The organism is Streptomyces sp. BV286, from assembly GCF_019090165.1.
Lineage (GTDB): Bacteria > Actinomycetota > Actinomycetes > Streptomycetales > Streptomycetaceae > Streptomyces.
On record NZ_JAHRIB010000035.1, the window covers coordinates 1 to 47,794 of the forward strand.

General features: G+C 70.6%; 36 protein-coding genes. 17 read left to right on the top strand and 19 right to left on the bottom strand.

The window, feature by feature from the left end; all coding sequences use genetic code 11:
• From KUF83_RS05180 to KUF83_RS05190, 3 genes are all read right to left on the bottom strand, one after another.
• The coding region (locus tag KUF83_RS05180) for an Eco57I restriction-modification methylase domain-containing protein (protein ID WP_217453351.1) at positions 1-3,451 on the bottom strand (3,451 nt) is incomplete at its 3' end.
• Entirely contained in the window at positions 3,451-6,699 is a 3,249-nt protein-coding gene (gene drmD, locus KUF83_RS05185; RefSeq protein ID WP_217453352.1) for a DISARM system SNF2-like helicase DrmD, read from the bottom strand. The genes KUF83_RS05180 and drmD, both read right to left, overlap by 1 nt.
• A gap of 130 nt (positions 6,700-6,829) precedes the next feature.
• On the bottom strand, positions 6,830-8,485 hold the full coding sequence (locus tag KUF83_RS05190; protein ID WP_217453353.1) for a serine/threonine-protein kinase: 1,656 nt from the start codon (positions 8,483-8,485) through the stop codon (positions 6,830-6,832).
• 595 nt (positions 8,486-9,080) lie between these two features.
• Between KUF83_RS05190 and KUF83_RS05195 the strand changes: the two genes are divergently transcribed.
• Positions 9,081-9,833 carry a hypothetical protein gene (locus KUF83_RS05195; protein ID WP_217453354.1) on the top strand — a complete coding sequence of 251 codons (753 nt, stop codon included), beginning with the start codon at positions 9,081-9,083 and terminating at the stop codon, positions 9,831-9,833.
• An 87-nt stretch (positions 9,834-9,920) separates the two neighbouring features.
• Here KUF83_RS05195 and KUF83_RS05200 read toward each other — a convergent pair whose 3' ends face one another.
• Both KUF83_RS05200 and KUF83_RS05205 read right to left on the bottom strand, forming a co-directional pair.
• Entirely contained in the window at positions 9,921-10,391 is a 471-nt protein-coding gene (locus tag KUF83_RS05200; RefSeq protein WP_217453355.1) for a DUF5615 family PIN-like protein, read from the bottom strand.
• Complete coding sequence (locus tag KUF83_RS05205) at positions 10,388-11,032, bottom strand: DUF433 domain-containing protein (protein ID WP_128802521.1); 645 nt, start codon at positions 11,030-11,032, stop codon at positions 10,388-10,390. The genes KUF83_RS05200 and KUF83_RS05205 overlap by 4 nt, the downstream gene beginning before the upstream one ends.
• Before the next feature lie 232 nt (positions 11,033-11,264).
• Between KUF83_RS05205 and KUF83_RS05210 the strand changes: the two genes are divergently transcribed.
• From KUF83_RS05210 to KUF83_RS05235, 6 genes are all read left to right on the top strand, one after another.
• Complete coding sequence (locus tag KUF83_RS05210; RefSeq protein WP_217453356.1) at positions 11,265-12,893, top strand: TIGR02677 family protein; 1,629 nt, start codon at positions 11,265-11,267, stop codon at positions 12,891-12,893.
• The gene (locus KUF83_RS05215) at positions 12,890-14,215 is read left to right on the top strand and encodes a TIGR02678 family protein (RefSeq protein ID WP_217453357.1); all 1,326 of its coding nucleotides are present in this window, start codon (positions 12,890-12,892) and stop codon (positions 14,213-14,215) included. The genes KUF83_RS05210 and KUF83_RS05215 overlap by 4 nt, the downstream gene beginning before the upstream one ends.
• The gene (locus KUF83_RS05220; RefSeq protein ID WP_217453358.1) at positions 14,212-18,468 is read left to right on the top strand and encodes a TIGR02680 family protein; all 4,257 of its coding nucleotides are present in this window, start codon (positions 14,212-14,214) and stop codon (positions 18,466-18,468) included. The genes KUF83_RS05215 and KUF83_RS05220 overlap by 4 nt, the downstream gene beginning before the upstream one ends.
• Positions 18,465-19,745, top strand: a complete 1,281-nt coding sequence (locus KUF83_RS05225; RefSeq protein ID WP_217453359.1) for a TIGR02679 family protein — start codon at positions 18,465-18,467, stop codon at positions 19,743-19,745. The genes KUF83_RS05220 and KUF83_RS05225 overlap by 4 nt, the downstream gene beginning before the upstream one ends.
• A 320-nt stretch (positions 19,746-20,065) precedes the next feature.
• Positions 20,066-20,392 (top strand): hypothetical protein, encoded by a 327-nt coding sequence (locus KUF83_RS05230; protein WP_217453360.1) that lies wholly within the window; start codon positions 20,066-20,068, stop codon positions 20,390-20,392.
• 194 nt (positions 20,393-20,586) lie between these two features.
• Positions 20,587-21,183, top strand: a complete 597-nt coding sequence (locus KUF83_RS05235) for a DUF4352 domain-containing protein (protein WP_217453361.1) — start codon at positions 20,587-20,589, stop codon at positions 21,181-21,183.
• A gap of 75 nt (positions 21,184-21,258) precedes the next feature.
• Here the strand turns inward: KUF83_RS05235 and KUF83_RS05240 are convergent, their stop codons facing one another.
• The 3 genes from KUF83_RS05240 to KUF83_RS05250 all read right to left on the bottom strand — a co-directional run bounded on the left by KUF83_RS05240 (position 21,259) and on the right by KUF83_RS05250 (position 24,462).
• Entirely contained in the window at positions 21,259-22,284 is a 1,026-nt protein-coding gene (locus KUF83_RS05240) for a superoxide dismutase (protein ID WP_217453362.1), read from the bottom strand.
• Positions 22,285-22,549: 265 nt separating this feature from the next.
• Entirely contained in the window at positions 22,550-23,455 is a 906-nt protein-coding gene (locus tag KUF83_RS05245; RefSeq protein ID WP_217453363.1) for a TIGR03943 family protein, read from the bottom strand.
• Complete coding sequence (locus KUF83_RS05250) at positions 23,452-24,462, bottom strand: permease (RefSeq protein ID WP_374105980.1); 1,011 nt, start codon at positions 24,460-24,462, stop codon at positions 23,452-23,454. The genes KUF83_RS05245 and KUF83_RS05250 overlap by 4 nt, the downstream gene beginning before the upstream one ends.
• Before the next feature lie 219 nt (positions 24,463-24,681).
• On the opposite strand from KUF83_RS05250, the gene KUF83_RS05255 reads away from it, so the two are divergent.
• From KUF83_RS05255 to KUF83_RS05265, 3 genes are all read left to right on the top strand, one after another.
• The gene (locus KUF83_RS05255; protein ID WP_217453380.1) at positions 24,682-26,823 is read left to right on the top strand and encodes a TrkA family potassium uptake protein; all 2,142 of its coding nucleotides are present in this window, start codon (positions 24,682-24,684) and stop codon (positions 26,821-26,823) included.
• Positions 26,824-27,011: 188 nt separating this feature from the next.
• A complete protein-coding gene (locus tag KUF83_RS05260) occupies positions 27,012-28,853 on the top strand; it encodes a prolyl oligopeptidase family serine peptidase (protein ID WP_217453365.1) in 1,842 nt (613 codons plus the stop codon).
• 119 nt (positions 28,854-28,972) lie between these two features.
• Positions 28,973-29,899 carry an SURF1 family protein gene (locus KUF83_RS05265; RefSeq protein WP_217453366.1) on the top strand — a complete coding sequence of 309 codons (927 nt, stop codon included), beginning with the start codon at positions 28,973-28,975 and terminating at the stop codon, positions 29,897-29,899.
• Positions 29,900-30,122: 223 nt separating this feature from the next.
• On the opposite strand, the gene KUF83_RS05270 is transcribed toward KUF83_RS05265, so the two are convergent.
• From KUF83_RS05270 to KUF83_RS05285, 4 genes are all read right to left on the bottom strand, one after another.
• Positions 30,123-31,619 carry a hypothetical protein gene (locus KUF83_RS05270; protein WP_254643398.1) on the bottom strand — a complete coding sequence of 499 codons (1,497 nt, stop codon included), beginning with the start codon at positions 31,617-31,619 and terminating at the stop codon, positions 30,123-30,125.
• On the bottom strand, positions 31,616-32,320 hold the full coding sequence (locus tag KUF83_RS05275) for a SigE family RNA polymerase sigma factor (RefSeq protein WP_374105981.1): 705 nt from the start codon (positions 32,318-32,320) through the stop codon (positions 31,616-31,618). The genes KUF83_RS05270 and KUF83_RS05275 overlap by 4 nt, the downstream gene beginning before the upstream one ends.
• A 392-nt stretch (positions 32,321-32,712) precedes the next feature.
• The gene (locus tag KUF83_RS05280; protein ID WP_308402917.1) at positions 32,713-33,771 is read right to left on the bottom strand and encodes an aspartate-semialdehyde dehydrogenase; all 1,059 of its coding nucleotides are present in this window, start codon (positions 33,769-33,771) and stop codon (positions 32,713-32,715) included.
• Between the two features lie 11 nt (positions 33,772-33,782).
• Positions 33,783-35,057 carry an aspartate kinase gene (locus KUF83_RS05285; RefSeq protein ID WP_149512234.1) on the bottom strand — a complete coding sequence of 425 codons (1,275 nt, stop codon included), beginning with the start codon at positions 35,055-35,057 and terminating at the stop codon, positions 33,783-33,785.
• Between the two features lie 287 nt (positions 35,058-35,344).
• Here KUF83_RS05285 and KUF83_RS05290 point away from each other — a divergent pair, with 287 nt between their 5' ends.
• Positions 35,345-36,040 carry a response regulator transcription factor gene (locus KUF83_RS05290; protein WP_217453369.1) on the top strand — a complete coding sequence of 232 codons (696 nt, stop codon included), beginning with the start codon at positions 35,345-35,347 and terminating at the stop codon, positions 36,038-36,040.
• The gene (locus KUF83_RS05295) at positions 36,037-37,416 is read left to right on the top strand and encodes a HAMP domain-containing sensor histidine kinase (RefSeq protein WP_217453370.1); all 1,380 of its coding nucleotides are present in this window, start codon (positions 36,037-36,039) and stop codon (positions 37,414-37,416) included. Before KUF83_RS05290 ends, KUF83_RS05295 begins: the two co-directional genes overlap by 4 nt.
• Here KUF83_RS05295 and KUF83_RS05300 read toward each other — a convergent pair.
• The gene (locus KUF83_RS05300) at positions 37,379-37,900 is read right to left on the bottom strand and encodes an SgcJ/EcaC family oxidoreductase (protein ID WP_217453371.1); all 522 of its coding nucleotides are present in this window, start codon (positions 37,898-37,900) and stop codon (positions 37,379-37,381) included. The two genes, KUF83_RS05295 and KUF83_RS05300, sit on opposite strands and share 38 nt — an antisense overlap.
• 242 nt (positions 37,901-38,142) lie before the next feature.
• Here KUF83_RS05300 and KUF83_RS05305 point away from each other — a divergent pair, with 242 nt between their 5' ends.
• A complete protein-coding gene (locus KUF83_RS05305; RefSeq protein WP_217453372.1) occupies positions 38,143-38,697 on the top strand; it encodes a matrixin family metalloprotease in 555 nt (184 codons plus the stop codon).
• 4 nt (positions 38,698-38,701) lie between these two features.
• Entirely contained in the window at positions 38,702-39,370 is a 669-nt protein-coding gene (locus tag KUF83_RS05310) for a hypothetical protein (protein ID WP_217453373.1), read from the top strand.
• Positions 39,371-39,537: 167 nt separating this feature from the next.
• Here the strand turns inward: KUF83_RS05310 and KUF83_RS05315 are convergent, their stop codons facing one another.
• From KUF83_RS05315 to KUF83_RS05325, 3 genes are all read right to left on the bottom strand, one after another.
• Positions 39,538-40,197 carry a DUF5063 domain-containing protein gene (locus KUF83_RS05315; RefSeq protein ID WP_217453374.1) on the bottom strand — a complete coding sequence of 220 codons (660 nt, stop codon included), beginning with the start codon at positions 40,195-40,197 and terminating at the stop codon, positions 39,538-39,540.
• Positions 40,198-40,270: 73 nt separating this feature from the next.
• A complete protein-coding gene (gene recR / locus KUF83_RS05320) occupies positions 40,271-40,870 on the bottom strand; it encodes a recombination mediator RecR (protein WP_055518210.1) in 600 nt (199 codons plus the stop codon).
• 146 nt (positions 40,871-41,016) lie between these two features.
• Complete coding sequence (locus tag KUF83_RS05325; protein ID WP_217453382.1) at positions 41,017-41,361, bottom strand: YbaB/EbfC family nucleoid-associated protein; 345 nt, start codon at positions 41,359-41,361, stop codon at positions 41,017-41,019.
• A gap of 303 nt (positions 41,362-41,664) precedes the next feature.
• Here KUF83_RS05325 and KUF83_RS05330 point away from each other — a divergent pair, with 303 nt between their 5' ends.
• Complete coding sequence (locus KUF83_RS05330) at positions 41,665-42,456, top strand: SLATT domain-containing protein (protein ID WP_217453375.1); 792 nt, start codon at positions 41,665-41,667, stop codon at positions 42,454-42,456.
• 68 nt (positions 42,457-42,524) lie between these two features.
• Here KUF83_RS05330 and KUF83_RS05335 read toward each other — a convergent pair whose 3' ends face one another.
• The 3 genes from KUF83_RS05335 to KUF83_RS05345 all read right to left on the bottom strand — a co-directional run bounded on the left by KUF83_RS05335 (position 42,525) and on the right by KUF83_RS05345 (position 45,813).
• A complete protein-coding gene (locus KUF83_RS05335) occupies positions 42,525-44,639 on the bottom strand; it encodes a serine/threonine-protein kinase (protein ID WP_217453376.1) in 2,115 nt (704 codons plus the stop codon).
• 77 nt (positions 44,640-44,716) lie between these two features.
• A complete protein-coding gene (locus KUF83_RS05340) occupies positions 44,717-45,214 on the bottom strand; it encodes a MarR family winged helix-turn-helix transcriptional regulator (protein WP_217453377.1) in 498 nt (165 codons plus the stop codon).
• The gene (locus KUF83_RS05345; RefSeq protein WP_217453378.1) at positions 45,211-45,813 is read right to left on the bottom strand and encodes a DJ-1/PfpI family protein; all 603 of its coding nucleotides are present in this window, start codon (positions 45,811-45,813) and stop codon (positions 45,211-45,213) included. The genes KUF83_RS05340 and KUF83_RS05345 overlap by 4 nt, the downstream gene beginning before the upstream one ends.
• A gap of 206 nt (positions 45,814-46,019) precedes the next feature.
• On the opposite strand from KUF83_RS05345, the gene KUF83_RS05350 reads away from it, so the two are divergent.
• Positions 46,020-47,375, top strand: coding sequence for an aspartate aminotransferase family protein (locus KUF83_RS05350; RefSeq protein ID WP_217453379.1), 1,356 nt, complete (start codon positions 46,020-46,022; stop codon positions 47,373-47,375).
• A 101-nt stretch (positions 47,376-47,476) separates the two neighbouring features.
• Positions 47,477-47,794: GntR family transcriptional regulator (locus KUF83_RS05355; RefSeq protein ID WP_217453383.1), on the top strand; the 318-nt coding region annotated here is incomplete at its 3' end.

Sequence of the window (47,794 nt, forward strand, 5' to 3'; positions counted from 1 at the left end):
CCTCACCGTTGAGGTAGGGGAAGAGGACGTCCTTGTTGCGAGGGTCGCGCTGGATCAGGTCGTCTGCCTGTTCGGGGGTGAGGATGAACCCTTTCCCCAACACGTTAGACCCCTGGAACGACTTGCTCTTGTTGGCTACCAGACGGTACGGCCGCCCCGAAACCCGAGACCGCGGATCAAGCGACGAAGTGATACCCCGGACCGCGACATCGTCCAGTACCCGAGTGGCGTCAGCACCCAACCCCGGCCTGGTGGTCCAGACAGCGCAGTACTCCAGTGCCGCAGACCGCGAAGGCCAGCGTGCGCTCTTCACCGCTCGGCGTACCTCGATGCCGTCATCCAGTAGCTGGTCGAGTCCAACCTCCCGAGTATCGCCCTGGGCAAGGGTGTTGGTAGCGATCAGGCCCGTCTGGCCGCGCTCGCTGAGCAGTTGGTGGGCTCGGAGCTCGAAGTAGGCGACGAGGTCCGCGCTACCCCGCTGCCCACGCCCCAGCCCGAGCACGAGGTACTCGCGGTATGCCTGCCCCAGAGTCCCCGTCAGTTTCTGGCCACCGAGGAAAGGAGGGTTGCCGATGATCGCGTCGAAGCCGCCCTGCTCGGCCTCGAAGACCTCGGGGAACACGAGAGGCCAGTGCACGGGCAGACGGACGAAGCCGTCCGCGGGGAGGTCCTTGCTCAGCCAGTCCAGAGCCCGCGTCCGAGCATCGTGGATCACGGGGTCGGAGTCGCGGACCGACTCAGAGGCGACCATGCCGGCCAGCTCCGCAGCCTGGATGTAGGTAGCGCTCTGCAACGAGTCACCGCCACCCGCAGAAGCGAGGCCCGCCCCTGTCGTCAGGTCGCCGATCAGCCGCAGGCGTTGCAGGTGTTCGTTCGTGGCCGCGAGCAGGCGCCGTTTCTCATCCAGGTCGGCAATGGTGTCGCTGTGGATTCCGGCGATGGCCTGCCGGTTGTCTGCCGCGCCGTGGACACGAGCACGCGCCCACTCGGTCCACCCCTCTTCGAAGGCTCCCCGATGGAGCTTGCGGCCCGCTACCGGATCGAGATGCACACTCTCGATCTGCTCCAGGTTGGCGATCCCCAGCAGCGAGTCCCCCGCCACCAACCGGTCGTCCAGAAACGTGAACGGGCGTTCCGGGTCCATGGAGATCAGCCACAGCGACAGCTTGGCCATCTCCACCGCCATGGGATTGATGTCCACCCCGTACAGGCAGTGCTCGATGATCAGGCGCCGGGCGCGGACCATCACCGGGTCGCTCTCCGCGTCCGCCGCCGTCATGGCGCCCGTCTGGTCGCGGTGGCTGCCGCGGAAGGCCAGGGCCTCCTCGTCCTCCGCCTCGACCCAGGCGTCGACCAGACGGTCCGCGAGGTAGCGGCAGGCGGCGACCAGGAAGGCGGCCGACCCCATCGCGATGTCGGCGACCTTGAGCTTCAGGATGTCGTCCGCGCCGACGAGCTTCCACTGCTTGTCGTCCGCCGTCTGGAGCGGGCCCGGACGGTAGACGAGTGGCTCCAGTGCTCCCACGGCGACCTGCTGGGCCAGGACACGCGGCGTGTAGTGGGTGCCGGTGTTCTTGCGGAGGCGGGACTCCGTGACATACAGGCCGTCCTCCGGGATCACCACCGGCAGGCCGCGCAGGTCGTCGCGGAGGAGGCCATGGAAGGGGAGGATGCGCTCGGCCAGGTCGCGGTCGTTCTCGGTCACCGCGAGCAAGCGGTGAACGGCCTTGCCCCGCGCCTGGTCGTCGCCGGTGGCGAGCAGCTTCTCCATCTTCGACGCTGCGGCTGGCGGCCTGGGGTCTTTCAAGTGCTCGTGCAGCTTCTTCGACAGGCCCGGGAGGTTGGGCTTCTGGCCGGAGACGGCGCGTGCGCCCACTCCGAACGGGGCAGCCAGTTCCTCCAGTTCGGTCAGGCTCACCTCGTGTTCCAGGCCGGGCTTGCCGATGAGCCCAAGCACGGTGTCCTGGGCGCGCTTGCCGTCGTACGAGAGGAGGCCCTCGTACACGTAGCCGATCTGCTCGACATCGAGGGCCCGGAAGGTCAGCCGGCGCCGCTCCCTGTTGACGACGACGAACTGCACCGAGTCGAGGACGTGCAGGACGGTCCGGTCGTCGATCGGGAGGAGGGAGGTGTGGCCGTCTGCGGCCCGCGTGGCGCCGTCGTCCGTGGCGTCTGCGCCCTCCGGCACCGCCTCCAGCCAGGGGAAGCGCTTCGGGTCGAAGATCGAGCCGTCGTACGCAGGCAATGTGAGCAGGGGGTGGTCCACTCCGCCGTGGACGGCGTGGAAGAGGGCGATCAGCCGGTGCCAGGCGGCGGTGGTGTGGTCCAGGGAGTCCTCGCCGTCCGCGCGGCGGCGTTTGTCCAGCGTCTCGTACAGCCGCCCGGCCGAATACGCCTCCGCGTAAAGCTCGTTGTCAGCGGGCAGCAGGCCCCGTTCCTCCGCGAAGAGGAGGAAGACGACGCGCATCATGACCGCGACGGCGCCCCGGTAGACCTCGCTCGCCGGTACACCTGACAATCCCTTGCCGCCGCGTTTGACCATCCGGGCCTCGGCGCGGCCGATGGAGTCCACCAGGAGTTCGACGGCCTGACGGACCTGGATGCCGAGCGCCTCGGTGACGTCTTCCTGACCGTCCAGGCTCTCGCGCAGCAGCGCAGGGAGCAGTTCGTCCACCGGGCGTCCGAAGAACCGGCCGCGGCGGAGGAGGGACACCCAGGCGCGGACCGCCACCAGGTCAGCCGCCTCGTTCCAGGCGATGGTGTCGAAGGTGGCGCTCGTCGTGACGCCGCCGGGCGGTGCCCAGACCAGGGACCACCAACGGCCGTCGGTGACCAGGCCCAGCTCGACGCCATGGTGGCGCAGGACGTGGGCGAGCCGGTCGACTCCGCTCGCCGCCCAGGAGTCGTCCCTGATACGGCGAGTCGGCACGGTGTCGGGCGGGAGGACCAGGCCGAGGATCGGTACGTGCTGGGCGGTGCCAGCAGTATCCGGTTCGGCGGTGGGGTCGGTTCCAGGGCGGACGAGGGCGAAGTCGGGGCGGACGGTGGTGTCGGACCCGGGCGGGCTGACTGCGAACCGGTCCAGCAGCGTGTCGTCCTCGGCCAGGCTTTCGCCGCTGTCGCCGAACTGTCCGGCGCCCTCCCGCAGATGCAGGGCGTCGTCCCATTCCAGCAGGGTGCGCAGCTGGAAGCCGATCCAGTCGAGGCGGCCGGCGCCCTTGCGGTCGTCCTGCCAGATGCCGTGGTGGAGGCGGATGTCGGCGCGGCGCCCGCTGGGCACGCCTTCCAGCTGTGGCCAGCTGCGCAGCAGGACCGGCAAGGTGAGAAACGGGCCGGACACCTCGACGAGGTTCAGCCAGTCCAGGTGCTGCTGCTTGCCGTCGGACGCCTTCGCGGCACGGATTGCGGCGGCGGAGGGACGGCGGCTTCCGGAGCGCGGCGCGGAGCTCATCAGTATGCCTCCTTGGCGGGGATGACGAAAACGACGGCGACAGGGAAGAGATGGTCCTGCGGCTCGCGGTAGCGGGCGGCGATCGCGGCGAGTTCGCGCTGGCGTTCGTCCTCCACGCCGTCGAGCCGGGCCCGCCAACGTTTGCGGTCGTCGGCGAGCTGGCGGCGTTCGTCGGGATCCTTCAGCTCGTCCAGGCCGAAGAGCGTGTCCATTCCGCCCGTCGGGGAGGCCGCCGTGGCGGAGGAGGTCTCGCCGAGCCGGTTCCGCAGAGTGCGCTGGAGACGGTCGAGGGTGGCGTTGATGCGCTGCTCCTCATCGGCCTGGCGCTCGGCCAGCCGGTCCATCAGGGACACCTTGCGTTCCTTGCCGCGCGCGTCGACAGACTGGGTGAGGCCCTCGTACGTCTTCGGCCAGCTCTGCTGGAGCCGGTGGAGCAGGCGCTCCTTGGCGGGGCGGCCCTCGGTGAGCGCTCGGTCCAGGATCGAGGCGACCGCCTCTACTCCGCGCAGCCGACGCTGCCAGCCGTTGTCGCCGAGCCAGCCACCCGCGTGCAGGATCTCCTCATGGAGGCGCTGCCCGTCCGTGCCGACCAGCACGAAGCGGGCGTACGCGCCGACGAACGTGGTCTCCAGGGCGGGGTCGTCGCTGACGACGGCCGTGATCCGGCGCAGGTCGACGTTGTCCGCGTTCCAGACGGCCGCGCGCAGCAGCCGCGTCGACATGGCTACCAGCGGATGGTTCAGATGGGCCAGCACGATGTCGGGGCGCCCCGAAGCTGCCCGCGCATCGAAGGTGACCGGGCGAAGGACGTCGGGGCGAAGCTTGTCGGGCAGGCCGCGGGTGGCCCGCTCCCACGAGCCGGTCAGCGGGGGCACGGTGTACAGGCCCTGCCGGAAGTCGTCCTCGGACGGCGCGTTCTCGTCGAGGCACGGTACGAGGGGCTGCTGGCGGGCCAGGTTCAGCGCGGTGTTCACCACGCGGGCGACCCGGTCCGGGGTGATGCCGAGTTCCACGGTCGTCTGCTTCAGCTGGGCGCTGAGCCGCCGCACCTGCTCAGTGACGTTCTGTTCGGCGTCCACCTTGCCGCCCGTGGGACGACCCTTGATCTTCTTCGCTCGGGCGTGCTCGATGTCGAAGTCGCTGAGCTGGCCCGTCATCCGCAGCTGTACCTTCTCGGCGAGTACGGCGTTGACCTCGCCGAGGTCCTCCTCCATCTGCGCGACCTTCCGCGCGATGCGGGCGAGGAACTCCAGGTCGGCCTCGTACACGTCCGTCCTGGCCTTGTCCCAGGCGGCGCCGACGAAGTGCATGATCTGCGGGTTGTATCGCTGGCCGTAGCGATCGATGCGGCCGATGCGCTGTTCGAGCTTGTTGGGGTTGAACGGGATGTCGTAGTTGATCAAATATCGACAATGGTCTTGGAGGTCGATTCCCTCGCTTGCGGCGTCAGTGGCGATGAGGATGCGTACCGTGCCCTCGGGGCTGGTGGGCTGTTCCTGGAAGGCGAGCCGGATCTGCTCGCGCTCGTCGGCATTCTTCCCACCGTGGAGGGTGAGGACGCGGCCCTCCTGGGCCAGGCCCTCCTGCTGGAGCAGGTTCAGCAGCCAGTCTTGGGTGTCGCGGTACTCGGTGAACACGACGACCCGCTCGTTCCCCCAGGTCCCGCCGGTGAGGCAGATGGCCTTGAGGGTCTTGACGAGCTCCTTGGCCTTGGCGTCAGGGGACGCCTGGTGGGCCTGGCCCCAGCGGGCCATCCGCTCCAGCAGCTCGGCCTCTTCCTCGGAAGAGGCCGGGGTGACCGTGGCTGCTCGGGTGATCGCGTCGTGCTCGGCCTCGGCCAGCTCCTCGTCGTCGAGCTCGGCGGCGTAGTCCTCGTACTGCGTGATCCACAGCGGGGTCTCGACCGGGGCCGGAACCTCCTTTTTTCCGCCTGACCTCGCCTTGGCGCGTACCGATTCGAGGTGGACGCCGACGGTGTGCGCGAAGGCGGCGGGAGAGGAGAACAGCCGCTTCTTCAGCAGCAGGGTGACCAGGTCGACGGCCTTCCGGCCGCCGCGCCGGTCGGGCGTGACCCGCTTCTTGCGCAGTTCTGCGTAGCGGGTGAGGAGGGCGTGGATCTCGCGCTCGGTGTCGGGGTACTCGACAGGCAGCGCCTTCGACTCGCGGACGTGGAAGCGGGGGTTGCCCTCCTCGTCGGTCACGGAGGTCTTCAGACGTCGTACGACGGTGTCGTCGAGGGCGGCCGTGTCCGGCTCGCCGCCGCGGAAGAAGCGCTGGTTGTCGATGAGTTCCAGCAGGGCGGTGTACGACTCCTGGTAGCCGTTGTGCGGGGTGGCGGAGAGGAAGAGCCGGTGCTCGAAGTGGGGGGCGAGACGCCGGATCAGCTTGGTCTGCTGGGAGTCGACGGCGTAGATCTGCTTGGGCGCGCTCGGGGCGACATGGTGTGCCTCGTCCAGGATCAGCAGATCGAAGGTACGGCGCCCGGGGCGGCCCGGCAGCTCCGTCGACCCTCCCGGGGGTAGCACCTCGTCGATAAGCCGCTGCGCCTTGGGCGTGCGCAACCAGGGGAGGCTGACGATGGTCAAGGGGAACACCCGGAACGGGTTGGCGGCGCTGCTGTGCGTGCGGCGCAGTTCGGCGCAGCAGGCAGAGTCGACCACGGTGAAGTCGAGGCCGAACTTGTCGGCCATCTCGTCGCGCCACTTGAGGGTGAGCCCCGCTGGGCAGACAACCATGACGCGATGGGCCCGGCCGCGCAGCCGCAGCTCCTCGGCGACCAGTCCGGCCTCCACGGTCTTGCCGAGACCGACATCGTCGGCGAGCAGCAGATTGACGCGGGGGGCGCCGACGGCGCGAGCGACCGGTTCCAGCTGGTACGGCTCGATGGCCACCCCTGACCGGAAGGGGGCCTGGAGCGTCTTCACGTCAGCGGAAGCGACAGCGGACCAGCGGACGGCGTCGAGGAAGGCCGCGAGCTGCTCCGGCGGGTCGAACGCTCCGGTGGAGGCGTCGGGAAGGGAGCCGGCGGGGAGGACGCGGCGTCCCGGCTCGACCTCCCATATCACGGAGAGGGTGTCGCCGTAGCGGCCATCGGCAACGGACTGTAGATGCACCACGGTGACATCGCCGGCCGGGGCGGCTTCGACTCCGGACACCACCCAGTTCTGGCCGCGTACCTGAACGAGAGCATTCTCCTTCGGCGGCGCGACGATTGCGGAGGCTTCGGAAGTACGGGTGGTTCCGGGCATGCGGACATCCTCCACTATCACTACCGGCGAGACGGCGGTGCCTACCGGAGTGCCTCATATTGACGAGCGATTCGTTCGTTGACCTAGATCACATACTTTCTCTCCTGGTTGTGGACGGGGCGTCGGCGGGTCACTGCGGGAGGCGGAGCGCGCGGGTCAGTCTGCCCAGGCGGCTGACCAGACGCTCCACCTCGGCATGGGCCTGATGGTCGGGAGGCAGCGCGGTCCGTTGGTCGTCGGCGAGGTGGCGCAGAGCCTCCAGGGCTTCACCAGCCGCGCCTGAGCCCGCCAGGAGGGTGGCGATGTCCCGGCGGGTCTCTAACATCTCCGGATCCAGCAGGGGAAGCACCTCCTTCTGGAGATCGAGTGCCTCGCGAAGCTCCAGGAGGGCGGCGGAATTGTGCCCGAGCCGGCCAAGGCAGCGGGCCGCCATCACCCGGCAAGCCGCGAGGTCCGCGTCCGGCGCGGAACGCGTCGACACGAGGGTTTCCGCGAGCTCCAGGCAGCCCTCGCGTGCCGCTTGCAGTTCCTGCCCTTCGAACTGCAAGCGGAGGATGGCCAGTCGGCGGGAGACGACCTCCGGATGGGAGGAGTCGAAACGGGGCAGCACCTCGTTGAGATCCCTGCCCAGCAGCTCCAGTGCCTGTGACAACCGCCCCTCTGCCGCAAGGCGTTGCGCGCGCTCGCGCAGGTCCGCCGACTCCGCGGGTGACCCGGCCCCGGAGGTGGACGGCGGTTGCGCTGGCTGAACGGAAGGTTGTGCAGTTGCGAGCGGGGCCGGGGCGTGCTCCGGAACGGATGCGTGCGCTTTATCCGAAGGAGGATCGTTCGGAAGGTCGCTGCCATCGTGCGGCAGGCGCGCGGTGGCCTTGCCGGGCCTCGGCGTTCCGGCGCGGGCGGCCTTCGGCACCGCCTGCTCGGCCCAGGGCGCGAGGGCCTCCCGGACTTCGGCTGCGTCCACCGGCCGATCCTCCGGGCGCTTCGCAAGTAAGCGGGAGACCAGGTCGCACAGTTCGGCTGGTGCGTCGTCACGCAGCCGTTCCAGTGGTACTGGAGTATCGGCGATGTGCTGGACCACCAGGGCCAGCGGCTCGTCGGCCGTGAATGGCGGTCGTCCGCCCAGTATCTCGTACAGCACGCACCCCAGTGCGTACAGATCACTGAGGGGAGTGGCCGCCTGCCCCTTGCCTTGCTCTGGAGAGATGAAGCCCGGAGTTCCGGCCACCATGCCCGCGTCGGTCAACCGTGGACCGTCCGGTGGTTGCAGGGCGGTGGCGATACCGAAGTCGAGGACGCGTACCGTGCCGTCTGCCGTGAGCATCACGTTGCGGGGCGTGAGATCCCGGTGGACGAAGCCGCGTCCGTGAGCCTGGACCAGCACGGAGCACACCTGGGCGCCCACCGCGGCGGCCCACTCCACGGGAAAGGGCCCGCGCTGGGCCACCAGCCGGTCCAGCGTGTGTCCGTACACGCGCTGCATGACCAGATAGAGCCGACTCGCTCGATGGGTGCCCGCATCATGGATGACCGGTACGTACGGATGCTCCAGCTTGGCCATCAGTCGTGCTTCTCTGGTGAAGCGGACGACGGCGGGGTCCTGCGGATCGAGCCTGCGCGGCATCTTGGAGACAGCCGTCCGTGGCGTCAGCAGTTTCACCGCCACAGACCGGTCCAGCCGCTGATCGTACGCCGCCCACGCCTCGCCCATGCCACCTCTGCCGAGCAGCTCCGCCAACTCGTAGCGGCCGTCGATCAGTTCGCCCCTCGTCAGGTGCTGGTCCCTCATCGTCTTCCCCGCGCCCTTTTGTCGCCCCGGGTTGCCGGTGGTCGCGGAGAGGCCGAGCCATATGGGGCCTCCCCAAGGTGTGTACGCACCCGGTCCGCCCCGAACCATCACGGTGGGTGCATGGTCGCTAACGATCCTAGGTCAGCACGAGAGGACCGGGGAGCGGACGAGTAAACCGAGGGTCTCGAAGCTGCCGAAATCCTTCACCGGCGCCCCGCTCCACGAGAGTTCCCTGCACTCAGGAGCGGTGTACGACTCACGGTGCTACGCCTCAAGGGGACGGGACAGAGTGCTGGGGACTTTCACAGACGCGCCGCATGTACGGGTTCGGGGCAGGTCGCGGGCTGGCGAGATTGGCCCTTGCGTCGTGTGCCCTGTTGTCCGTGCTCTCTACAGTGCGGCTCCTGACCACGTATCAAATCGGGAACCTCCGGCTGTCCGCTCCAGACGACACCAGTCGCCTGAAGGCCGATTGCGATCCAGGTCCGGTCACAAGTCGTCATCCGGCACACGGGCAGTCGGCGCACGGGGTGGCCACGCCAGCATGGATTGCACGGTCGTGCACGAGAACACGGTGCAGCGAGGGGTGAAGCCCATGGCCAAGCTCACTGAGGAGCAGAAGCGGCAACGAGCCGCCAAGCGTGCTCTGCGCTCGGCCCTCGAAGCCGAAGCGGATGACCGGCGGCGCCGTGAGCGGGATGAGCAGTGGGAGCGAGAAGGTACACGCCTCAGCTGGGCGGAGTACGTGGCTGGTGAGCCCTGCCGCGGTTGCGGACTGCCCATGACGGATGGGCTGGGGAGCTGGCCACCCCTCCTGAAGTTGTCCGAGGCGGAGAAGCTCGAATACGAGGAAGCCAACCAGAAGTTCCGGGAGCGGCACGTCGACTGCCGGGACGCCCGGTGGACCGTCAGCGGTTCTCGGGTAACGCACTGCTGTTTCTGCTGCCCACCACCGCCGATGGGGCCGAAGCAGATGGAGAAGCTCGCCAGGCTGTTCGCTTCCTGGCCCTCACGGGAGGAACGCACGAAGGACCTCGATAGTTGGGATCTCACTCTCCGTTGCGACCACGTGGTGCCTTACATTCAGCATCGCGAGAACACCCGCGTCTCCGCCCGCGTCGTCGACTGCCCAGAGTGCGGAGAGCGTCGCGGCGTAGTGAGCAGTGAGCGAGTAGGGCCCGCGTACCGCGATGACGGGACCATCCGTGAGCGGGCGGCAGCTGATCGGGAGCGGCTCGCCCGGGAACTGGCAGCCGCCGAGGCGAAGCTGACCCGTCAGCAGAAGAACGCGGCGGCAACCCAACAACGCATCGCCGAGCTCCAGGAAGAGCTCGGCAGTGAGTCTTGATGAGACGAAGCGCAGGCAGCGATGCCAGGTCATTCCCCGTATCGATTCCAATGGGTTACCGGCCGGGAGCCCTCGTGTACCGAGGCGTCAGGACTCAGAGGCCGAATCACGTGCCGGCCAGTGCTTCGGCGGGGCGACGGCCGGGTCCGTGATCTGGAGGCGCTTCTGCCGGGTCGGGTCGATCGACGTCAGAGAGACGAGACGCTGGCCGCTAGCCGCTGCGAGCTCGGACAAGGCGTGAGGAAGGGCCGCGCAGACAGTGGCGATCGCCGTGCCCAGACCCACCAAGCCACCGTGCTTGTTGTTCTGGCGGTACTCGATGCGATGCAGGCCCGACTGTGCGATGGCCGCCACTTCGAGTGGCCGGCTGAGCTGCTTGGTGTCGTTGGTGATGACGACCTCGAAGCCGTCGGCCTTGGCCTTGGCGTACAGCTCAATGTCCTTCGTGCCCGTCCAGCCCTTGAGGTCGTGGACGTGAACGACTTCATGGGCCTTCAGCAGGATGCGCACGATCTCGGCCATGGGGCGCGGCACGTTCTCGTCGAGCAGCAGTTTCAAGCGACGACCTGCCGGGGCTCGCTGCTGCCATAGCTGTCGACGTACTCGCTGAAGTCGGCGGCGTCCCGGGCGGCCTCTGCCGTCACCCCTGGGTAGAACTCACCGATCTGGTCCGGCGGAATGCCGTCTCTTACGAGGGCAGCGACATCTGACGCCGGGATCCTGGTGCCTTGGATGACCGGTTCTCCGCCGCGGACCGACGCGTCGACCGCGACGTGCTCACGGGGAGTGAGCAGAGCGGGAATGCTACGGCCGTCCTTATAGAAGGGCGCGAGAACATCCACCATCTGGTGGATGACCACGTTGCCCCCCTTGATCAGGTCTACGGCATGGTCGGGTTCAGCCAGATAGATCGTGTCCGGACCCGCGACAAGTTTGTACGAGGAGAGGTGCTTCGACTCGCCGAGATCTTCCCGGAGCGTGTTCAGCGCACGGCGGATCTTCTGCAACGAAGCCTCTTCGCGCAGCTGCACACAGATACGGAGTGCGACAACGTCGCGGAACGAGTAGAGGATCGGCCTCTCACTGGAGATCTCGGGCACGAGCACGGAGCCCTTGGGCCCGGAGGCTCGGCGCCAGTGAGACAGCTGGCGCAGCGTCGCGCCGGAAAGAGCCGCGGCGAGTTTGGGTTCGTACGACACCGCGCGCCTCCTTCCGTCTTTCGCCCCCATCGATATCGGCCTGAACGTACCCCATTCTCCTGGAGGCCACTCAGCACAGAAACCGAAGGGCCCACTCAGGGTGAGCCGGGGACGCTGCACGCCCCATGCCGCACACGCCGCTGCCACGGGATTCGCCACAGGCCGGCACACGTCCGTGGCATTTTCGGCCACCCACCGGCGGCGCCCGTATGCGCCGCGTAACCTCACGGGCATGGGGGCAACAGCATCCGGTGCAGGTCAGGACGCCGACGAGGAGGCGCGGCGGCGGCTGAACGCGTACACGTACCTCAGCGCGCCCGAGCGGCTGGAGCACGTCGCGATCATGCGGGTCTTCTGCGGAACGCTGCTGGCGGATCTCGCCGTCCCGGACATCATGGCGAAACTGCGCCAGACCGGTGCTTCCGCCGCGGGACTCGACGCCGACACCCTCACGGTCCGACTGGAACAGCTGGTCCAGTGGGGAAACCTGCTCCGCAGCAGCCACACGGTGAACGCGTCCAGCATCAGCGAGTACCAGCGTTCCCGCTCGCGCTACCAGCTGTCGAAACTGGGCGAACGTATCCAGCGGGACGCCGACGGAGTCCTGGCCGAAGCCGACGCCGCCCGCGAGGTGAGCAACGAACTGCTGGCACTGGTCGAGCGCGGACTACGGGAGCTGGCCGACCTCGTGACCGCGCCGGGCGGCGTCGAGCTGCAGGACGGACTGGAGCGGATCAGCACGCTGTTCGTGCAGTTCACCGAGTTCGCGGACTCCATACGCGACTTCTACGCCTACCTCGGCCAGGTGCTGTCCCGCTACGACCTGGACAGCGCCGAGTACCAGGGCTTCAAGGAGCTACTCCTGGACTACGTCGAGGCGATCACGGAGGACGTGGCGTTCCGCGCGCCCCGGATCTCGGCGGCGTTGGACACCCTGTGGCCGCACATCCCGGCTCTGCTGGACCGGCTGGATTCCCACGCCCAGGGGCTCACCGGGCTCTCGACGCAGGCGCAGGGCGAAAGCCGCCCCGAGGTCCGGATCCAGCGCAGCCGGGGCCGCGAATTCGCCGACTGGGAGGGCCTGCGCGGCTGGTTCAGCAACACCGACGGCCAGGGCAGCCAGGTCGACCAGCTACGCGACGCCACCCTGCGCGCGTTGCAGTCGCTGCTCGCCAACGCCAAGCGGATGCTGCGGTCGGCCACCGGGGAGATGTCCCGGCGCAAGGATCTGCTGCGGCTGGCCCGCTGGTTCGACGAAGCGGCGCCGCGGGACGCACACGACATCGCCGTCGCCGCCTTCGGGCTGTACGGCGCCCGCCATCTGGGCATACCTCCGGCCACCGACGAGGTGGTGCCCGCCTACACAAGCTGGTGGACCGGTCCGGTGGTCGAGGTGCCGGTGGCCCTGCGCGAAAGAGGGAGCCTGGCCCAGCGTGGCCGGGCCTCAGCGGTGGAGGACCACTCCGCGCAGAAGCAGCTGCTGAGGGAGGCAGCCCGTCAGCGGGCAGCGGCCAGAGCAGCGGCGGCCGACGAACTGCGCAGTGCGTCCGGCCGGTTCGGCGAGGTACGCCTCACGTCAGCCGCGCTCGGCCTGCTCCTGGAGCTGCTGGCTACAGCGCTCGGAAACGCACAGCTCAGCAGGCCCGTCAGCACGGACGGGGAGAGGACGGCGGGGTTCGACCTCGACTCGGCCAGCAGTGAAGACGCCGAACTGCGTATCCGCCTCACCGTGCGCCGGACGGCGGGCACGCGAACGGTGCTGTACTCGGCCGACGGCGACCTGCTGCTGGACGACCTGGAGCTGGACATCGGTCGCACCTCCGCCGCGGTCGGCGGCGAAGCGGAGGCGAGCGTGTCATGACCCTCCCCTCGACTCACGACGTAGCCCTGGCAGCCGAGCGCCGCACCGCCGCCCGGCTGCTGCTCGCCCACCCGCTGGTCGCGTCGGACGGCCCTCATGCCGACCTCTTCCCGCTGATCCGCAGGCACGCCGACTGGCTGGGCAAACGGTTCCAGCAGGTGCTCGGCTACCGCCTGCTGGTCGACAGCTCCTACGCCCGGCTGTTCAAGGCGGGGCTGGGGGCGGGTTCGGGTCATCGGCTGGAGCGCTCCACCGGCACCCCGTTCACCCCACACACGTACGCCTGCCTCGCGCTGGCCCTGTCCGTGCTGGTGACCGCGCCCGAGCAGATGCTGCTGTCACACCTGGTCGTCGATATCAGGGCTGCCGCAGCCGACGCCGGGATTGAGCTGGAGGAAACGGGCCGGGCGGCCGGGAAGCGGACCCTGGTCGCGGCTCTGCGCCAGCTCGTCGACTGGGACGTGCTCATCGAGACCGAGGGCCATGTGGCCGCACTTGCGCAGGAGGCGGGCGGAGAAGCCCTGATCACGATAGACCGGGAGCTGGCACGCGTGGTCGTCGCCGGCCCGCTCTCCCAGGCACGGAACGGCGCCGACCTGGTCCGGCGGGCAGCGGACCCGGGCTTCGGCGGACCACGCACCTACGTGCGCCGGATGCTCGTCGAGACACCCGTCGTCCACCTCGACGAGCTGACGGACGCCGAGCGTGACTGGCTGCGCACCCGGCAGCGCCGGGAGGCCCAGGCTTTCTCCGAACTCCTTGGTCTGGAGATGGAGATCCGTGCCGAGGGCGTGGCGCTGGTGGACCCCGAGGAAGAACTCACGGATCTGCACCTGCCGGGCACGGGGACCGTCGCACAGGCCGCGCTGCTGCTGGCGGAACGGCTCGTGGAACGCCTTCGGCCGCAGGAACCGGGGCATCCGGCGACCGGCGGGACACTCATCATCGGGGTGGCCGTCCCGGACGGCCTGGTGGACGAGGTGCTCGCCGAGCTCATCACCGAGTACGGGCAGCGCAGCAACTGGCAACGCGGCTACCTGGAAGACCTTCCCTCCCTGCGAGAGGCCGTACTGGACCTGCTGGTCCGCATGCGGCTGATGGCCCGCGCGGGCCGGCTGCGCGCCGAGGGCAAAGGACTGCCGGAGGGGTACGTCGAAGAGGCGTCGGAAGGACGCACGGTGACCGATGTCCATGGCGCACGGCCCGGCGGCGACAGCTGGGTGCTGCTGGCCGCAGCGGCTCGCTACGCCACCCAAGTCACGGTGCGCCCGGCCACAGCAGTCGGCAAAGGCACGGACGTTCAAGAGGAGTTGCCGCTATGACCACCGACGCGCGTGGCCTCGTTCCGCTGCCGCGTTCCGGCGCTGCGACAACCACCGACCCCGCAACGACCACCGGCACCCGCTTCCGGCTGCACCGGGCAGGCATCCAGAACGTCTGGCAGTACGACGAGCAGGAGTTCTCCTTCGGCGACGGACGGCTGCTGCTGCGCGGCAAGAACGGCGCGGGCAAGTCCAAGGCCCTGGAGATGCTGCTTCCGTATCTTCTGGACGGCGACTCCCGGGCACTGGACGCGACAGGCACCGGCCGGACCACGCTCGCGTGGCTGATGCTGGACGGGTTCGAGCAGACCAACCGTCTCGGGTATCTGTGGGTGGAGTTCCGGGGCACGGCCGACGACGGCGGTCACCGCCACCTGACGCTGGGTGCCGCCATCCGCGCTTCGAAGTCGACGCAGAAGGCGGTGCCGACGTTCTTCGTCACCCCGCTGCGGATCGGTGAGGACCTGCATCTGGTCGAGGCCGGTAAGCCGCTGCCGGTCGACCGGCTCAAGGAGATCGTCGGCTCCGACAACACGACCGACCGTGCGGTCCAGCACCGCTCACGCGTGGCCCGGGAACTGTTCGGCATCACCGACGCGACGCGCTACCGCAACCTCACCCAGCTCCTCCATCGGCTGCGGCGCCCGACGGTCGGCGACCGGATCGAACACGGGGGCCTGGTCTCCCTGCTGAGCGAGACCCTGCCGGGGCTCGACGAGGACGTGGTCGAGAAGGTGGCGCGCAACCTCCACGACCTCGACGCCGTACGGGACGAACTCGGCCGCCTGGAACGCACCGACGCGGCCTTGCGTACGTTCCTCACCAGTTACCGCGGCTACCTGGCCGGGGTCCTGCGCACCTCCGCCCAGAAGGTGAGCCACGAGCTGGACGTCCTCGCACATCGGCGCCGGGCGGCCGGAGACGCCGCACAGCGGACGAGCGACCTGAGGACGCAGGAGGAAGAGTCGGAGGGCCGACTGGAGACCCTGCGCGAGGAGGAACAGGACGCCCGGACCGACCTGGCCGCCCTGCACGCCAGTCACGCCTACCGCAGCCTGCGCGAATTGTCGGAACGCCGCGGCACGGTGGAGGCGCTGCACACCGCCGCGGCGGCTGCCTTCACCACCCTGCGCAACGCCCACGACGCGGAGGAGGGCTCGGCGGAGCGGCTGGCCGAAGGCGTCGAATACCTTGGAAGCCGGCTGGCCGAGCTGGGAACCGAACACCGGGAGTTGCTGACGCAGGCGGAGAAGGCGGGGCTTCCCACCGGCCATCTCGGCGAGGCGGTGGCTCTGCCACGCACGGTTCTAACCCAGGCCACCGAGACCGAGTTGACGACTCCGGACGGGGAGACGCGTACCGTACGGCACCGGTCGGTGGCCCGCGTGGACACGGTCACGGCGCAGGAGGGGCTGCGGTCCTGGCAGAACCAGTTGGAGGACGCCGAGGCGGTCGCGAGAAACCGGGCCCGGATGGTTCAGGAGGTGACCCGCCTCATCTCACGGGCGGACGAGGCCCGGGCCGCGGCGGCTCAGGCCGATGGCGAGCGGGAACGGCTGGAGGGCGAGGCAGAAGACGCCGCCGGCCATCTCGACGGCAGCCGTGAGAAGGTCGCTGAGGAGAGCGGCGCCTACTCCCGTCAAGTCGCTGAGTGGGCGGCACGCACGCGGAATGCACTGGGTGCCGACTGCCCGTCGCTTGACGCCGTCCACGCCGTCGTTGGCCTCGAGACTTCTACCGATGCGCCCTTCGCGGACCGCACGCTGCCGCCCGATATCGACAGCCAGGCGTGGCTGACCGCTCAGGCCGCGTTGGAGCCGTACGGCGAGAAACTCACCGAACGCCGGGACGCCCTGGTACTCGGCGTCAGCCGACTCGGCGAGGAACTCGACCGCCTGGCGGAGCAGAAGCGGGACTGGGAGCAACGTACCGACCCCGAGCCACCGGCCCCGCACCATCGCGCCGCCGCGAGGACGCCGGGCAGTGGAGCCCCTTTCTACCGGCTCGTGGACTTCGCGGACGACCTGGCTCCGGCCGACCGAGCCGGTCTGGAAGGGGCGCTGGAGGCGAGCGGAATCCTGGATGCGTGGGTGAGTGCGGACGGCGTCCTTCTCAATCCACGCACCCAGGACACCCTTCTCCAGCCGGGTCCCGTGCTATCCGACGGGTCGACTCTCGCCTCGGCCCTGCGCCCAGCCCCTGAACCGGATTGCGGCGTCACCTCCGAGCAGGTGGGGAGTCTCTTGGCCACCATCGCACTCGCATCGGCAGAGGAGACCTCCGCGCACAACGCGGTCTTCTACGAAGGCAGTTGGCGTCTGGGCGTACTCAGCGGTCGTCATGACAAGGGCGCCACCGAGTACGTGGGGGCCGCCGTACGCGCCGAGACTCGGCGACGCATCCTCGCCGAGCTGGAGGAGCGGATCACGCATACGGAACAACAGCTGGCAGATGTCCGCAAGGAACTCGCCGTAGCCGATGCCATGCGTCGGGCTCTCACGCTCGCGGAACGGGATTTCCCCAGGGCACGGAATCTCGCGGACGCGTGGAGCAGGACTGAATCAGCCGAGCGGACCCTGCGCGACCTGACCGCCAAGGCGACCCGGGCGGCGCGGCTGGCCGAGGAGACACGCGCGCTCGCGGTATCGGCGCGGACCGAGGCGGATGCCACCGCGACCGCCCACGACCTGCCCGGCGACCCCGCCTCCCTGGACCGTGTACGCACCGCGCTGGCTGGTCTGCTCAGCGGTATCGGACAATTGCGCAGGGCCGTCAGCGGCACGGGCGAGCGGCTCGGTACGAACCAGGCCGATGCCGACCGGTACGGACGCGCCCACGAGGATCGCCTGGCCGCGGAAGAGAGCTACCGGGTCCACCTCACCGGCCTGCGCACCGCCGAGCAGGACCTGCGCACCCGCGAGGAGGCCATCGGGTCGTCCGAGGAGGAGATCCTCTCCCGCGAGCAGGAGACCAAGCAGCGCATCGCGAACGCCGTCCAAGCGCTCCCCACGGCACAACGAGCTCGCGACGATTTCCACGACCTGCGCGTGCGCGCGGAAGAGGACGAAAAGCGCCTGCGCGGGAGCCTGGTGGATCAGGAGACCGCGGTCATCGACGTCGGCAGCGCTCTTCGCGGCGCTCTCAGCCGACCCGAGGTGGTGCGCGGCGCCGGGCTTGACCGGGCTTCGCTGCCCGAGTACATGTCGGACGATCCCGGCGCGGACGTGCGCAGCCGTCTGCGAGCACTGCGGGCCCTCGCCGACGCCGTGGAACATGCCCTCGGCCGCCCGAAGGGCGAGGTGTCGGACAGCACCCTGCTCAACCGCCACACCGATCTGCGTGACCAGCTGGCCGGCGGATTCGACGCGCAGCTGGAGGAGCGAGACGGGATCAAGGTGTGCCGTCTGGTCGACGACCACGGGTCCCATGACGTCGCGGCCGTGGGCGAGCGGATCGCAGTCCAGGCGGCGGAGGCCCGGGGACGGCTCACCGAGCGCGAACGCGAAGTGTTCCAGCGGTTCCTGACCGGTGAGCTCGGCGACCACCTCTCGGCACAGGTCATCACCGCAGCGAACCTGGTCGCGGCTCTCAACGACACCCTGCGGACCGTGCGCACCTCCCACGGCCTCGGTGTCGAGCTGCTGTGGAAGCTGGACGAGGACGTGGACGCGGATGTGCGCGCGGCCGTCGAGCTGCTGCGCAGTCCGTCGAGCCTCAGGACGCGCGACCAGACCGAGCAGCTGCGCGAGGTGCTGCAACGCCGGATCGAGGACGCCCGCCGTGCCGACCCGTCAGCCGGTTACGCTGCCCATCTGCGGACCGCGCTGGACTACCGCGACTGGTTCCGCTTCCACACCTTCGTGGTCGAGGACGCGGCTCCGGGCCGCCGTAGGAAACTGACCGGCCGGACCGGTCTCAGCCAGGGCGAACAACGGGTCCTCTCCTACCTCGTGCTCTTCGCCGCGGCAGCCGCCCACTTCACCAGCCTCGCCGAGTCGGCACCGCATGCGCCACGGCTGATCCTCCTGGACGACGCCTTCGCCAAGGTCGACGAACCCACCCACGGCCGGCTGGGCCGTATCCTCGTCGACCTCGATCTCGACTTCGTCCTCACCAGCGAGCGGCTCATGGGCAACTGGCCCGAGGTTCCGTCCCTGCACATATACGAGTGCCTCCGTGATCCCCACGTACGCGGGGTGGCCACCCTTCACTACACCTGGAACGGCCGGCACCGACGTCTGGTGTCCGTATGAGCGGGCTGCCCGCCGCGACGCGCGACTGGCTGACGGGACCTGGACTCACCCGGCTCTGGCAGGGGGCACGCAAACGCCTGGAGAGCAACGGCGTACAGGCCACGGGTTCGCTCCGACTGACCGCGATGAACGCCCAGGAACGCAACGACCTGTCTCTCCTGCTGGGCAAACCCCTCACAGGTGCCGCCGTGACCATACAGCTCGACGTGCTCGACGCACGGCTACGCGCCTCGGCCGCCGGACTCGGCCTCAGACAGACCCTGGAGGGACTCGGCCCGCCACTCACCGACCGCCGTGCCGCCCGCGCGGACGTGGCGGCACGGCGGGAACAGGTGTGGTCGTCTCTTGCTTCGTCACTGGACGCCTCCCCACTCGCCGACCAGGAATGGCCCCGGCAGTGGTACGACCTGCTGCGCCGTTCCGGTGTTCCGAGAGGAGTGACGCCCGAAGCGGCGATATGGACACTCCAGCAGGCGGTCCAAGTCCTCACCGCTCTCCTCGGACCCGACGGACCTGAACGCAACGGCACGCGCGGTCGAGGAGAACTCGCCGCCATGACGACCGGCTCCGCGCACGGACTGGACGACGGCACCTGGCTCGCACGCCTCGTCCAACGCGGGGTCGCCCTCGCCCACGGCACCGAGTTCCCCGACGACGCGGCCGGTCGACGCGCTCTGTGGCGGCTGGTGTCCGTCACGCCGGATGAGGTCTCCAGCACGGTGCTGACGTACGGACTGCGCCCCGACGGCGAGGGCTGGCGGGAGCGTGCTCTGCGGGAGCGAGCCGACCATCACGCCGAAGTGCACGTCACACCACGCGACCTGCATGGCCTCCGGCTTCAGCTCCCCGCCGGAACGCTCATCCACATCTGTGAGAACCCGCGCGTGGTGGAAGCCGCGGCGGACGCGGCCTGCGTCCAGCCCTTGGTGTGCACCTCCGGCAGCGCGGCCACCGTGGTCTTCACTCTTCTCGACGCCCTCGCCGCCACGGGTTGCCGCTTCGCGTACCACGGCGACTTCGACTGGCCGGGGATCGCTCTGGCCAACCGGGTCATCCGCCGCTACGAAGCCCGGCCGTGGCGCATGGGCACCGCGGATTACGAGCACCTGGCCGCTCGCAGTCAGGCCGAGGGCATCCCTCAACTGGCCCTCGACGGCCAGCCGGTCGACGCGGACTGGGACCCGGATCTCGCCCCCGCCATGACCGCCCTCGGCGTCGCGCTCCATGAGGAGGCGACCCTCGACCTCCTGGTGGACGACCTGTCACGCCGGGCGTAGGGACGCCGACGCCTCCGTGTCGGGTTCTGGGAGCCACCTGGGAGCCGACCCGCTCCCCAAGCCCCTTCCACACCACCCGAGACCGCCCCACCCCAACGCCCCGACCAGGCAAAACATCAAACCACCCGGTGTCGATCTTGGCGGAACCTCATTCGGGACGAAGAGGTCGTGGGTTCAAATCCCGCCACCCCGACAGCCAAAACAGCAGGTGAGGCACCTACGGATCTCCGTAGGTGCCTCACCTGTTTTCTGCGTGCTGGTGGGGGTCCGGGGCGGACGCAGCAGTGCGGGTGTCAGAGCCTGATGCAAGTGTGTCCGGCATGGAGACACACGCTGCCCCTGACAACGAGGGTGAGGAGCACGCCGTCATCGCGCACTTCCGGCTTGCCCGTGACGGTTTCGGTGAGGTCGACCAGCGCGAGCGCGTCTTCAAGGCCGAGCGGGAGATGGAGGCAGCGGCCGCAAGAGCTGGTGTCGGGGAGGTCGACGGGAACGAATTCGGAGGAGGCGAAGCTGTCGTGTATGCCTACGGGCCCGATGCTGATGCGTTGTTCAGCGTCCTGAAGCCGACTCTGCGCAGTCTGCTGTTCCGTCCGGCACATGTCGTTCTCCGACGGGGCGACGGCGAGACACTCGTCGAGCTCTAGCTGTCCGTGGGGCGTCGCCGAACGCACCACAGGCGCACGGTCCAGGACTCGCGCCGGACCGGACGATCGTCTTCGATCTCTGCCGAGAGTGTCCCGGTCACGAGGAGCCGTCACGGCTCCGCGTGCGCGCAGGGTCAGCGGGGTGGAGCATTGGGGTGTGGTGCTGCCGGGGGCGGTGATACCCGGGAGGTCCGATGCGTCGTGCTGTTGGTTTCGTGCTCGCGGGGGTTCTGACCGCCGCCGTCAGCTGTTCCGGTGACAAGACGGTCACCACGGCGCCCGACAGTTCCCGGGCGACCAGTGCTCCGGCCGAGGCGGCTTCTTCCTCCGAAGCAGCCAGCCCCAGCCCCACACCCACTCGCTCCTCCGCGGCAGCCGTGGGGGAGACCTTGAATCTGACCGGCAACGAGAGCGGTGAGGCTCTCGCCGTCACCGTGGTGAAAGTCGTCGATCCCGCTCCCGCCGAGAACGAGTACTCCACTCCGGCCGCGGGGAAGAGGTTCGTCGCTGTTCAGTTCCGGTTGGAGAACACTGGCAGCGAGGTCTACTCCGACGCGCCCAGCAATGGAGCCCGGCTCGTGGACACCGAAGGGCAGCAGTTCGAGGCCACCTACCAAGGCACCTCCGCCGGCCCCGGCTTTCCCGGCAGCGTCACCATCGCGCCCGGCGACACCGGACTGGGCTTCATCGCCTTCGAAGTTCCCACCAACTCCGCCACGAGCAAAGTGCAGTTCACGATGAACAGTGGATTCTCCGCGAACACCGGGCAGTGGGACATTCCGGCAGCGTAAATACCGCCCAGACCGTTGGCTTGTCGGCTCGCGGGCTGTTGATCCTCCTCGTCGGCTGAGTCGGCGCGTTGCATTTCAGAGGGAGACCGCGACCCCGTTGAACGTCGTTTCCGGGGTCTGAGGGCTCGTGAAGCGGGCGTTGACCAGGTACAGGCGGTTGCCGAAGCGGGCCGCTGTCGTGGGGACGTCGAAGCGGGGGTCCGTGATCGTGCCGGTGAGGGTCGCCGTCGTGGACCCTGCGTTCAGGTGGAACACGCTGATGAGGTTCAGGCGGTTCTGGACCACGTACAACGTGCGGCCGACGCGGTAGAGGCCGTCGCCGTTGACGACGTCGGTCGCGCCGACCAGGGTGATCCTGGTGGCGTGGCCCGTCCTGAGGTTCACCTTGTAGAGCTCGCCCGGGGAGCTCTTGACCACGATCAGGGCGCGGCCGTCGGGGGTGCCGACGATGCCGTTGGCGTTGTTCACGTTGGGGGTCTGGACCCAGTCGCCGGTCAGGGGCAGGGTTCGTACGGCCCCGGCCCCGGCTTCAGTTCCGGCCCCGGCCCCGGCTACGGCTCCGGCTCGTGATCGGGGCCGGGAAGCGGCTCGGCCTCGCGGGATCGCGTAGAGCGCGGCGGCGCGTGAGTCCGTGAACCAGGCCCGGTCGCCGAGAAGCGTCACGTCGTTGATGAAGTGGCCGGTTGCTTCCGTCAGTTGGTGTGTTGCGACCACTTCGCCCGTGCGGGAGTCATGGGTACGAGCCACACCCGTGTTGCCTGCCACGTACAACAGGCCGTCGTGGTCGAGCTTGAGGCCCACGGCCAGCAGGCCGGTGCCGCCCGCGAAGAGGATCCTGCCCTCGCCCGTACGCAGGTCGGTGCGGTACAGGGCGCCGTTGGCCCGCGAGCCCATGTACGCGTACGGCTTTCCGCCGATGGCTATGCCCTCGGGGAGGAAGCCGTCGGGGAGCGGGAACTCCGTCGGCCACGGGGCGGGGGAAGTGGGGGTCGTGGTGGCTGCGTTCGCCGTCCCGGCGGCGCCGGTCGCCGCCGCCAGCGCGGTCAGGGCCGCGCCGCCCAGGAGTGCGCGCCTGGAGGGGGTGGGGTGGTTGCGGATCATGGTTCCGGGCCTCCGTGCGTGTGGGGTGGAGGGTGCGTGGGTGAGGGGGTGAGGGGGGTTGGTTGCTGGGGCGCCGCTTGGCTTGTGGGGCCGCCGATTCGTGCCAGGGACTGGGCCGGTGGGCCTCAACTCTGTTGGTGGATCCGTTGGTTCACGGCAGTCGCTCGCTTCATCCTGGCCCAACCCCGGCCCTTCTCCCCCGCGTGTGCCCGGTATCGACAGAGGATCGACAGGTTGGCCGGCGCGTTCCGTCGTGGGCCGCCGCTCAGCCGTTCCAGCTCTCGTCGTACGGGTCCCGGGGTGCCGCGACCGGCTTCGCGGCGGTGACGTCGAGGAACGGGATGATGCCGTTGTTCACCGGGTCCTTGGTCCGCTTCGCGGTGTAGGTGCCGGTGACCTCCAGCCACGTGTCCGGTTGCAGGACGGGAGGCGTCCGGCCGGTCAGGCCTATCTTCACCGGCACGGCGTCGGCGGCGCAGCAACTGAGCGCCATACGCACCAGGTAGGGGGTGCCGTCGCGGCCCACGGCCACGAAGCCGGCGGTCTTGATGCGGCGGTCGTCGAGCGAGCGGCCGTGGTCGTAGGCCGCGCGGCCCGCGTAGTCGACGAGGCTCAGGCGGACGGTGTCCCCCGGGGGGAGGTCGGCGAAGCCCCACGGTTGTTCCTGAAGGGCGGTGCCCGCGCGCAGGGCGCTGTACGAACCGAGAGCGGGCGGGGAGACGAGGATCAGGGCGAGGAGCGGGAGGACCAGCAGCCAGGCGATACGAGGCTCGCGGTGGGGGTGAGGGTCAGGGGTGAGGTGGGGCTCCGCGTTCCTCTCCGCGTGGGCGTGCTCGACTTCCCTGTCTCGGCGGAGGGCGGGGGCGGAGTCGCGGTCGGGGTCGCCGTCGCCCTCGCGGCCCTCGCGGCCCTCGTCGTTGCCGGCAGCGGTGCCCGGGGCCGGAGCAGGAGTCCGGGCAGCGCTCGTGTCGGCGTGGGGCGGGCGGGTGCGTGCGTCCTTGCGTTCGTACCAGACCGTCGCAACCGCCGTGGCGATCAGGACGGCCCCCGCCGCCAGCAGCAACGGCTGCAACCCCGCCTTCACGTACCGCAGATAGAGGTCGGTGAGGCCCGCGTGCAGGATCGCTCCGCCGGTGAGGAGGAGCACGGCTGCCTGTGCCTGGCGGTTCACAGGAGCACCGCCCCTACCAGTGACGACACCAGGACGGCCAGCGTGAACGTGGCGGGCGCGAAGCGCAGGGCGAACTCGCGGCCGAACGTGGCGGTCTGCATGGCGAAGAGCTTCAGGTCGATCATCGGGCCGACGACCAGGAAGGTCAGCCGGGCCGTGAGCGAGAACTGGGTGAGGGACGCGGCCACGAACGCGTCCGCCTCGGAGCAGATGGAGAGGAGTACGGCCAGAACGGCCAGGGCGAGGATCGACACCACCATGTTGTCGGCGGCGAGGCTGAGCCAGGCCGCCGGGACCACCGCCTTGAGCGTGGCGGCGGCCATCGCGCCGACGACCAGGAACCCTCCCGCGTGCATCACGTCGTGCCGTACGGATCCCCAGAACGCCGCCCCTCTGCCGAGGCCCTCGGAGGAGGGGCGGGCCGGTGGGCGCAACCAGTCGGCACGGCCCAGCCGCTGCCAGAGCCAGCCCATCGCGCAGGCCACCAGCAGGCTCGCCACGAAACGGGCCAGGACCATCCGCGGCTCGCCCGGGAACGCGACGGCGGTCGCGGTCAGCACGATCGGGTTGATCGCCGGGGCCGACAGCAGGAACGCCAGCGCCGCCGCGGGCGTGACCCCCCGGCGCACCAGCGCTCCGGCCACCGGCACGGACGCGCACTCGCACCCGGGCAGCACCGCCCCTGCCATGCCTGCGACCGGTACCGCGAGAGCGGGCCGGGCCGGCAGCGCGCGGGCGAAGAACGACGGCGGGACGAACACCGCGATGACCGCCGACAGCAGCACACCGAGCACGAGGAAGGGCAGCGCCTGCACGATCACCGCGACGAACACGGTCATCCAGCTCTGCATCACGGGCGCCGACAGCGCTCCGCGGATCGGGCCCTGCAGCACGACTCCCGCGAGGAGCAGCATGGTCAGGACGAGAGGCGAGTTGAACTGCCAGCCCTGCCGCTCGTCCGTCCCGCGGTCCTCAACCTTGGGCGGCGCTGTGTTGGTTGTGGTCACGGGAGAGGTACCTCCGGTAGGGGAGGGCTTCGTCGGTGGATCGCCCTCCACCTTCAGTACGCCCGTTCGGGCACAGCTTCTCATCCCGGCTTCCGGCCGGGATCGGGCGTCGGCTCCGCCGCGGCAGGCCTGTGTGCAACCGTCCGTGCTCGTGCGGCACTCTGTGATGTTGTGGTGAGCCTTCCGGATCAGAGCGGGTCGGACGATCGTGCCGCGCACATGGTGGTGTGCGGAGACGATGCCCTGGCGCACCGGCTGGCGGCCGAGCTGCGCGGTGTCTACGGGGAGCGGGTCACGCTGGTCGTGCCGTCCGGCGAGCGGACCGAGCGGCCACCGGTCGTCGGCCGGGCGCGTGCCTCGACGCTGCTCGACCGCGTGTCGGCGGCGATGACCCGGGCCGCGGGCAACGGCGTCAGCGGGGCCGGAAGCGGAAGTGCCGTCGGCAGCGGAGGCGCAGCCGGCAGTGGAGGCGCAGCCGGGAGCGGAGGCGGCGGGACCAGCGGCGGAAGCAGCGGCAGTCGCGGGAGCAGCGGGAGCGGCAGCGGAGGTGACGGCGCGTCCGGTCGTCGCGGCGGTGGTTCCGAAGGGCCGCGCCCCGCGCGCGTGCTGGAGGCCGCGGTCCTGACCGAGGCCGTGCTCGCCGAGGCCGGTGTGGAGCACGCCGCCGCGCTGGCACTCGTCCATGACGACGACGAGACGAACATCCGCGCCGCTCTGATGGCGCGCCGGCTCAACCCGCGTCTGCGCCTGGTCGTCCGGCTCTACAACCGCCGTCTCGGCCAGCACATCGAGGCCCTGCTCGATCAGGCGTCCGCCCTGGCCATGGCGGGAGTCGGGGAGTCCGCGGACTCGCCCGTACCCGGCCTCCTGGACGCCTCCACGACCGTGCTCTCCGACGCGGACACCGCCGCGCCCGCACTGGCGGCCACCGCGGTGGCCGGTACCAGCAAGGTCGTGCAGACCGACGGGCTGATGCTGCGGGCCGTGGAACGCCGGCCGCCGGGGCCCGGAGAGGTCGCCGACCCCGGGCTGTGCACGCTGGCCCTGCTCTCGGCCACGACCAACGACCCGGCCGGGGCGGACGGTTCGGAGAGCAGCGGCGAGCACGGGCCGCGGCTGCTGCCCGACGAGGCGTCCGTGGCCGCCGCGACCGGGCGCGGCACCATCGTCCTGGAGACCGTGTCGTACTCCGGTCCCCCGCTCCCGCCGGGCCGCAGCGTGCTGCCCATCGGCAGGCTGTTCTCCCGGCGGCTGCGCTGGTCCTTCGCCGGTCTGGTGGCCTGTGTGGTCGCGCTCGCGGTCGCGTCCATGGCCGTCACGGGCGCCCATCCGCTGCACGCCACCTACCTGACCCTCCTCGATCTCTTCGCGATCAACGATCCCGCGCTCGGCGACCCCCTCGGCCGGCAGATCCTGCAGCTCCTCTCCGGTCTCGTCGGGCTGCTGCTGCTTCCGGTGCTCCTCGCGGCCGTCCTGGAGGGCCTCGGTACGTTCCGCAGCGGGTCGGCGCTGCGGAAACCGCCCCGGGGGCTCTCCGGTCACGTCGTACTCCTCGGCGTCGGCAAGATCGGTACGCGGGTCCTCGCGCGCCTTCGTGAACTCGACATCCCCGTGGTGTGCGTCGAGGCGGACCCCGAAGCGCGCGGGCTCGCACTGGCGCGTCGGCTGCGGGTGCCCGTCGTGCTCGGCGATGTCACCCAGGAGGGCGTCCTGGAAGCCGCCAAGATCCATCGGGCGCACGCTCTGCTGGCTCTGACCAGCGCCGACACCACCAACCTCGAAGCCGCCCTGTACGCGCGGTCGGTGCGCCCGGATCTGCGCGTCGTCCTGCGGCTGTACGACGACGACTTCGCCACGGCCGTCTACCGCACCCTGCGCGCCACGCACCCGCACGCGCTCACCCGCAGCCGGAGCGTCTCCCACCTGGCCGCGCCCGCGTTCGCCGGGGCGATGATGGGCCGCCAGATCCTGGGGGCGATCCCCGTGGAACGCCGGGTCCTGCTCTTCGCGGCCCTGGATGTCTCGGGGCATCCGCAGCTGGAGGGCCGTACCGTCGCCGAGGCGTTCCGTGCCGGGTCGTGGCGGGTGCTGGCCCTGGACACGGCCGCTCCGGCGGGCCGCCGCACCCGTCAGCAGCCCGTCCCGGCGCCGCCCGCGCCGGACCGTACCGCGCCACCGGCCCCACCGGCCCCACCGGCCCCAGGCCGCGACGCCTCCGTCCCGGAACGGCCGTCCGGCCTGGTCTGGGACCTGCCGCCCACCTACGTGCTCGGGTCCGGGGACCGCGTCGTCATCGCCGCCACCCGACGGGGCCTCGCCGAACTGCTGGGCCGGCGCCCCCGGGAACGCACGGGCCCGTAGCCGTCGATGGCCTGCCGTGCGGTGCTGAGCGGCTGGTGGCTGGTGGCTGGTGGCTCGGCACCTGACGACCGGTTCTGAGCTGCGCGGATCCGGATTCGGCACTTCCACGGCGGCCTTCGCCCGGAGAGTTTTCCACAGGCTGGGGACCCCGGCGGTGGAATGTCGTCCGGTGCGTGCAGTATGGGGCCATGACTGAGAGCAACCGGGCGATCCCGCACGACGGAACCATGCCCGACTGGGAAAAGCGCTTCCGGGCGCCGCGGGTGTCCTTGCCGGACTGGGCGGAGGACGCTCCGCACCGGTCCCTGTTCGTGTCGAACGCGACAGGGACGTACGAGTTGTACGCGTGGGACCGTGAGACGGGCGCCCAGCGCCAGGTCACGGACCGCCCGAACGGGACGACGGACGGCGTGCTGTCGCCGGACGGCGAGTGGATCTGGTGGTTCGACGACAAGGACGGGGACGAGTTCGGGATCTGGCGGCGGCAGCCGTTCGCCGGGGCCGGCGGTGACGGCGGCGCGGCCGTTCCCGACGGGCCCGCGGCCCCCGGGCTCGCCCCCTCCTATCCCGCGGGCCTCGCGCTCGGCCGGGACGGGCGGACGGCGATCGTCGGCAGGTCGACCGACGAGGACGGATCGACGATCTACGTCAGCCGGACCGGCGAGGACCCCGTCGAGGTCTACCGGCACCGGGAGTCGGCCGGGGTCGGCGACCTCTCGCACGACGGCTCGCTGATCGCGATCGAGCACACCGAGCACGGCGACGCGATGCACTCCGCGCTGCGGGTGCTGCGGATGGACGGTTCGGCGGTGGCGGAGCTGGACGACACCAAGGGCGGCACGGTCGAGCTGGGCCTGGAGGTGCTGGGCTTCGCCCCGGTCGACGGGGACACGCGGCTGCTCGTCGGGCACCAGCGGCGCGGGCGCTGGGAGCCGATGGTGTGGGACGTGGCGTCCGGCGAGGAGACCGACCTGGCGCTGACCTCGCAGCTGGACGGCGACCTGAGCGCCGAGTGGTATCCGGACGGCTCCGCCCTGCTGGTCGTCAACAGCTTCGAGGCGCGCAGCGAGCTGTGGCGGTTCGACCTGGCGGCCCGTCACCTGGAGCGGGTTCCCACGCCGAAGGGCACGGTGTCGGGAGCGACGGCCCGCCCGGACGGCAGCGTGGAGTTCCTGTGGTCGTCGGCCGCGCAGCCGCCGGTGGTCCGCTCGACGTCGGGTGAGGTCGTCCTGGACCCGCCCGGCATGAAGGCGCCGGAGTCGGTGCCTGTCGAGGACGTGTGGGTGACGGGTCCCGGCGGCCGCATCCACGCCCTCGTGCAGCGGCCCGCCGGAGTGAGCGGCCCCCTGCCGACCGTCTTCGACATCCACGGCGGCCCGACCTGGCACGACAGCGACTCGTTCGGGGCGGGCCCGGCGGCCTGGGTGGACCACGGGTACATGGTGGTCAGGGTCAACTACCGGGGTTCCACGGGGTACGGGCGGGAGTGGACGGACGCCCTCAAGCACCGGGTCGGTCTGATCGAGCTGGAGGACATCGAGGCCGTACGGGAGTGGGCGGTCTCGTCCGGGCTCGCCGACCCGGCCCGGCTGATCCTCACGGGCGGCTCGTGGGGCGGCTATCTGACCCTGCTCGGGCTCGGTACGCAGCCCGAGGCGTGGGCGCTCGGCATCGCCGCGGTACCGGTCGCGGACTATGTCACGGCGTACCACGACGAGATGGAGGCCCTGAAGGCGATGGACCGCACGCTGCTCGGCGGCACTCCGGAGGAGGTTCCCGAGCGTTTCGAGGCGTCGTCCCCGCTGACGTACGTCGACGCGGTGAAGGCGCCGGTCTACATCTCCGCCGGGGTCAACGACCCGCGCTGTCCGATCCGCCAGGTGGAGAACTACGTGGTCAGGCTCGCCGCGCGGGAAGCGGACCACGAGGTGTACCGCTACGACGCGGGGCACGGTTCGCTGGTCGTGGACGAGCGGATCAAGCAGGTCCGGTTGGAGCTCGACTTCGCGGAGCGACACCTGGGCAGGTGACCGTGCCGGCGGCCGCGCCCGCCTTCGGCTGTCCCAGGGCACCGGGCGTCCTCGCGGGAGGGCCCGGCTGAGGCACCCCCTCGGCCGAGCCCTCCGCGAGGGCCCGTACCTTTGAGGTTGTGTACCGGTTCCTGCTGACGCCCCGCTGGTGGGGGATCAACGTCTTCGTGCTGTTGGCCATCCCCTTCTGCATCTTCATGGGGTCATGGCAGTTGGGGCGGTTCGAGGACCGGGTCCAGGACCATCGCGACGCCGGTGAGCAGGCCTCTGCGGCCAGGACGCAGGCGGCTCGGCCGCTCGCCGAGCTGCTGCCGGTGGACAAGGAGACGTCGGGCAAGCAGGCCACGGCGACGGGCCGGTACGGGAAGCAGTTGCTCGTGCCGGACCGGGAGCTGGACGACAAGACCGGCTTCTACGTGCTGACGATGCTGCGTACCGACGACGGCCGGGCCCTGCCGGTGGTCCGGGGCTGGCTCCCCGGTGTCGCCGACGCCGCGAAGGCCCCGGCGGCTCCGGCCGGCGAGGTCACCGTGACCGGCGCGCTCCAGGCATCGGAGACCCCCGGGTCGAACGGCGTGCCCGCGGCCGGTGGGCTCCCCGCCGGGCAGACCGGTGCGATCAGCTCGGCGTCACTGGTGAATCTCGTGCCGTACGAGGTGTACGACGCGTGGATCACTCTCGCCGTGGCGGACGCGGGAATGAAGGCCGTGCCCGCCACGGCTCCCTCGGACACGGGCCTGGACCTGAAGGCCTTCCAGAACCTGGGCTACACCGGTGAGTGGTTCGTCTTCGCGGGCTTCGTCGTCTTCATGTGGTTCCGGCTGATGCGGCGTGAGGTGGAGTTCGCCGAGGACGCGGAGCTGGGTCTCACGGAGGAGGCTCCCGCGGAGGGCGAGGCCTCCCGGGGCGGCACCGGCGGCGAGGCGGCCGCCGCGGGCCACGGCGAGACGGCCGAAACAGCCCCGGACGCCTCCGTCGGGGCAACGGACCGCGACGCCGACACCGACACCGACACCGCGAAGGTGTCGTCCTCTCCCACGGCCTGACGTTACCCGGGGCTGCCGGCCCCGGCGCGGCCTACGCGGCGGATGCACTCAGCGGCCCCATTCGAACGCATCTGTCCAAGCAACGGATCCGACCCAGCCGACGGGTCGGACCGGTCAACGGACGGACCCGTTCCAGGCGGGGCGCTCCCGGAGTGGTCCACGCCGCCCGGCTCGACCGCGCGGCGCGGCCTGCTCGGCCCGAGCGGGCGGTCGGGGCCCGGCGTCAGGCCCCGGACAGCATCCCGGTCCGGTAGACCGTCCCGGCACAGGCGTTGAACACGGTCGTCGCCGCCGTAGGTGCGCCGCCCTCGGCCGCGTAGGACACGGTGACGCTTCCGTCGACGGTCCCGTCCTCCTGCATGAGCTGCGTACTGACGCCGTTGGTGCCCTCGGAGGACGTACCGCCGCTGTCACCCCCGGTGTTCTCCGAAGGGCTCGGGTCGGGCGTCGGTGACCCGCCGCTGGTGCCGCCGGTGGTCGGGCAGGTCGACGACGGCACCCAGGCGAACTTCACGCTGTACGTCCCGCCCGGCTGGAGCACCACGTTCGTGGCGTAGCCGGCCGGGTCGGGCAGGTTGGTGGCCGGGTCGCCCGCCTGATGGAGAAGGGTGCTGACCTTGGACTGGTCCGCGGCGCCCGCCGCGCTCGAGGAGACGGAGCCGTCGCCGACTGCCGTACAGCTGGCGGTGGAGATGTTGGTGACCGTGAAGGTGCCGTAGACCGCGCCGCCCGCGTCGGGGGCTGCGCCGCCGTCCACGGCGGTGAGCTGCGCCGGCGTGCAGGTGGGTGCGCCCACCATGGAGGCGGACGGCTGGGCACCGGTCGTTCCGCTGCTGCTTCCCTTGCCCTTGCCGGGCTTGTCCTTCTTGTCGCCCTTGCCGGAGCCCTTGGAAGGGCTCGAGTCGCCGGAGCCGCTGCCCGCGGAGGCTTCCTTGCCCTCGTTGTCGCCGCCCTGGGTCGCCGAGGCGTTGGCCGCGATGGACTGGTCGTCGCCGGAGCCCGAGGCGTTCGAGACGTGCACGAGGGCCGGGACGGCCGTGCCGATGAAGAGCGCGGCGGCGGCCATGCCGACGATGGCCTGGCGCTTGCGTGCCCGCCTGGCCGGTACCGCGCGCCGCAGGTGGTCCAGCGTGCCGTCGGTCGGCTCGATCTCCTCGACTGCCTGGTGCAGCAGCCGTCGCAGGGCCAGCTCGTCGGAGCCGAACCCGTCCGGTCCGGGCCCGACCGCACTGAGACCGAAGATGCCGGCGGGCTCCGCCTCGGCGCCGGATCCGCCCGAGTCCCGCGACTGCGGGTCGGCGGACTCCGTGTCCGAGGCACCCGTCACGTCGGCCGAGGCGTCCGGCACGTGGGCAGGGGCGTCCGGCACGTCGCGCGAGGCGTCGCCCGCGGTGCTGCCGGAGGCGTCGTCAGGCCGGCTGTCGTCCGGCGAAAGGTCCGCCGAGCTGCCCGAGGCGCTGTCCGGGGCGCTGCCCGAGCCGCTCTCCGAAGCGTCGTCCGGGGCGTTGTCCGAGCCGTTGTCCGAGGTGCCGTCCGACGCGGGATCCGGCGAGGGATCCGACGGGAGGGCTTCCGTGTCCGAGTAACCCGACTCTTCCGGGCCCGAGTTCTCCGAGGCGCCGTGATTCACAGTTCCGTTCCCTGCGTGCTGCTCATGTTCGGTGTCGTCGCCGTGGCGACCGTGTTCGTCGTGGCGTGTCCGGTCGTCGTGCCCACTCATGCCGCCGCCTCCATGGCGATGCGCAGCGCCGCGATGCCGCGCGAGCCGTACGCCTTCACCGAGCCCAGCGAGATTCCGAGGGTCTCGGCGACCTGCGCCTCGGTCATGTCCGCGAAGTATCGCAGGACCAGAACCTCGCGCTGGCGTCTCTGGAGGCCCTTCATCGCGTTGATGAGGGCGTCGCGCTCCAGCAGGTCGTACGCGCCCTCCTCGGCGCTCGCCATGTCGGGCATCGGCTTGGAGAGGAGCTTCAGGCCGAGGATGCGCCGGCGCAGTGCCGAACGCGAGAGGTTGACGACGGTCTGGCGCAGATAGGCGAGCGTCTTCTCCGGGTCCCGCACGCGCTTGCGCGCCGAGTGCACCCGGATGAAGGCCTCCTGGACGACGTCCTCGCAGGACGCGGTGTCGTCGAGGAGGAGCGCCGCGAGGCCGAGGAGCGACCTGTAGTGGGCGCGGTAGGTCTCGGTGAGATGGTCGACGGTGGTGCCGGCCGCCAGTGCCTCGTCAGCGCCCTCACGCTGACTGGGGATGTGGGCCGACCGCGCTGCGGGCATGGGGGCGATCACCGGCATGCCGCCGCCGGGCGCGCCGGACGTGCGGGATCGGCGGGGCGGACGCAGGGCCGTGCCGAGCGTCGCTGCTGGGAGCCCCCCGGCTCGAACAGAGCCGAGAGTGGGTGAGAATTCGAGTACCTCTGCCACGCCAGTTGGACACGCGTCCCCCCGTCGGGGTTGTACGCGACAGGCATCACATTTGCGTCGGACTGCATGCGAGACAGTGCGCTAAATGCCCTCATACGTAAAAACTCATCCCCTATGCCCCATATGAACGTGGCGTCCGGTCGCCCCTGAAGGGCGACCGCAAAGACGCTCCCCGCCCTCCGCGCGGTTGCGGAGAACGGGGAGAAAAATCTTCGAACGCCTGAGGCTTCGATTCAAGCGGTCCGGACCACAGACCCGACCATGGTCGAACCACCAAAGTCACACAGATCCTACAAACGATTCAGCTTACGACCAGAAGATTTCCCGCCCGGATCGGCGAGCGCGAGGCGATATGTCGCGTATCCCCCCGCGGCTCGCGAGTCCCGGGCAGGTCAGAGGTCCGCAGCCACCAGTTCGGCGATCTGTGCCGTGTTCAGCGCGGAGCCCTTGCGGAGGTTGTCCCCGCACACGAAAAGCTCCAGCGCCGTCGGGTCGTCGAGCGCTCGCCGCACCCGCCCGACCCACGTGGGGTCCGTCCCGACCACGTCGGCCGGCGTCGGGAACTCGCCCGCCGCGGGGTTGTCGAAGAGGACGACCCCCGGGGCGGTGGCGATGATCTCCCGCGCCTTGTCCACCGTCACCTCGCCCTGGAAACGGGCGTGGACGGTCAGCGAGTGCGTGGTGACGACCGGCACCCGGACGCAGGTGACGGCGACGGGCAGGTTCGGGAGCCCGAGGATCTTGCGGGACTCGTCCCGCACCTTCATCTCCTCCGAGGACCAGCCGTCCTCGCGCACGGACCCGGCCCACGGCACCACGTTGAGCGCCACAGGCTCCGGGAACGGTCCGGTGTTGTCCCCCACGGCCCGCCGTACGTCGCCGGGTGCCGTCCCCAGTTCCGTACCGGCGACGAGCTTCAACTGCTGCCGCAACGTGTCGACGCCGCGCTGCCCGGCCCCGCTCACCGCCTGGTACGAGGACACCACCAGCTCGCGCAGCCCGAACTCGGCGTGCAGCGCGCCCAGGGCCACGATCATGGACAGGGTCGTGCAGTTGGGGTTGGCGATGATGCCGCGCGGGCGGACCCGGGCGGCGTGCGGATTGACCTCCGGCACCACGAGCGGCACCTCGGGGTCCATCCGGAACGCGCCGGAGTTGTCGACCACGACGGCCCCCTTGGCGGCCGCGACCGGCGCCCAGCGCCCGGCCACCTCGTCGGGTACGTCGAACATGGCGACGTCGACCCCGTCGAAGGCCTCCTCCGTCAGGGCGATCACCTCGACCTGCTCGCCGCGCACGGCCAGCTTGCGGCCGGCCGAGCGCGGCGAGGCGATCAGGCGGATCTCGCCCCAGATGTCCGCGTGCTGGGACAGGATCTGGAGCATGACCGTGCCGACGGCTCCGGTCGCGCCCACGACCGCGAGCGTCGGTTTCGCGGCCGGGGGTCCCACGACCTTGACCATCAGCGGCCGGTGCCCCCGTAGACGACGGCCTCGTCGCTGTCGGAGTCGAGTCCGAAGGCGGTGTGCACGGCGCGCACGGCCTCGTTGACGTCGTCCTGGCGGGTCACGACCGAGATGCGGATCTCGGAGGTCGAGATGAGCTCGATGTTGACGCCCGCGTCGGACAGCGCCTGGAAGAACGAGGCGGTGACGCCCGGGTTGGTCTTCATACCCGCGCCGACCAGGGAGATCTTGCCGATCTGGTCGTCGTAGCGCAGCGAGTCGAAGCCGATCGCGCCCTTCGCCTTCTCCAGGGCTTCGATGGCCTTGTGGCCCTCGGCCTTGGGGAGCGTGAAGGAGATGTCCGTGAGGCCCGTGGAGGCCGCGGACACGTTCTGCACGATCATGTCGATGTTGATCTCGGCGTCCGCGATGGCGCGGAAGATCACCGCGGCCTCACCCGGCTTGTCCGGAACGCCGACGACAGTGATCTTGGCTTCGGAGACGTCGTGAGCGACTCCGGAGATGATGGCGTGCTCCACCTGCGCGTCCCCTTGCGGATTCTCGTTGCTGACCCAGGTGCCCGGCAGTCCGGAGAAGGACGAGCGGACGTGGATCGGGATGTCGTAACGGCGTGCGTACTCGACGCAGCGGTGCAGCAGCACCTTGGAGCCGGAGGCGGCGAGCTCCAGCATGTCCTCGGAGGAGATCCAGTCGATCTTCCGGGCCTTCTTCACCACCCGCGGGTCGGCGGTGAACACACCGTCGACGTCCGTGTAGATCTCGCAGACCTCGGCGTCGAGGGCGGCGGCGAGGGCGACGGCCGTGGTGTCGGACCCGCCGCGCCCCAGCGTGGTGATGTCCTTCTTGTCCTGGCTGACGCCCTGGAACCCGGCGACGATCGCGATGTTGCCCTCGTCGAGCGCCGTCCGGATGCGGCCCGGCGTGACATCGATGATGCGCGCCTTGTTGTGGACGGAGTCGGTGATCACGCCTGCCTGGCTGCCGGTGAAGCTCTGGGCCTCGTGGCCCAGGTTTTTGATCGCCATGGCCAGCAGGGCCATGGAGATCCGCTCTCCTGCGGTCAGCAGCATGTCGAACTCACGCCCGGCAGGGATCGGGGATACCTGCTCGGCGAGATCGATCAGCTCGTCCGTCGTGTCACCCATCGCCGACACCACGACAACGACCTGGTGGCCGTTCTTCTTGGCGTCGACGATTCGCTTGGCGACACGCTTGATGCCTTCGGCATCGGCTACGGAGGAGCCTCCGTACTTCTGCACGACAAGGCCCACGTGCGCTCCTCGCTCAGTCCGTCTCGTACCGCACGACTGCGGTCGGCTCAGTCTAACGAGCGGCCGAATTCCACCCGGGCGATATCGCATCGTGAGATGTCCCGCTCACGTGCTGATCATCCGGGCCGGTCCGGATTCCGGTGGTCCGATTCGGTCGGTCGCCGTCGTCCGGCCCTTCGGCCGCTCCAGGACCGCATCTGCCCTGCTCGGTCGCACCTCACTCGCAAAGTGCGCCGCGTCACACCCGGCCCCCGGCCCGTTAAATTTCAAGCACTAAGGTTCCGCTTGTGCGCGTACTCCTGGTGGAAGACGACGAGCCGGTAGCCCAGTCGCTCCGGCGCGGGCTGGTGCGTTACGGCTTCGAGGTGGCGTGGGTCGCCACGGGCGGTGACGCCCTGGCCCACGGGGATCCGTACGACGTCGTGCTGCTCGATCTCGGTCTCCCCGACACCGACGGCCTCGATGTCTGCAAGGCTTTGCGGGCGCGCGGTGACGTGCCGATCATCGTGATCAGCGCGCGCAGCGACGAGACGGACCGCGTGGTCGGCCTGGAGCTCGGCGCCGACGACTACGTGACCAAGCCCTTCGGCGTGCGGGAGGTCATCGCGCGGATAAGGGCGGTGATGCGGCGCGCCCGGCCGCCCGCGTCGGCCGACGCGGGCCCCGACGAGTACGGGACGCGGCTGGCCATCGACCGCAAGGCGGCCCGCGTACGGCTGGACGGCCAGGAGGTCGCCCTCGCGCCCAAGGAGTACGACCTGCTGGCCTTCCTCACCGAGGAGCCGGGCGCGCTGATGTCGCGCGAACAGATCATGGAAGCGGTCTGGGACGCGAACTGGTTCGGGCCGACGAAGACGCTGGACGTCCATGTGGCGGCGCTGCGGCGGAAGCTGTCGGGCGCGATCACCATCGAGGCGGTCCGCGGAGTCGGTTTCCGCCTGGAGATCGCGCGGGATCCCGGGCAGGGGGCGTCCGGCTCGTGATCCGGCAGCTGATCGTCAGTTACGTCCTCCTGGTGGCCGTCGCGCTGGCCGCGTTCACCGTGCCGGTGGCCTTCACGCTGACCGCGCAGCTGCGCGGGGACACCGAGGAGTCGGTGGAACGCGAGGCCACCACCATGGCGCTGCTGCTGGGCGAGGGGGACGCGTCCTCGCGGCAGGCGCTCGCCCGGATGGCCGGGGCCTACTCCGACGACACCCCCGGCACCGTCCAGGTCGTCGGCTCCACCGGCGCGGCGGTGGCCTCGCTCCCCCTCCCCGCGGACGACGCGGCGATCAGGCGGGCCCTCGATCAGCGGAAGCCGACGGTCGACTGGGGCTCCTCCTTCGTCTGGGGCAAGCACCTCGTGGTCACCGTTCCGGCCCGGGCCGCGGACGACAAGGACCGGGTCGTCGGCGCGGTACGCATCCAGTACCTGACCTCCGACCTCAGCAAGCGGCTGTGGAGCATCTGGGGCTTCCGGGCCGTGCTCGCGGTCGGCGTGCTGGCCGTGGCCGCCTTCATCGGCGCCTTCGTGGCCCGCCGCCTCACCCGGCCGCTGCGGCAGCTCAACGACATGGCGACCCGGTTCAGCGACGGTGACCTGACGGCACGCTCGCCGGTGGAGGGCCCGCACGAGACCCAGCAGCTGGCCCGCACGCTCAACTCGGCCGGCGAACGCCTCGACAGCCTGGTCGCCGCGCAGCGCATCTTCGTCGCCGACGCCTCCCACCAGCTGCGTACACCGCTGACGGCCCTGCGGCTCTCCCTGGACAACATCGCGGACGGCACCGACGACGAGTTCGTACGCGAGGACGTGGAGCAGGCCACCTCCGAGGTGGTCCGGATGAGCCGGCTGGTCAACGGGCTGCTGGTGCTGGCGCGCGCGGAGGCGAAGGTGTCCGCGGCCGAGCCGCTGCCGCTCCTCGACGTGATCGAGGAGCGCTTCTCGGTGTGGAGACCGGCCGCCGACGAGCGTGGCGTCACCATCGCTCTGGGGGGAGTTGCCGGCGGCCGGCCGCTTGTGCTGGCCAGCCCGGGTCATCTCGACCAGGTACTGGACAACGTCTTGTCGAACGCACTGGAGGTCTCGCCGGACGGCGGGACGATCACCGTGGAGGTGTCGTCCCACCCCGACGAGGTGCTGCTGTCGGTGCTGGACCAGGGGCCCGGCATGTCCGACGCGGAGAAGTCCCGCGCCTTCGACCGCTTCTGGCGCGGCCAGGGCCTGACGGGCCGGTCCGGCTCGGGGCTCGGACTGGCCATCGTCAAGCAGCTGGTCACGGACGACGGCGGCACGGTGGCGCTGCGGGACGCCCCCGGCGGGGGGCTGTGCGTCCGGTTCAGCCTGCGGCGGGCAGCACCGAGGAGTGGTGGTTGACGATCAGCCACTTGCCGCCGCGCTTCTCGTACTCGTACGTGTAGCGGGCCTCGACGTTCTTCTTCTCACCGGTCTTCGGGTCGGTGAGCTGGAAGACGTACAGTCCGGCGTCGATCGCCGAGTTGCTGTCCAGGACGTTGATCACGGACTTGATCTTCGTGCCCTTGGGCTTGTTCAGCAGGAAGTGGTCGAAGTAGTCGACGATCCCGGCGCGGTCCGTGCGGATCACGGGGGAGGCGGTCGGCAGGAGGACGGCGTCCTTGGCGTACCGGTCGGCGACCTTCTTCGAGTCCCCGGTCTGCAGGGCCTTGTTCCAGCCGTCGAACAGCGCGGCGATCTGCTTCTTGGTCGGCTTCGCGGCCTGGCTCGCCGCGGGCTTCGACCCGCGCTCCGGCGCGGCCTGGCTGACACCGACGGTGACGGCTCCGGCGGCCACGAGGGAGACGCCGACGATCGCTGCGCGGGTACCTATGTGACGCTTCATCACAACTCCTGTGCGGTGGGGTGGACTTGCTCCCCTGGGGGAGTGATCCAACCTTCTCGTCACACGGGTTAGGGCCCGTCCAGCACAGGTGCAGCACACGGACAAGGTTCATACAATCCGGACCGCGGAAATCCCAACTCCCCCTGATCGGCTTTGACATACGGTGATCACCTCCGACGGAGAGAGACCCTCCGTCGGGATCGAACGACGCCTGCAAACGACCGAATCAGGGGGAACAAACAGTGAAGCACCCCATACGAAGACCGGCTCGAAGACTGACACGCGCGGGTTTCCTGGGTGTGGTCGCCGTGGCCGTCGCGGTACTCGGGCACCCCGGCACCGCCTCCGCCGACTCGCGGGGCCACTCGTCCGTGGACGGCAAGGAGATCCGCTGGGAGGACGAGACCAAGTACGACGACGCCCGGAAGTGGGCGGCGACGGCCTGGAACAACTCGCAGTACGGCCTGACCAGCATCAAGATCGCCCCGGACGAGTGGGACACGATCGCCGATCTCGAGTGGCGGGACATCAAGCGCGCCGACGTCAAGTGGGTCGGGGGCTGGGCACCCCGCAAGGGTGCCGACCGGATCCTCCTGAACACGGCGTTCCTGGACAGCGGGAAGAAGTACGGAGCGAAGGGCTGGCGCCGCAAGGCCGCCGCGCACGAGCTCGGCCACGCGCTCGGCCTGACGCACAAGCCCAACGGCACGCTGATGTCCAAGACCATCGGCTACCTCCCGGCCAACGCCCGCCCGGTCCACACCGACCGCGCGGCCTACCACGACCTCTGGGGCTGATCCGATGAACAGGAAGCCCATCAGCAGGAGGACGGCCGTCGTCGTGGCCACCGCGGTGATCGCCGCGCTGGGCGCCGGCACCGCCGGGTTCGTCGCGTACCAGGAGTCGGACGAGGGGAACGCGGCCGTCGGCGAGACGGCCGAGATGCACCTGACCTTCGACGCCGACTTCTCCGTCGACACGAACCTCGCCGGAGGCGCCGAGGACCTCTTCTACGGCAAGGTCACCGCCCTCAAGGGGCAGAAGGACCTGGGCGTCGGCCCGGAGACCCAGTACGCGGTGGCCGTACAGCGGGTGTTCAAGGGGGACGTGACCGGAACCGTCGTCGTCAACCAGCTCGGCGGCACGGACGAGGAGGGCGTGCTCCTCCTCCCAGAGGGCGATCACCTCCTCCAGGTCGGCAAGCGCTACCTCTTCGCCACGAACTACAACGAGGAGCAGCGGTTCAACACCCTGATCCCCGTGCACGGCGACCAGCCGATCCCGGACACGGAGGCCGGCGCGCCCGGCGCGCCGGACTCCGACGGCAACGGGCAAGCGACCATGTCGGACCGCTGGGTGGCCGCGGTGCGGGACCAGGCCGACCTGTCGACCGCGGCGCCGGAGCCGGAGCCCACGGAGGAGCCGGAGGAGGACCCGACGCCGGAGGCCTCTCCGACACCGGGTTCCTGAACCGGGGTTCCGGGACCGCCGAACCGGGGCCCGGGACCGCTGAACCCGGGTCTCGGGGCCGGGGTCCCGGGGCCGCTGTCGCACGCGAGGGGCGGACGGGTCGTTCGGACAACGCGTTGTGGGGCGCGGCGAGTGCGCCGCGCCCCACACCGTACGGAAAAGGACGGCTACTTGACCGTCCGCAGGCCCAGCGGTCCCGCGATCTCCTCCGCCATGACCTTGCCTGCCGCCTCCGCGAGTGCCTCCTCGCTGAGGTCCTGGTCGGTGTCCAGGCCGTCCAGCTCCTCAAGGGGCTGGTTCAGGCGGACGTGCGCCACCAGGGACTGAAGGGCACGCAGGGTCGCCGAGGCCGTGGAGCCCCAGTTGGAGAAGTACGAGAACTGCCACCACCACATGGCCTCGGTGGTGCGGCCCGCCCGGTAGTGGGCCATGCCGTGCCGCAGGTCCGCCATGACGTCGGCCAGGTCGTCGGAGATACGGGCCGGGACCGGGGCCTTGCGCGGCTCGTACGGGTCGAAGACCTCCGAGTAGACGTCGACCGGGTCGAGCATCTCGGCGAGCCGCTCGCGCAGTTCGTCGACGTCCGGCTCCGGGCCCAGGTCCGGCTCGTAGCGCTCGTCGGGGACGATGTCCTCGTGCGCGCCGAGGCGGCCACCGGCCAGCAGGAGCTGGGAGACCTCAAGGAGCAGGAAGGGCACGGCCGAGTCCGGCTCGTCCCCCTTCGCGACCTCTGTCACGGCGACGAGGAAGCTCTCGACCTGGTCCGCGATCTGGACCGCGAAATCGTCGGGGTCCTGAGCGGTCGCATGCAGCGTGGCGTCAGACATCTAGAAGCCGGCCTTCCTCAAGAACTCCGTAAAGAAGTTCGACAAGAACTTCGTTCCGTACATCACCAGTCGTTCAGACATCCAGCAGCCGCCTTCCCTCGAAGGCGCGTCCCAGGGTGACCTCGTCGGCGTACTCGAGGTCGCCGCCCACCGGCAGCCCGCTGGCGAGGCGGGTGACCCGCAGGCCCATGGGCTTGATCATGCGGGCGAGATAGGTGGCCGTGGCCTCGCCCTCCAGGTTCGGGTCGGTGGCCAGGATCAGCTCCGTGACCACACCGTCGGCGAGCCGCGCCAGCAGCTCCCTTATGCGCAGGTCGTCCGGGCCCACGCCCTCGATCGGGCTGATCGCACCGCCGAGCACGTGGTACTTGCCCCGGAACTCGCGTGTCCGCTCGACGGCGACCACGTCCTTGGGCTCCTCGACCACGCAGATGACCGACAGGTCGCGGCGCGGGTCGCGGCAGATGTTGCACAGCTCCTCCTGCGCCACGTTCCCGCAGGTGGCACAGAAGCGGACCTTCGCCTTGACCTCCATCAGGCACTGCGCGAGACGGCGTACGTCCGTCGGCTCGGCCTGGAGGATGTGGAAGGCGATCCGCTGCGCGCTCTTGGGACCGACGCCGGGCAGCCGCCCCAGCTCGTCGATGAGGTCCTGGACCACGCCTTCGTACACGGATTGCCTTCCCGTTCCTGCTCGTTCTTCAGCTCGTGCTTCTGCTCGTCGTTCTGCTCACTCGGTACGTACCGTAGTCGCGCTTGCTCTCTTCGTACGTACGGTAGTTGGCGGTCGGCCTTCTTAGAAGGGACCGCCGGGTTGACTTAGAACGGCAGACCGGGGATGCCGCTGCCGCCGCCCAGCCCCTCGGCCAGCGGGCCGAGCTTCTGCTGCTGGAGTGCCTGGGCGTTCTCGTTGGCCGCCTGGACCGCCGCGACGATCAGGTCGGCGAGGGTCTCGGTGTCCTCCGGGTCGACGGCCTTCGGGTCGATGACCAGACCGCGCAGTTCGCCCGAGCCCGTCACCGTCGCCTTCACCAGGCCGCCGCCCGCCTGACCGTCGACCTCCGTGCGCGCCAGTTCCTCCTGGGCGTTCGCGAGGTCCTGCTGCATCTTCTGGGCCTGCTGGAGCAGCTGCTGCATGTTGGGCTGGCCACCACCGGGAATCACGATCAGCTCCTGGTTTCGTACGGCTGTGAGGACCGCCGTGCGCGCTCGTGCGGGCACGGCTGTGTCCGGGCTGTCCGGCGGGTTTTCCGCCTTGGCACGAGCCTACGTGGTCTACCGGGCCGTCGCTCCAGCACTCTTTCGAGTGAGAGGACGGGTTGGCCTATACCTGACCAAGACCCACGTCCGAGCGGAAAAGCCCTGAAACCAGGGCCATCGCCACCCATTGGGAGGTAGTAAGGGTGCGGCGCATCAGCACCTCGCGCCACGTTACCGTCACGCAACGTAACGATTAGGGAGCGTCGGGTGAGCCAGCCGGACATGCAGCCCGAAGGATCGGCCCAGGACGGTCGGGGCGACGGTGCGCGGCCCGGTGGGCAGGGGCCGGGTGGGGCCGGGCCCGCGGGTCTCGTGCCCCGGGGGCTGGAGCCGGGCGATCTGATGGGCCGGACCTTCCCGCTCGGCGACTGGGGGGAGCCGGGCGACCGGCTGCACGAGCTGTACCGGTGGGTGGAGGCGGGGGCGCTGACCACGGCGTCCTGGTATCTCGCCGATCGGGTGTGGAAGCGGCGGGGGGCGCGGGCGCTGCGGGCGGGGGCCGCCGCCGGGGCCGTGGCCGGGGCCGCGCTGCCGCTGCTGGATCTCGCCGGGGTGCTGGGCGGGGGCGCCGCCTGGGGATACCTGGCGTTGCTGGTGGGGGTCGCCTGCGTGGCGGGGGACCGTTTCTTCGGGGTGACCTCCGGGTGGATAAGGGACGTGGCGACGGCGCAGGCCGTGCAGCGGCGGCTGCAGGCACTGCAGTTCGACTGGGCGTCCGAGTGCGTGCGGGAGGTCCTCGGACCCACCGAGGGGACGGCCGGGGAGGCCGCGGAGCGGTGTCTCGGTGTGCTGCGGCGGTTCTCCGAGGACGTGACGGAGCTGGTGCGGGCGGAGACCTCGGACTGGATGGTGGAGTTCCGGACCGGGTCCGCGCCGCTCGCCATCCAGGCGGGGATGAACGGGGGCGCGCGGGCGGACACGGCTTCGCCCGGGCGGCCGCCGCTTCCGCCGGGGACCCGCCCGAACATGCCCCGGCAGCGCCCGCCCGAGCCCCGGTAGTACTCCGCCCAGGGCTGCCGCTTCCCGCAGGCCTGCCGTTTCGGCACCGGTCCGGGCTTCGCGCCGGTCTACTGCTTCGTGTACGTCAGCTCGTCGCCGCTGCTCGTGTTCACGCGGCGCAGTCGGCCGTCCGGCAGGAGGGTCAACTCCGTTGCCGTGCCCGGCGAGCAGGACGTGGCCGGTTCGCCGACGGTGACCTCGGACGGGCCGATCTGCAGAGGGCCGCCGTCACTCGGGGCCTCGGCGAGCTCCGCCCGGAACACACAGTGGTAGGTACCGCTGCCCGCGGGCCCGTCCGCCGTGAGCGAGAGGACCGTGTCCCCCACCTCGCCCTGCTGGATGGTGAGCCTGCGGGTGTTGTGGCCCGTGTCGTTGTCGATGGACGCCGTCCAGGTGCCGAGGAACCCGGCCGGGATCGGGCCGTCCGCCGGTGTCTCCTCCGGCGAGGCGGACGGCTGCGCCGAGGCGTCCTGACCGGACGGTCCGGGGGTGGTGGGCGCGCCCGTCGGGGTCGGACTGGAGCCGCCGTCGGCCCGGCCGTCCCCGCCGCCCTTCATGAGGGCGTACACGGAGGCGCCCGCGCCGAGCGCGACGACCAGCGCCACGACGATCAGGACGGCGGTGGACCGCCCGCCCCTTCGCGGCGGCTCCGGCTGCGGGGCGGCCCCCGGACCGTACGGGGGTGTGGGGCCGTAGGGAGGGGTCGCTCCCGCAGGGGGCACGTAGGAGGGGCCGCCCGACCAGGCGCCGGGCTGCGGCTGGAGCGGGTGGCCGTAGCCGGAGGGCGGGGGGTGCTGCTGCGGGTACGCGTAGGCCGGGTGGACCGGGCCCGGGGCGGGGGCGTGCCCGGGAGGCCCGGGGGGCGGGCCTGCCGGCGGGGGTGTCCCGGGCAGGCTCGTGGTCATCGTGGGGAGGTGGCCGAAGGGGTCGGCCGGCGGGGTCCCCGGCAGGGGCGGCGAGGATCCGTCGGGGGTGGGGGCGTGTTCCGGGGAGGCCTCGGGTGCCGGGGCGGGGCCGGGAGGGGGTGCCGTACGGGGAGGGGCCGTGGGCGGGGGCGGCAGCGTGGGCGCCGGGGCGGGAGTGGCAGGGGGAACAGAAGGAGGTACGGAAGGGGGTGCGGTGGCCGGGGGCTGCGGGGTTCCCTCGGCTGTTGCCCCGGCCTCGCCGTCCTCGCGCCCGCCGTCCTCGCCGGATGCCGCCGGGCCCTCGCCGTCGGCCCGGCCGGTCCCGTCCTCCGGTGCCGGACGGGCCGAAGCCTTCTCCTCCGGGTCCTCCGCGTCGAGCAACCGCACCGCGTGACGGCCCAGTTGGGCGACCAGCATCCCCGGCAGCCAGGGGTCCCGGCTGCGTCCATCCGAGACCGTGTCCTCCGCTCCCGTCCGCTCCAGGATGTAGTCGAGCGTCGGGCGGGCGGCCGGGTCCTTGCGCAGGCACCTGCGGACGAGATCGGCGATGCCCTCCGGCACCCCCGCCAGGTCCGGCTCCTCCTGGGCGATGCGGAACATCAGGGCGTGCACCCCGCTGTGGGCCGCGCCGAACGGGAGGACGCCCGTGGCCGCGTACGACAGGACCGAGCCGAGGCAGAAGACGTCGCAGGCGGGCGTGATCCGGTCGCCGCGAACCTGCTCGGGGGCCATGAAACCGGGTGAGCCGACCAGCGCGCCGGTACGGGTGAGGCCGCCGTCGGTGACCGTCTCCAGGGCGCGGGCGATGCCGAAGTCGATGACGCGCGGGCCGTCGATCGTGACGAGGACGTTCGACGGTTTGAGGTCGCGGTGGATCAGCCCGGCCGCGTGGATGTCCTTCAGCGCGTGCGCGAGGCCGGCCGCGAGGATCCGTACGGAACGCTCCGGGAGCGCGCCGTGGTCGTGGCCCACGACCGCCTGGAGCGAGGGCCCGGCCACATAGCCCGTGGCGACCCACGGGATCGCGGCCTCGGTGTCCGCGTCGAGCACCGGCGCCGTCCAGTACCCGCCCACACGGCGGGCGGCCTGCACCTCCTGGCGGAAGCGTGCGCGGAACTCCTCCTGCTCGGCGAGCTCCCTGCGGACGAGTTTGACCGCGACGGTCCGCCCCCGGTCGGAACGCGCCAGATACACCTGGCCCATACCGCCCGCACCCAGCCGTGCCAGCAGCCGGTACGCGCCGATCCGGTGCGGATCCGCAGATCCGAGCTTCTCCATCGGTACGCCGCCCTCCCCCGTACGTGTGCGACACCCGAGGATAGTGCGGCCGAACGGCGAGGTGGCGGGGCCGGTGTCTACGGTTCCGTAACAGCGGAGGGCGGGTGCGCGGCCGCTTCCGTGGCCGTCTCCATCGCTGCGACCAGCCGCTCCAGCACCCGTACGGTTTCGGCCAGTCCCGCCTCGCCGAGGGCGTGGGTGAGGCGGTCGGCGAAGGCCGCGTGCCCGGGGTCGATCCTCCGCACGGCGGCGAGGCCCTCCTCGGTCGGCCGGAGCAGCTTGGCGCGGCGGTGGGCGGGATTGGGTACGTACTCGGCGAGCCCGGCCTCCACCAGCAGGTCGGCGATCCGCTGCACGCTCTGCCGGGTGATGCCCATGGACCGGGCGATCCCGGAGACGGGCAGGGGCTCCCGCAGGACGGCGCCGAGCACCTGCCACCGGGCGGCGGTGAGTCCGGCGGGCCCGGCCAGTTCCTCGGCCACTGCCAGGAACTGGCCGTTCAGCCGGAACACGGAGAGCGCGCTCCGGCTGAACAGGTCCTGGCGCTGCCTGCCCGCCTCGTCGGTCCCACTCACTGCCCGGCCGCCTCGAGGACCGCGTAGGCCTGGGCGTCCGAGTCGTGGAACAGCCGGTACCAGGCGTCGAGCACCTCTCCCTCGTACACGCCGAGCAGGCCGAAGACCTCCCGGGCGAACGCGACGGGGTCGGTGGGCCCGGCGGTGATCAGCCCGCCGTCCGTGACGGCGTCGGCGTCCACGTACCGCTCGCCGCCCTTGTAGCCGGTGGCGGCCAGATAGAAGGAGACGGCGCTGGTGTGGGTGCGGTCGTCGAGCAGGCCCTCGCGGGCGAGGCCCGCGGTGCCGCCGCAGATCGCGGCGACGGGCACGTCGGCGGCCAGGAACTCCCCCGCCTTGCGGGCGAAGGGCGCGAGCTCGTCGCCCGTGTCCCACAGATCGGCTCCCGGCAGGATCAGCAGCGCGCCGCCCTCGGGGCGTACGTCGTCGAGTGCGACGTCGGGCAGGACGCGCAGCCCGCCGATGGAGGTCACCGGGTCGCCGGACGCGCCGACCGTCCGGATCTCGTAGCCGGCCCGGGCGAGATACGCGGTCGTGTGGCCGGTCTCCCAGTCGGCGAACGTGTCGTAGACGGCGAGGTACACGGGCTTGCGGGTCATGGTTCCTCCTCGGTGCTGCTCCTGCTTGCGCTTCTGTAAGTATGCTGTCATCACGACAGGATGCTGTCAATAGAAAAAGGGCTCACGAGTCCTCGGCCGGTACTCCGGCAGGCGCTTTCACACACGACAACCTGTCGCGTTCCCGGCCGCACCGCAGACAGGACGCCGATGTCGCGTCCGCACCCGGGACACCTACGCTCGGGCGCATGACCCCTCAGCCCAATCCCCAGGCCGGCGCCGCCGTGAAGGCCGCGGACCGTGCGCACGTGTTCCACTCCTGGTCAGCACAGGAGCTCATCGACCCGCTCGCCGTCGCCGGTGCGGAGGGGGCCTACTTCTGGGACTACGACGGCAAGCGGTACCTGGACTTCACCAGCGGACTCGTCTTCACGAACATCGGGTACCAGCACCCGAAGGTCGTCGCCGCGATCCAGGAGCAGGCCGGGAAGCTGACCACCTTCGCGCCCGCCTTCGCCGTCGAGGCACGGTCGGAGGCGGCACGGCTGATCGCCGAGCGGACACCGGGCGACCTGGACAAGATCTTCTTCACCAACGGCGGGGCCGAGGCCGTCGAGAACGCCACCCGGATGGCCAAGCTGCACACCGGCCGCCCGAAGGTGCTGAGCGCCTACCGCTCGTACCACGGGGCCACCGCCGCCGCGATCAACCTCACCGGCGACCCGCGCCGCTGGCCGAACGACAGCGGCACGGCCGGGGTCGTGCGCTTCTGGGCGCCCTTCCTCTACCGCTCCCCCTTCCACGCCGAGACCGAGCAGCAGGAGTGCGAGCGCGCGCTCCAGCACCTGGCCGACACCATCGCCTTCGAGGGACCGGCCACCATCGCCGCGATCATCCTGGAGACGATTCCGGGCACGGCGGGGATCATGATCCCGCCCCCGGGCTACCTGGAGGGCGTCCGCGCGCTCTGCGACGAGTACGGCATCGTCTTCGTCCTGGACGAGGTCATGGCCGGCTTCGGGCGGACGGGCCACTGGTTCGCCGCCGACCACTCCGGCGTGGTCCCGGACCTGATGACCTTCGCGAAGGGCGTGAACTCGGGATACGTGCCGCTCGGCGGTGTCGCCATCTCCGAGGCCGTCGCCGAGACCTTCGCGCGCCGCCCCTACCCCGGCGGACTCACCTACTCCGGGCACCCCCTCGCCTGCGCCGCCGCCGTCGCGACCCTGAACGTGATGGAGGAGGAGGGCGTCGTCGAGCACGCCGCCCGGATCGGCGAGAACGTCCTCGGCCCGGGGCTGCGCGAGCTCGCGGAGCGCCACCCGAGCGTCGGCGAGGTGCGGGGCACCGGTGTCTTCTGGGCCCTTGAGCTCGTACGGGACCAGGAGACCCGCGAGCCCCTCGTCCCCTACAACCCGGCGGGCGAGGCGAACGCCCCCATGGCGGCCTTCGGCGCGGCGGCCAAGGCCCACGGCCTGTGGCCCTTCATCAACATGAACCGCACCCACGTCGTGCCGCCCTGCAACATCACGGAGGCGGAGGCCAAGGAGGGCCTGGCCGCACTCGACGAGGCCCTCTCCGTGGCGGACGAGCACACCGTCTAGCGCGGAAACAACGTGATCCGGGTGGCCCTGCCCCGAACGCGTAAGGTGACTGGCTCGTAGACATGAGCGAGTACTTACCCGATCGGGGGAGGAACCTGACGATGCCCGGCACCGGCAGCGGCAATGGCGCCGTCACCCGCAGCACCCTGCGGCAGCAGATCGCGGACGCGCTCCGCGACGAGGTGCTGGCCGGACGGCTCCAGCCGGGCCAGGAGTTCACGGTCAAGGAGATCGCCGAGCAGTACGGCGTCTCCGCGACCCCCGTCCGCGAGGCGCTGGTCGACCTGTCGGCCCAGGGCCTCCTGGACGCGGACCAGCATCGCGGGTTCCGCGTCCACGAGTACTCGCTGGACGACTACCGGGGCATGATCGAGGCCCGCACCCTGGTCACGGAGAGCATCTTCCACGGGCTGCTGGAC

What these genes read in the sequence shown, in the direction of transcription:
- drmD (WP_217453352.1), bottom strand. Translation starts at nt 6,699, where the DNA reads ATGCCCGGAACCACCCGTACTTCCGAAGCCTCCGCAATCGTCGCGCCG.
- KUF83_RS05190 (WP_217453353.1), bottom strand. Translation starts at nt 8,485, where the DNA reads ATGAGGGACCAGCACCTGACGAGGGGCGAACTGATCGACGGCCGCTAC.
- KUF83_RS05195 (WP_217453354.1), top strand. Translation starts at nt 9,081, where the DNA reads ATGGCCAAGCTCACTGAGGAGCAGAAGCGGCAACGAGCCGCCAAGCGT.
- KUF83_RS05210 (WP_217453356.1), top strand. Translation starts at nt 11,265, where the DNA reads ATGGGGGCAACAGCATCCGGTGCAGGTCAGGACGCCGACGAGGAGGCG.
- KUF83_RS05215 (WP_217453357.1), top strand. Translation starts at nt 12,890, where the DNA reads ATGACCCTCCCCTCGACTCACGACGTAGCCCTGGCAGCCGAGCGCCGC.
- KUF83_RS05220 (WP_217453358.1), top strand. Translation starts at nt 14,212, where the DNA reads ATGACCACCGACGCGCGTGGCCTCGTTCCGCTGCCGCGTTCCGGCGCT.
- KUF83_RS05225 (WP_217453359.1), top strand. Translation starts at nt 18,465, where the DNA reads ATGAGCGGGCTGCCCGCCGCGACGCGCGACTGGCTGACGGGACCTGGA.
- KUF83_RS05230 (WP_217453360.1), top strand. Translation starts at nt 20,066, where the DNA reads ATGGAGACACACGCTGCCCCTGACAACGAGGGTGAGGAGCACGCCGTC.
- KUF83_RS05235 (WP_217453361.1), top strand. Translation starts at nt 20,587, where the DNA reads ATGCGTCGTGCTGTTGGTTTCGTGCTCGCGGGGGTTCTGACCGCCGCC.
- KUF83_RS05240 (WP_217453362.1), bottom strand. Translation starts at nt 22,284, where the DNA reads ATGATCCGCAACCACCCCACCCCCTCCAGGCGCGCACTCCTGGGCGGC.
- KUF83_RS05255 (WP_217453380.1), top strand. Translation starts at nt 24,682, where the DNA reads ATGGTGGTGTGCGGAGACGATGCCCTGGCGCACCGGCTGGCGGCCGAG.
- KUF83_RS05260 (WP_217453365.1), top strand. Translation starts at nt 27,012, where the DNA reads ATGACTGAGAGCAACCGGGCGATCCCGCACGACGGAACCATGCCCGAC.
- KUF83_RS05270 (WP_254643398.1), bottom strand. Translation starts at nt 31,619, where the DNA reads ATGAGTGGGCACGACGACCGGACACGCCACGACGAACACGGTCGCCAC.
- KUF83_RS05300 (WP_217453371.1), bottom strand. Translation starts at nt 37,900, where the DNA reads ATGAAGCGTCACATAGGTACCCGCGCAGCGATCGTCGGCGTCTCCCTC.
- KUF83_RS05310 (WP_217453373.1), top strand. Translation starts at nt 38,702, where the DNA reads ATGAACAGGAAGCCCATCAGCAGGAGGACGGCCGTCGTCGTGGCCACC.
- KUF83_RS05315 (WP_217453374.1), bottom strand. Translation starts at nt 40,197, where the DNA reads ATGTCTGACGCCACGCTGCATGCGACCGCTCAGGACCCCGACGATTTC.
- KUF83_RS05335 (WP_217453376.1), bottom strand. Translation starts at nt 44,639, where the DNA reads ATGGAGAAGCTCGGATCTGCGGATCCGCACCGGATCGGCGCGTACCGG.
- KUF83_RS05345 (WP_217453378.1), bottom strand. Translation starts at nt 45,813, where the DNA reads ATGACCCGCAAGCCCGTGTACCTCGCCGTCTACGACACGTTCGCCGAC.
- KUF83_RS05350 (WP_217453379.1), top strand. Translation starts at nt 46,020, where the DNA reads ATGACCCCTCAGCCCAATCCCCAGGCCGGCGCCGCCGTGAAGGCCGCG.